General features: G+C 58.0%; 46 protein-coding genes and 1 tRNA gene (1 of these 47 running past the window's edge). 28 read left to right on the top strand and 19 right to left on the bottom strand.

The window, feature by feature from the left end; all coding sequences use genetic code 11:
* Positions 1-1,561 carry the 5' end (the start) of a TonB-dependent receptor gene (locus VEG30_15470; GenBank protein ID HXZ81327.1) on the bottom strand. The gene continues 1,964 nt to the left of window position 1, outside the view, so 1,561 of the gene's 3,525 nt are visible here — the first part of the coding sequence; the start codon lies at positions 1,559-1,561; its stop codon lies beyond the left edge, outside the window.
* Between the two features lie 534 nt (positions 1,562-2,095).
* On the bottom strand, positions 2,096-3,157 hold the full coding sequence (locus VEG30_15465; protein HXZ81326.1) for a DUF2911 domain-containing protein: 1,062 nt from the start codon (positions 3,155-3,157) through the stop codon (positions 2,096-2,098).
* A 585-nt stretch (positions 3,158-3,742) separates the two neighbouring features.
* Here VEG30_15465 and VEG30_15460 point away from each other — a divergent pair.
* The 4 genes from VEG30_15460 (at position 3,743) to VEG30_15445 (ending at position 10,403) form a co-directional block, all read left to right on the top strand.
* Entirely contained in the window at positions 3,743-8,062 is a 4,320-nt protein-coding gene (locus tag VEG30_15460) for a choice-of-anchor D domain-containing protein (protein ID HXZ81325.1), read from the top strand.
* Positions 8,063-8,612: 550 nt separating this feature from the next.
* Positions 8,613-9,686: a radical SAM protein gene (locus tag VEG30_15455; protein ID HXZ81324.1), complete on the top strand. Its 1,074-nt coding sequence runs from the start codon at positions 8,613-8,615 to the stop codon at positions 9,684-9,686.
* A 14-nt stretch (positions 9,687-9,700) separates the two neighbouring features.
* Positions 9,701-10,267, top strand: coding sequence for a class I SAM-dependent methyltransferase (locus tag VEG30_15450; GenBank protein ID HXZ81323.1), 567 nt, complete (start codon positions 9,701-9,703; stop codon positions 10,265-10,267).
* 51 nt (positions 10,268-10,318) lie between these two features.
* Positions 10,319-10,403 (top strand) — tRNA-Leu (locus VEG30_15445).
* Positions 10,404-10,454: 51 nt separating this feature from the next.
* Here VEG30_15445 and VEG30_15440 read toward each other — a convergent pair.
* Entirely contained in the window at positions 10,455-11,120 is a 666-nt protein-coding gene (locus VEG30_15440; protein HXZ81322.1) for a hypothetical protein, read from the bottom strand.
* A gap of 149 nt (positions 11,121-11,269) precedes the next feature.
* Positions 11,270-12,115: a mechanosensitive ion channel family protein gene (locus VEG30_15435; protein HXZ81321.1), complete on the bottom strand. Its 846-nt coding sequence runs from the start codon at positions 12,113-12,115 to the stop codon at positions 11,270-11,272.
* A 333-nt stretch (positions 12,116-12,448) separates the two neighbouring features.
* On the opposite strand from VEG30_15435, the gene VEG30_15430 reads away from it, so the two are divergent.
* The gene (locus VEG30_15430) at positions 12,449-13,051 is read left to right on the top strand and encodes a hypothetical protein (GenBank protein HXZ81320.1); all 603 of its coding nucleotides are present in this window, start codon (positions 12,449-12,451) and stop codon (positions 13,049-13,051) included.
* A gap of 133 nt (positions 13,052-13,184) precedes the next feature.
* Here the strand turns inward: VEG30_15430 and VEG30_15425 are convergent, their stop codons facing one another.
* Positions 13,185-13,601, bottom strand: a complete 417-nt coding sequence (locus VEG30_15425; GenBank protein ID HXZ81319.1) for a hypothetical protein — start codon at positions 13,599-13,601, stop codon at positions 13,185-13,187.
* A 364-nt stretch (positions 13,602-13,965) separates the two neighbouring features.
* Between VEG30_15425 and VEG30_15420 the strand changes: the two genes are divergently transcribed.
* Together VEG30_15420 and VEG30_15415 are read left to right on the top strand one after the other, a co-directional pair.
* Positions 13,966-14,256: a hypothetical protein gene (locus tag VEG30_15420; protein HXZ81318.1), complete on the top strand. Its 291-nt coding sequence runs from the start codon at positions 13,966-13,968 to the stop codon at positions 14,254-14,256.
* Positions 14,257-14,469: 213 nt separating this feature from the next.
* The gene (locus VEG30_15415) at positions 14,470-15,144 is read left to right on the top strand and encodes a hypothetical protein (protein ID HXZ81317.1); all 675 of its coding nucleotides are present in this window, start codon (positions 14,470-14,472) and stop codon (positions 15,142-15,144) included.
* A gap of 7 nt (positions 15,145-15,151) precedes the next feature.
* On the opposite strand, the gene VEG30_15410 is transcribed toward VEG30_15415, so the two are convergent.
* The gene (locus VEG30_15410; GenBank protein HXZ81316.1) at positions 15,152-15,424 is read right to left on the bottom strand and encodes a helix-hairpin-helix domain-containing protein; all 273 of its coding nucleotides are present in this window, start codon (positions 15,422-15,424) and stop codon (positions 15,152-15,154) included.
* 223 nt (positions 15,425-15,647) lie between these two features.
* Here VEG30_15410 and VEG30_15405 point away from each other — a divergent pair, with 223 nt between their 5' ends.
* Positions 15,648-16,865, top strand: a complete 1,218-nt coding sequence (locus tag VEG30_15405) for a cation:proton antiporter (GenBank protein HXZ81315.1) — start codon at positions 15,648-15,650, stop codon at positions 16,863-16,865.
* 63 nt (positions 16,866-16,928) lie between these two features.
* Positions 16,929-17,597: a VTT domain-containing protein gene (locus VEG30_15400; protein ID HXZ81314.1), complete on the top strand. Its 669-nt coding sequence runs from the start codon at positions 16,929-16,931 to the stop codon at positions 17,595-17,597.
* Positions 17,598-17,613: 16 nt separating this feature from the next.
* Here VEG30_15400 and VEG30_15395 read toward each other — a convergent pair whose 3' ends face one another.
* Entirely contained in the window at positions 17,614-18,066 is a 453-nt protein-coding gene (locus VEG30_15395) for a DUF4870 domain-containing protein (GenBank protein ID HXZ81313.1), read from the bottom strand.
* 275 nt (positions 18,067-18,341) lie between these two features.
* Here VEG30_15395 and rph point away from each other — a divergent pair, with 275 nt between their 5' ends.
* From rph to VEG30_15380, 3 genes are all read left to right on the top strand, one after another.
* A complete protein-coding gene (gene rph, locus VEG30_15390; GenBank protein HXZ81312.1) occupies positions 18,342-19,079 on the top strand; it encodes a ribonuclease PH in 738 nt (245 codons plus the stop codon).
* A 343-nt stretch (positions 19,080-19,422) separates the two neighbouring features.
* Positions 19,423-20,421: a tagatose 1,6-diphosphate aldolase gene (locus tag VEG30_15385; GenBank protein ID HXZ81311.1), complete on the top strand. Its 999-nt coding sequence runs from the start codon at positions 19,423-19,425 to the stop codon at positions 20,419-20,421.
* Positions 20,422-20,906: 485 nt separating this feature from the next.
* Positions 20,907-23,489: a sodium-translocating pyrophosphatase gene (locus VEG30_15380; protein HXZ81310.1), complete on the top strand. Its 2,583-nt coding sequence runs from the start codon at positions 20,907-20,909 to the stop codon at positions 23,487-23,489.
* A gap of 335 nt (positions 23,490-23,824) precedes the next feature.
* Here the strand turns inward: VEG30_15380 and VEG30_15375 are convergent, their stop codons facing one another.
* Entirely contained in the window at positions 23,825-24,160 is a 336-nt protein-coding gene (locus VEG30_15375; protein ID HXZ81309.1) for a hypothetical protein, read from the bottom strand.
* 147 nt (positions 24,161-24,307) lie between these two features.
* Between VEG30_15375 and VEG30_15370 the strand changes: the two genes are divergently transcribed.
* Positions 24,308-25,240: a mechanosensitive ion channel family protein gene (locus VEG30_15370; GenBank protein ID HXZ81308.1), complete on the top strand. Its 933-nt coding sequence runs from the start codon at positions 24,308-24,310 to the stop codon at positions 25,238-25,240.
* A 3-nt stretch (positions 25,241-25,243) separates the two neighbouring features.
* The gene (locus VEG30_15365; GenBank protein ID HXZ81307.1) at positions 25,244-26,035 is read left to right on the top strand and encodes an SDR family oxidoreductase; all 792 of its coding nucleotides are present in this window, start codon (positions 25,244-25,246) and stop codon (positions 26,033-26,035) included.
* Between the two features lie 93 nt (positions 26,036-26,128).
* Here the strand turns inward: VEG30_15365 and VEG30_15360 are convergent, their stop codons facing one another.
* Complete coding sequence (locus VEG30_15360) at positions 26,129-27,010, bottom strand: NAD(P)-dependent oxidoreductase (GenBank protein ID HXZ81306.1); 882 nt, start codon at positions 27,008-27,010, stop codon at positions 26,129-26,131.
* A 146-nt stretch (positions 27,011-27,156) separates the two neighbouring features.
* Between VEG30_15360 and VEG30_15355 the strand changes: the two genes are divergently transcribed.
* Positions 27,157-28,041: an MBL fold metallo-hydrolase gene (locus VEG30_15355; GenBank protein ID HXZ81305.1), complete on the top strand. Its 885-nt coding sequence runs from the start codon at positions 27,157-27,159 to the stop codon at positions 28,039-28,041.
* A 103-nt stretch (positions 28,042-28,144) separates the two neighbouring features.
* On the opposite strand, the gene VEG30_15350 is transcribed toward VEG30_15355, so the two are convergent.
* Positions 28,145-29,437 carry a DUF4147 domain-containing protein gene (locus VEG30_15350; GenBank protein ID HXZ81304.1) on the bottom strand — a complete coding sequence of 431 codons (1,293 nt, stop codon included), beginning with the start codon at positions 29,435-29,437 and terminating at the stop codon, positions 28,145-28,147.
* A gap of 79 nt (positions 29,438-29,516) precedes the next feature.
* On the bottom strand, positions 29,517-30,176 hold the full coding sequence (locus VEG30_15345) for an alpha/beta fold hydrolase (GenBank protein HXZ81303.1): 660 nt from the start codon (positions 30,174-30,176) through the stop codon (positions 29,517-29,519).
* A 112-nt stretch (positions 30,177-30,288) separates the two neighbouring features.
* On the opposite strand from VEG30_15345, the gene VEG30_15340 reads away from it, so the two are divergent.
* Both VEG30_15340 and VEG30_15335 read left to right on the top strand, forming a co-directional pair.
* Entirely contained in the window at positions 30,289-31,293 is a 1,005-nt protein-coding gene (locus VEG30_15340; GenBank protein HXZ81302.1) for a M20/M25/M40 family metallo-hydrolase, read from the top strand.
* A 41-nt stretch (positions 31,294-31,334) separates the two neighbouring features.
* Positions 31,335-33,485: a thioredoxin domain-containing protein gene (locus tag VEG30_15335; protein ID HXZ81301.1), complete on the top strand. Its 2,151-nt coding sequence runs from the start codon at positions 31,335-31,337 to the stop codon at positions 33,483-33,485.
* A gap of 123 nt (positions 33,486-33,608) precedes the next feature.
* Here the strand turns inward: VEG30_15335 and treY are convergent, their stop codons facing one another.
* Both treY and glgX read right to left on the bottom strand, forming a co-directional pair.
* Entirely contained in the window at positions 33,609-36,515 is a 2,907-nt protein-coding gene (gene treY, locus VEG30_15330; GenBank protein ID HXZ81300.1) for a malto-oligosyltrehalose synthase, read from the bottom strand.
* A gap of 9 nt (positions 36,516-36,524) precedes the next feature.
* A complete protein-coding gene (gene glgX, locus VEG30_15325; protein ID HXZ81299.1) occupies positions 36,525-38,690 on the bottom strand; it encodes a glycogen debranching protein GlgX in 2,166 nt (721 codons plus the stop codon).
* Between the two features lie 598 nt (positions 38,691-39,288).
* On the opposite strand from glgX, the gene VEG30_15320 reads away from it, so the two are divergent.
* Positions 39,289-40,323, top strand: a complete 1,035-nt coding sequence (locus VEG30_15320; GenBank protein HXZ81298.1) for a VWA domain-containing protein — start codon at positions 39,289-39,291, stop codon at positions 40,321-40,323.
* Between the two features lie 241 nt (positions 40,324-40,564).
* The gene (locus tag VEG30_15315) at positions 40,565-40,759 is read left to right on the top strand and encodes a hypothetical protein (GenBank protein ID HXZ81297.1); all 195 of its coding nucleotides are present in this window, start codon (positions 40,565-40,567) and stop codon (positions 40,757-40,759) included.
* A gap of 360 nt (positions 40,760-41,119) precedes the next feature.
* Here the strand turns inward: VEG30_15315 and VEG30_15310 are convergent, their stop codons facing one another.
* Entirely contained in the window at positions 41,120-41,689 is a 570-nt protein-coding gene (locus tag VEG30_15310) for a hypothetical protein (GenBank protein ID HXZ81296.1), read from the bottom strand.
* Between the two features lie 263 nt (positions 41,690-41,952).
* On the opposite strand from VEG30_15310, the gene VEG30_15305 reads away from it, so the two are divergent.
* The 8 genes from VEG30_15305 to VEG30_15270 all read left to right on the top strand — a co-directional run bounded on the left by VEG30_15305 (position 41,953) and on the right by VEG30_15270 (position 52,507).
* On the top strand, positions 41,953-42,396 hold the full coding sequence (locus tag VEG30_15305; protein ID HXZ81295.1) for a hypothetical protein: 444 nt from the start codon (positions 41,953-41,955) through the stop codon (positions 42,394-42,396).
* 259 nt (positions 42,397-42,655) lie between these two features.
* Complete coding sequence (locus VEG30_15300; GenBank protein ID HXZ81294.1) at positions 42,656-45,679, top strand: hypothetical protein; 3,024 nt, start codon at positions 42,656-42,658, stop codon at positions 45,677-45,679.
* 175 nt (positions 45,680-45,854) lie between these two features.
* On the top strand, positions 45,855-46,046 hold the full coding sequence (locus VEG30_15295) for a hypothetical protein (protein ID HXZ81293.1): 192 nt from the start codon (positions 45,855-45,857) through the stop codon (positions 46,044-46,046).
* A gap of 180 nt (positions 46,047-46,226) precedes the next feature.
* The gene (locus VEG30_15290; GenBank protein ID HXZ81292.1) at positions 46,227-47,828 is read left to right on the top strand and encodes a hypothetical protein; all 1,602 of its coding nucleotides are present in this window, start codon (positions 46,227-46,229) and stop codon (positions 47,826-47,828) included.
* Positions 47,829-47,864: 36 nt separating this feature from the next.
* A complete protein-coding gene (locus VEG30_15285; GenBank protein ID HXZ81291.1) occupies positions 47,865-48,743 on the top strand; it encodes a formate/nitrite transporter family protein in 879 nt (292 codons plus the stop codon).
* A gap of 141 nt (positions 48,744-48,884) precedes the next feature.
* Positions 48,885-49,757, top strand: a complete 873-nt coding sequence (locus VEG30_15280) for a uroporphyrinogen-III synthase (GenBank protein ID HXZ81290.1) — start codon at positions 48,885-48,887, stop codon at positions 49,755-49,757.
* A 426-nt stretch (positions 49,758-50,183) separates the two neighbouring features.
* Positions 50,184-50,501, top strand: coding sequence for a PilZ domain-containing protein (locus tag VEG30_15275; GenBank protein ID HXZ81289.1), 318 nt, complete (start codon positions 50,184-50,186; stop codon positions 50,499-50,501).
* A gap of 116 nt (positions 50,502-50,617) precedes the next feature.
* On the top strand, positions 50,618-52,507 hold the full coding sequence (locus VEG30_15270) for a lipase maturation factor family protein (GenBank protein ID HXZ81288.1): 1,890 nt from the start codon (positions 50,618-50,620) through the stop codon (positions 52,505-52,507).
* A gap of 414 nt (positions 52,508-52,921) precedes the next feature.
* On the opposite strand, the gene VEG30_15265 is transcribed toward VEG30_15270, so the two are convergent.
* From VEG30_15265 to VEG30_15245, 5 genes are all read right to left on the bottom strand, one after another.
* Complete coding sequence (locus tag VEG30_15265) at positions 52,922-53,260, bottom strand: energy transducer TonB (protein HXZ81287.1); 339 nt, start codon at positions 53,258-53,260, stop codon at positions 52,922-52,924.
* Positions 53,261-53,411: 151 nt separating this feature from the next.
* Complete coding sequence (locus tag VEG30_15260) at positions 53,412-53,918, bottom strand: DoxX family protein (GenBank protein ID HXZ81286.1); 507 nt, start codon at positions 53,916-53,918, stop codon at positions 53,412-53,414.
* A gap of 9 nt (positions 53,919-53,927) precedes the next feature.
* Positions 53,928-55,244 carry a Gfo/Idh/MocA family oxidoreductase gene (locus tag VEG30_15255; protein HXZ81285.1) on the bottom strand — a complete coding sequence of 439 codons (1,317 nt, stop codon included), beginning with the start codon at positions 55,242-55,244 and terminating at the stop codon, positions 53,928-53,930.
* Between the two features lie 169 nt (positions 55,245-55,413).
* Positions 55,414-56,064 carry a DUF1080 domain-containing protein gene (locus VEG30_15250; GenBank protein ID HXZ81284.1) on the bottom strand — a complete coding sequence of 217 codons (651 nt, stop codon included), beginning with the start codon at positions 56,062-56,064 and terminating at the stop codon, positions 55,414-55,416.
* Positions 56,065-56,089: 25 nt separating this feature from the next.
* Positions 56,090-57,007, bottom strand: coding sequence for a VOC family protein (locus tag VEG30_15245; protein HXZ81283.1), 918 nt, complete (start codon positions 57,005-57,007; stop codon positions 56,090-56,092).
* A 421-nt stretch (positions 57,008-57,428) separates the two neighbouring features.
* Here VEG30_15245 and VEG30_15240 point away from each other — a divergent pair.
* A partial coding sequence (locus VEG30_15240) for a hypothetical protein (protein HXZ81282.1) occupies positions 57,429-57,671 on the top strand: 243 nt, incomplete at its 3' end.

Here is a 57,671-nt window from a genome sequence, read left to right as displayed (position 1 = left end):
TCGCGGCGTAGCCGGGCAGGCTGATAAAGTTGCCCTGTACCCGGACCCCCGAAACGGAACTGAAATACAACGTCGGTTGAACCGGCTGCTGCCCTAAGGGCAGTTGGACGTTGAGGCGGTTAAACAGCACTTTCGTGTCGCTCACCAGGCGCGGACTCCAGACGTGGGTCAGCGAGTATAAAAAATTGTTGTTGAAGTTCGTCTGACCGGTGTCAAAGCCGGCATAGGGACTATTGTTGACGAACCCAGCGAACTCGTTCTGATTGAACAGCGCATAACGACCGAACATCGTGGTCTTGTCGGAGAGCTGAAAATCCACGCGGTTGACGGTGCTGTAATTGTTCTGGGGTGCGCCTCCGCCGGAGTCCGAAGGGACGGCGTAGCTGACCACGTCAAACACCGGCGCATTTCCATATGCCGCCAGAAGAGGCGTGGCAGGAGTTGCCGGAGCGCCGGCATCGGCCGCACTCAGTACTTGATTGACCCGCAGTCCCGGACGCAGCGTCTGATTGGAAAAGAAGGCTTGCGTGTTGGGCGCAGATGCCGCCAGAAATGACGGATCGGGTATGACCGCGGTCACATTCGCGCTGCTCCTTACCCGCTGCCATTCCGTGCTGCTGAAGAAGAACAGCTTGTTCTTGATGATCGGGCCGCCGACCGAATAGCCGAATTGATTGCGCGTGTAACGCTGCCGGGGGTTTCCGCGCGCGTTGTCATCGTAATCGTTGGAGGTCAGGGCGGAGAGCCGGTTGAATTCGTAAAGCGAGCCGTGCAGGGCGTTGGTGCCCGATTTGGTAGCAACATTAATAACGCCCCCAGAAGCGCGGCCATATTCGGCGGAAAAATTGCTGCTGGTTACGCTGAACTGCTCCACCGAATCAAGCGGAACTGATTGGCCGACTTTAGTCGTAAATAGATCTACGTTCTCCCCACCGTCCAGCAGAATGTCAGTCCCGGCGGAGCGCTGCCCATTGATCGAAACTCCCGCCCCGCGCGCGATTTCATCTCTGCCTCCAAGCCCGGAGGCACTGTCCTGGTTCACATTGCCTAGCGTCTGCACGAAATCGTAGGGATCGCGAGTCAGCGAAGGCAGCGACGCTACTCGCTTGCTATCCACGACTTGAGTGAGCGATGAGCTCTCGGTGTCGACCTGGGTTTCGGTCTGGCCGACCACTTCTACGGTTGTCTCCGTGCCTGCAGTTCGCAGTTGTATGTCCAGGCTCCCGCGCAGACCGGGTGATACGGTGAACTTCTCGACAACATCTCCAAATCCTTTTTGCGATACCTTTACGTCATAAGTGCCAGGGGAGAGATTGGTGACGGAATAGCTGCCCTGGCTGTCGGTAGTAGTCGTCCGAACCGCATTGGTACCTGGAGCGGTAACGGTTACGCTGGCGCCGACGACAACTGCTCCGGATGTGTCCGTGACCGTGCCGGAGATGGTGCCCTTCTCAAATTGCGCCAGAGCCGCTGCGCACAGCAGCAGCAACATTGATATGGTTGCGGCCACGAATCTCAGTCCACTTCGAGATCGCCTGCCGTTGACAGGGTCTTTCATCATTATTTCCTCCTGAAAATCTCCACGCCGATCCCACTCGAGTGAGGCGTTGCTCGCTCGATACGGAATTTGGCTCTGCGAGCGCCGGATCAAGGCAAAACTGCTACCTCGCGCACACAAAAACTTGCGCACAACGCAACAGCTAAATCGGGAATTGCTCAGATCCGGACGCGTTGCAGGTTTGCACTGGATGTCAGCAGTTGCAGCACCAAGCGCGGCGCCTTGGAACTGCAAGAACCGCAATCCCTTGCTCCGGGGAAGGATTTCTGGTTCCAGGATTTCGGAGAATGCTGACCAGTGGCTCGATCGTGATCAGCGGGACGAACGTAATCCGGTGGGGACGAAGTGGTGCAATTAAGGGGATTGCCCGGGTATGCCTGGGGTACAAAATCGCATATGGCGATGGTCCCAATGTACAGTTTTTCGGGATTCGCCCCAGTCAGTGGGGACCAAAGTCTGAGTTTGCTTCGAAGTTACAATGCAAAAAGATCGGCCGCCGAGACCGGCGGCCGAATCCAGGTGGCCAATCGGTTGCAATTAGCGATTAATATCGTCCTTGGCTTCCAGGCGTTTCATCAGGCTCTTTAGATAGTCCTTCTGTTGATCAGGAGCGGTGTTCAGCGCCAGCCCAACCTCTTTCACCGCACTGTTGAAATCCCCCTGTCCGCTATACACGCGAGCTAAGCCGACATGCGTGAACCATTGGTCGGGATGTTTCTGGGCGTTCGACCGGAAGATGGCGAATGCCTCATCCTGCTTATTTTCTCCCTGCAACTGGCGCGCGTAGCCGTGGATCTGCAGCGGGCTCCCCTTTTCGAACGCCTTGGCGAGTGTAGCTCTGGCTTCGTCTTTTCGGCCCAAGGCATCGAGTACGCGCGCCTTGGTCGACAGATTCTCGAAGCGCTCTTCCACCTGAATTGACTGATCCTCATACTTCAGTGCTTCCTGGAGATCGCCCTTGTTCATGACCAGGTACGTGCCGGCGTCATTCCAGCCGTCCCACGTATATTGCGCTAGTCCGCGCAATTGCTTGTGCAAGCTGTCGGCGACAATCTGGTTGACGTTGACGCCCACGGTGAACGGCACCGCCACCTTCTCCCAGCGCATGGTGATCACCGTCGAATCCGGCTTCACTTGATCGAAGTCGTAGGCCAGAGCATTCTGCGGATCGCTGCTCTGTGGCTTCACGGTGACGCGTAGCGCATCCTCCGCCTCCTTATAAGTGAATGCTCCCCACGAAGTGGAGTTCTTGGACAAAATGACCGTCCACTGGTCCTCTGCAGGAATCATGAACAAGCCGTAGGTCCCCTTGTCGAGCGGTTTGCCTTCAATCGTGACCGGATCGCTGAACGAGATCGTCGTGTTCTCATTGGCCCCGGCTCGCCATACCTGGCCATACGGCACGACCGCTCCCCAGATCTTGCGACTTCCAGCTAGCGGCCGGTGATAGTTGATCGTGATATCGGTGATGCCGATGCGCTGCGTAACCACCGCATGTTGGCTTTGCCGCGGAATATCCAGAGTCACCGACTGTGCTTGGCAAAGCATGGCAGCCATCAGGACCCCGAACAGCAAGACAGAAATTGGACGTTGAATCATCGAATGCTCCTTCGCAGGTGAAATCGGGGCCTGACGAGTGACCAAATACACTGCCCCCATGTGCGGACTGGTTAGACGCCGGATCGCCCATGCGGTTAGCGGAGACATCCGCGCTTTGCTCACTGCTGGTCACAAGCCGAGTGCTATTCGTCACGCCAAATCGGCAGAAACCCGGACACTGGCCGTCGTCAGTCGTGTCAGGGGCCCTCCAGGGTTACCGATCGGTCATTTCCCTGTACCGATGCAGCAATTCCCCTGAATTGGCTGATCGGGCGGCGGGCTAGGCGCCCTTGCTCCTTCCCTATTGGGAACAGCAATGAATACAGTTCACCAAGTCTTCCATTGCATGTGCAGGCACTTGCAGTTTCCCACTACTCCGAATGAACTAATCCCTGTGTTTTCAGACTTTGATTTTGGTCGGGAAATTGCACCACAAGCGTTACGGTTGGTCGTTTTCCAGGCTCAAGCCGTAAACCTCGCGCCTACTTCGTAGACGGCTGAAGCTTCTTTCTCTCTCAGGGCCCCGCATCGCAAGTGAAATTAGCTGTCCAAATTCCTACGCCTCTGGCGCTGAGGTCCCTGTCTATGAAGACCACATTGCTGCGCTCGGTTTCTGCCTTCGCGATTCTTGTGCTTATTTGCGGACTGATCTCCTGCGGCTCGAGTTCCAGTTCCTCGTCGCCTTCGCCGACCCCCACGCCGACACCAACGCCAACACCCACGCCAACTCCGACTCAGGATCCGACGGCGAGCGTGTCGATCAGTCCGAACACGCATGCCGCGGACGGACAAGCTTTCACCGTGACCATAACGGGAAACAAGACCAACTTCGTGCAGGGCCAGACCACCGCCAGCTTTGGCCCCGGCATCACCGTCGCGGGCGCGGCCGACGCTGCGTTCGCTCCCGTTACCGTTAGCAGCGCCACCAGTTCCACTATCTCGGTCAACATCGGCTCATCTGCCGCACCCGGACCACGCTATATCGTGGTCACGACCGCTGGCCACAATTCCACCGCCACGTTCTTCGTGACGTCACCAACGCCGGTTGCCACCGCCAATGCCGGACCCAATCAGTTGGTCACGGTCGGCAGCACCGTACATTTGGATGGCAGCGCCTCCACCAGTCCGACTGGTTCGCCACTTACGTACACATGGGCATTTCTGAGCACCCCTTCGGGCAGCGCTGCTGCTCTGGTGAATCCCGCCTCGTGCTCTGCAGATTCATGCGTCAATCCTACTTTCACGGCTGACAAAGCCGGCGATTACATCGTCAAGCTGACGGTCAGCGACGGCAGTGCGACGACTTCCGCCGCGGTGTTGGTCTCGACGGTGCTGGTTCCTCCGCTTGCTGCCGATCCGAATCAACTGGTTTCAGTGGGCAGCATAGTGCAGCTCGACGCCAGCCCCTCGACCGACACTTCGCTGAACCCGCTGACCTATTCCTGGACGCTCTCGGCCCCCGGCAGCGCAGCAGCACTCTCTGATCCCGGCAGCGTGACCCCAACGTTTACCGCCGATGTTGCTGGTCCTTATCTCGCCCAGGTGACGGTGAACGACGGAAAAGGCAACAACTCGACAGCCATGGTCACGATCAGCACCAATCAGATTGCGCCCACGGCCAATGCTGGCCTAAACCAGGTAGCCACGGTCGGCAACAAAGTGCAGCTGGATGGCAGCGGATCATCCGCGCCGAATTCTGATCAGTTGAATTTTTCGTGGAGCGTGATCTCAGCGCCCGCCGCTAGCGCGGTCAGCTCAGGCACTCTGACAGGAAGATTCAGTGCGAATCCCAGCTTCACGCCCGACGTGGCCGGAGTGTACGTCGTGCAGCTGATCGTCACCGATACCACCACGACTCTGAACAGCGCGCCGGCCACGGTTGAAATCAGCACCGATGATGTCCTGCCGGTGGCCAACGCCGGCCCCCGGCAGTTTGTGGCTCCGGGTGCCACCGTACAGCTCGATGGCAGCAACTCCGCCGACGCCGGGGGACAAAGCCTGACTTACTCCTGGGTGCTGCTAGCCAAGCCTAGCGGCAGCAACGCCAGCCTGAGCAGCGCCACTGATCCCAAGCCAACATTCGTCGCCGATGTCGCCGGCAACTATGTAGCCCAGCTCATCGTTTCCCACAGCATCCTCACCAGTGTGCCCAACACGGTGCTGATTGTCGCGACCACAGGCGTCCTCACCCTGAGTCCCACCAGCATCGACTGCGGAAGCCCGTTCGTAGGCACAACTGCAAATTGCTCTCAGAGCCTGACCCTCACCAACACCGGCACAGGTGATCTGTTTGTGAAGGACTTTCAGCTCACGGGTAACAATGCCTCTGACTTTGGCTTTACCAAACCGGACGCTCTCCCTGGCAAGCTGGCAGCGGGTGCGTCGGCAACCATCAATTTCACCTTCTCCCCGAGCTCGGCCGCCAGCGAATCCGGGTCATTCGTGATCAACGATACCGCACCCGGCAGTCCACATCAGGTGGCACTCACCGGCACTGGACAGGCAACGACAATCTCCGCCAGCCCGCTCACTGTCAATTTCCCTGACACGCTGCTGGGCAATAGCAGCACCGCTACGGTCACAGTCAGCAACACCGGCGCCAGCGCGCTCACGATCTCTGCTCTCTCAATCAGCGGCGGTCAGGCTTCTGATTTCTCAGTGAGCCCTGCCGCGCCTATTAACGTGAACGCGGGTTCCAGCGCTACCCTCACCGTAACCTTTAAACCCGGCGATACCGGTCCGCGAAAGGGCACCTTAAACATCACCAACAGCGTGACCGGTGCCAATCCTCTTACTGTCCAGCTCTCCGGCAATGGCCGGAGTAATGCCAACATAATTATTCCGCCCGCCCTCCAGAATCTGAGTCTGGGAGGGAATCTGGAAATCCTGGCGACGGCTTCGCTCCAGGTTCCAGCGCCGAGCAATCTCATAGTCACGGTCACAAGCGGTGATCCGACTAAGCTCCTGGTCTCGACCAGTGCCACAACGGCCGGCTCGGCGAGCATTCAGCTCTCCGTGAATGCCGGGCAAGGCACCCAGGGTATTGGGGGCTTCTACATCCAGGCGTTGGCCTCCTCCGGCATCGTCCCGGTCACCATCAGCGCTTCCGGCTACAATCCAGGCACAGCCAACGTAACCCTGACCCCATCTGGCTTCGTGCTGAACAGCCCCAATGGCCAAGGTCAGGATTTCACTACAGCCAAAGGTGCTGCTCCTTCACCCTTGACAGTTTCTGCAGCCCAGCTCGATAGCAAATTGAACTTTGTGTCGAAGGGTACCGTCCGCGGCGGTGGCGATGTCTCAGTCCCGATCGTGAGCGGGACAACTGCCACTGGCACCATCTCCGGAACTCCAACCGTGGCTGGAGGCACGAATACCAGCATCAACTCGGTTACCTTTAACCCCGTTGCGTCCGGAACCAGCCTGCTCAGCATCACGCAGCCTGCCGGTTACTCGACGCCTGTCTCCGGCGCTTCTCTGACCGCCACCGTCTCCGCTCCCACGATCTCAGTATTGCCGGTGACTGTGGGAGCTAACCTGCAGGTTCAGGGCACGGTGCAATTGCAGGTTCCGCCGCCTTCGGGTGGTACACAGGTTACGATCACCAGCTCTGATCCTAGTAAGGTCCTGCTCTCCACGGATCTCACTGGTGCAACTGCCGGCAGTTCCTCCATCACCTACACCGCAACCAGTACAAATTCTAAAATCGTGGTGCAAGGCGTGGCCGTCACCTCCAGCGCGGTCACTCTGAGCTCCTCGGCGACAGGCTATTCGCAAATAACACCGGCGCAGTGCGCAACATGCAATCAGGTGGCGGTCACTCCTGCCGGATTTGTTGTGACAGGTCCGAATGGAAGCACTTTGACTACCACCACCATCTCCAGCGCCACCACGCTAACTGTCGCGGCGTTCCGCCTCGATGGCTCCAACAATCCGCAGGGGAATCCAGCTCAGATTCGAGGTGGCTTGACCGTAAACGTCCCGCTGCTGAGCAGCAAGACGTCCGTGGGCACGATCTCTGGCAGCCCTGTCGTTTTCCAGGGGCCGGATACCAGCAAGAACACTGCCACGTTTGTGCCGAAATCCAATCTCTCGGGCACGGATAGCACCGTGCTGAGCGTGGACGTTGCAAACATAACCGTCTCCGGACCGGGCGCGGCAAACAACTTCAGCGCCGCCACCGGCGGGACAACCAACGCTACCGTGACCTTGCCCGCCATCACGTTAGCAGCGGCCACAACCACTGTCGGCAAGAACCTGCAAGTACAAGCCTCGGGATCATTGAACGCCAATGCGCCCACGCCGAATGGACTCAACATAACCATCACCACCAATCCCGCGAATGCGAACGTTTTGTTCTCGACAGATCCCACCAAACAAGGAACAACCAGCCTGGCGATTAACATCCCGCCTAACGGCGGCCAGGGTGGCAGCGGCTTCCCGGCGGTCTATGTGCAGTCGCTGACCGATTCCGGAAACGCAACCATCACGGCCACGGCAACGGGCTGGACCAGCGGCACGCTTGCGGTGAGCTTCGCTCCATCCGGATTGGTGCTCGCCAGTCCCAATGGAATCGGTCAAGACTTTGCCGTGTCCAAGTCCCAGATACCGAACACGAGGACACTGACAGCCCAGTCTTACCAACTGGATCCCACCAGTCATGCCTTCGTAACTGCCGAGGCGATTCGCGGTGGGTTGACGGTTCCCTTCCAGGTGCAACTCGGGACAGGCGGCGTGGCCACCATAACACCGGCCAGTCCCAGCATTGCAAATGGCGCGGGGTCCACTGCTCTGACCTTCACTCCACAGGCTACGGGCTCGACGACGATTACGGTGCCGGCTGCTGGTAATGGCTTGATCGCGCCCGCCAGTGGAAACTCTCTCACTGCCACGGTGAGCCCATAACTCAGATTCTGCCCGTGCGGATTAACCCTCCGCACGGGCAGGCTGACTGCTCCGATGACTCGCTGTCACAAAATCCACTCACGATGGATTTGCAAGTTCCATCGCGCGATTTGACAGTCCTCTGTCCCTGAGCTATTTTCGGAAAGATGTGGGGGACCCACGTTAAGTCGTTGCTCTTTCTGCTCGTCCTGTTTGCGCTCGCGGCAATCCTGGTTTCTCCTGCCACACCCAGTCCTCCGGCGACTGACATTCTTCTGTCGCTTCTTGTCCTATTTGCTTTCGTTTTACTCGTAGCTATTGGCACACAACCATTCGCAGCAATTCAAAGGTCGCGCTGTGACGCTTTACGCTGGGGCAGCTCTCGTAACCTTCGTGAGCTCGCAAACCGGCTGCCTCTTCGTCGCTGATTCTCTTATTCGCAGCCTCTGACTGGCTCACCAGTTTTCCGGTGGCGATGTCCAGTCATTTGATCTGTCCAATCGCGGATTCGGATGGTACGAGCTTTCGACCCCTTGTGCTGAGCAAACAACCTTTTGGCTGAGTGCTGAAAATGCAAAATCGAAAACTGAAGTCTTCGGCTGGTATTCGCAAGGCTGAACTGATTTCCGCCTGGGGCTCTATCCTCATGGGACATGCCCCCATGCTCTCGATCGAGATCACCCGCGAGTGTCCGCTGGAATGCCCTGGCTGCTACGCCTACGGCGATATGCATCTCGGAGGCGAGATCACGCTCCGCGAACTGAGCGAGCTGCGTGGCGACGAATTAGTAGCAGGGGTGATCGGACTAGTACGCAAGCATCGCCCGCTTCACGTTTCCCTGGTCGGCGGGGAGCCGCTGATGCGCAAGCAGGAGCTCAACTCCATCCTTCCCGCGCTCAGCCGCATGGGGGTGGTGACCATGGTGGTCACAAGCGGCGTCGCCCCGATCCCGATGGAATGGATGGATATCCCGCGGCTGCTCATAGCAGTTTCGGTCAACGGTCTCCGCGAGGATCATGATCTCCGCCGCAAGCCGGCAACCTACGATCGCATCCTGCGCAACATCGACGGGCGCAGAGTGAATATTCACTGGACCGTCACGGCGCCTATGGTGGCCCGGCAAGGGTACATCGAGGAGTATGTAGCCTTCTGGAACGCCCGCCCCGAAGTAGGCCGCATCTGGGTGAGCGTATACACGCCGCAGGTTGGTGAATGCACTCCCGAGATCTTGAGCCCCCATCAGCGGCGCAAGCTGGTAGAAGACCTCGACGGCCTGCGCCCCCGTTATCCTAAGCTGCTTATGCACGATGGAATCGGGCGCGCGCTGATGCAGCCTCCGGCCTCGCCGCGCGACTGCCTATTCGCCCAGATGTCCACCAATTACTCCGCTGATCTCAAGACGCAGGTTGAGCCCTGCATTTTTGGCGGCTCTCCGGACTGCGATCAATGTGGCTGCGCCGTCAGTATCGGCTTGCATTGGCTGAAAGACATTCATGTGCTGGGACCACTCAAAATCGAACACCTGGTGACCGCGTCCATGCGCGTGGGAATGCTCTGCAATCGCCTGGGCATTCGCCGTCTGCGTGCTAGCCGCTGGACTCCTCCGCAGCCGGCAGGACCTCGCCTGGTGCAAATTCGCATTTGAAGACATTAGTTAGTATGAATGGAATTCATCGCTGGATGTGCCGCTCCGGTTATTGGCGCAGAAGGCTTGCGGACGAGCTCCTTCCCTGGGTTCTGAAGAATCTCGAACTCGGTCGGGAAGTCCTGGAAGTTGGACCCGGACCAGGCCTCACGACAGACCTGCTGCGCTCGCGCACTCATCAGCTGACTGCGATCGAGATCGATGCCGCTCTCGCTTCCTCACTCCACACCCGCCTCGGGGGCGGCAACGTGCGGGTGATTCGCGGCGATGCCACTACTATGCCGTTTGTAGACGCCGGGTTCTCCGCTGCCCTGTCCTTCAACATGCTCCATCACGTTCCCTCACCCGCACTGCAGGATCGACTGCTGCGCGAGGTCTGTCGAGTGCTCAAGCCCGGTGGCGTCTTTGCAGGAGTTGACAGCCGGCAAAGCCTGCGGATGCGGTTATTCCACATTCATGACACGCTGATTCCCGTCGATCCCAAGAGCTTCGGCTCGAGGCTGGAAACCGCTGGCTTCAGCGATGTTGTCATCGAGACGAATGAGCGAGCTTTTCGATTTGACGCGCGCCGGCCAATGTAGCGACCGCTAGTGCGTTCGAGATGGATGAGGTAACTTATAGGACATGCCCATGCGAAAGTGGCGGAATTGGCAGACGCACCAGACTTAGGATCTGGCGGGGAAACCCGTGGGGGTTCGAGTCCCCCCTTTCGCACCATCCAGTTCACCTGCTCCACGGTGAGGTCGAACATGAAGATTTCCGGAATGCTCACCAGTACCCTTTGAGCAGCAAATAGCATGGCACGGAAGAGCGTCCCTGTGCAGCCGCTTGCACTGCACACACGAACGTTCGACAGTCATGGAAAATCGGAATGTATGGCCCTACGAAGCGTGCATGGCCCACTCTCTCGACCAGCGTGTCTGCCTTCGCCAGACTAAGACGGATCGGTTTTCCTGACGGGTGCCCCTCACCAGGCGCCTTCGCATAGCGATAATTTAGCGGTGGCATACCCAGGACGGGGAGAGGGTGCATTCCCGAAATCCGCTCGATATTGCCATAGCTGTCCTGCAGAGAGATCTGCCCCGCGTCGATGAATGGCAAGGTTGCGGGGCCGAAGCCAAGCGTTACTTTGCCCGTTGAAGTTTCGATCTCTATCCAATGATGCGCGAAGGGGGCCCTGTGTAACGCTCGAACCTGCATGGTCACGATTCGCGAGGGGTCCTCGATTATGGGCACCCTTTCAGGTTCCAATATCAATGTTTCCGCTCGCACGCCGTCAAAAGCTTTACAACTCGACGCGCCGAGATGACACGGCACCACACGCTTTTGCAGAAAAGGATTGGAACGGAGGGGCGCGACGATGCGCTTCAGTACCTTTTTGTGGCTGACGGCCGCTATCGCGACACTGGACAAAAGCGCCAAGACGAGAAGCATTCGCCCGGGAGCGTATGCGAATTCGGCCAAGCGACGGATAGGGTCACTCCATCACGGTGCAGTCCTGATCCTCCTCGATGGATTACTGTTTTCCGGTTCTTGTTGCCAAGCAGCAACAATATTTCTCAAGCAGGTCTGACTTGCCCGCATCAAGCAGCCGGGGCGCTGATTGCGGACGCGATCGGTTCCCTTTCACTACGAACCACGTAGTGTTGCTCCGGCACCGGATATCCGGCTTCGGTGAACGATTCGCGGATCAGCCGGTTTGCGTCGAAATAAACCTGCCAGTAGTGCTGATTGTTGCAATATGGGCGTACCGCCAGAACCGGGCCGGCAGGCGTGAATTGCAGAATGTCCACGTCTGGTGCGGGCTGTTGCAGCACGTTGGGAATCTTGGCTAGACCAGTTTTCAAAAGTCTGATGGCCTTCCCGTGATCCACACCATGCCCAATCTGCGCCAGCAGATCCACTCGCCGAAATGCATTCGACGAAAAGTTTTGAATGTTGTCGGACAGAATCTTGTTGTTGCCCACAATCGTCAGCACGTTGTCGGGAGTGTTCATGGTGGTTCCGAACAATCCAACAGATTCGATGGTCCCGGTGACGCCGCCGGCGGAAACGAAGTCTCCCACCTTGAATGGACGCAACACCACCAGGAATACACCCGCCGCGAAATTCGCCAGCAGCCCGCTCCAGGCCGCGCCAATGGCAATTCCAACCCCGGCCAGCAACGCGGCAAACGTGGTGGTTTCCACTCCGAAGAACCCGAGCAGGGCTACGATCAGAACCACATTCAGGATTATCCCGAGAGCAGAACTGATATAACGCACGATGGTCGCATCGAGGCGCTGCCGGTTAAGAGCCTTTGTAGTCAGTGCCAGCGCGAGCCTGATCAGCCAGCGGCCGATGATAAAGAGGGCTATAGCACCCAGGATCTTCAGTCCCACCCGGGTGAGAGTGTCCATCACAACCTGCGGAGTGATGTTGTAGTTCATAGCCGCCTCCTGCGAGGGCGGAAATTATGCCGCAGCCTCGGCAAGATTGCACGAAAACTATTGGCAATCCTGATATTGGAGATTGACCGGTCTTAAGAACGATGTCGAGCGGACCGTGTTCGAGCGGAACGTGTACGGCATACTCGAGCGGAACAACCATGTCCCACTCCCCGACCGAATTTCTTTCAACCGAGATTGACCATCTTGACTAGCCAGCCGGGTTAGTCCCTCTGCAGAATTACCAAAGTAAGACGTTAGGACTAGCCTTTGCCCAAGGTTTTTTTTGCGCGCTTTCCGACGCTCGCATGGCCGGATAAGCAAGGAGGTTGCGGAATGCGAAGAGCTATTTCCATAGCAGCACTAATCCTGTTGCTGCTTGCCTGTTCGTCGTTGGTCATGGCGCAGCTCAATGACGTGTACTGGGTCAGCTACTACTCTAACCGCGGTCATGGTACAGCACCGCTGGATCAAACTGTCCGCATCGTCAACCCCGGTGAGCAAGGATCTCCCCTCAGCGGAACCCACGGAAATATTTGCGCCGACATCTACGTTTTCGATGCCAACCAGGAAATGGCCGAGTGCTGCGCCTGCAAGTTTTCGGCGAATGCCCTGCTGATCCTGTCAGTCAATAATGACCTGACACATAACCCGCTACAGGGCTGGCCGCCGCCAACCGATGGCGTAATCAAAATCGTTTCTGACAATCAGGCAAACTGCGATGCCACCAGCCCTGTGCCCGTGCCGGATATCCGCGCCTGGGCAACCCACTTGCAATGGCCCGGCGGGACCAATCTGGTTACCACCGAGGATGAGTTCCTGGTCGCGCCCCTGCAGCAGGACGAACTCTCGTTCTTGGGTCAGGCGTGCTCCTTCGTTCAATTCCTGGGAAGCGGTAAAGGTGTCTGCTCCTGCGGCGGCGCTAAAACTACCGGCTAACCATGGTTAATTTGAGAAACGAGAAAGCCGCCCATCGGGCGGCTTTCTTGTTGAAGCAAATCGAGTACAGGGGTCAGAGGAAGGACGATCGGCTCGCAGCAGCAACCAGGCGCCTCCGTAGAGCCGCAACTTTTCAGCTTTCGGACAATGGAGTATCTCTCAGCGCTCCCTGCAGTTCCTGCGAGCTTTGATAGACCAACCGAATGAGTTCCTGGGCTTCCTGCGGAATATGTAAGTCATCTCGCGTCAATAGGAGCTGCAGCTTCGTCTGCATCAGGAAAGCATTTTTTCCTAGTTGCTGACGAAGCTGCGCCATCGTTTCCGATAGTTCCCGAAAGTCGCGTACCCGCTTGCTGTCCCGCCAAAGCAGCCAGCCCAAAAGCAAACCAAACAGAACAAAGCAGATGCGATAAAACATCATCACTGGATGCTGGGCCATTTCGCCAGCAAAGCTGAGGCCCTCTTGGCGCGCATCCATCAGCGTGTCAATGATGGCCGCTCCAAATCCAAAAACGAGTCCGTAGAAAATCTCTTTATATCTTCGGAACATCGTCGCTTCTCCCAAAGGAAGGAGTAATTACAGATGGTGCAAATTTTGAGCCGCTGCATCCGGCGGGGTAGTGTACCTCCTCGCCCGCTGCGCCCCAACTTTGGCTTTTCCGTTCGAGTGGTCTGATTCCCTTGTCCGCAGCTATCCATTCGGATAGCGCTTTCTATCCAGATGGCTACACCCACTGGAAAACCAAGTTCCCAACCTACCCGAGAAGTACCTCAGTGATTCGTTCCAACTTACTGTAAACACGACAATTCCATCGCGGCCGACGATTTGAGTCGAATTTGATTTCCGCTTGGCACGGGGCTTGCATTAGTCAGGGCATCTCCCCAACAGGGGATATTCAAAAATGAGGTGGAATATGAAATCCCTGACGACGATGACGAAGACGATGTTGCTGACTGCCACGATGACCGCCATCCTGAGTGTTTCCGCTCTTGCCCAGCAGGAAGTCTCGCCCGACTTCTTTGAAACTCCGCCCGCCCCCATTCCCGCACAGCAACAGTCGAAAAAGGTAGCCAATGTGAAGAAGACCAGCAACCAGCAGGACGCGCAAAAGAAGCGCAGCAATCGCACTGTGAACAACGCTAAGGCCGATACCAATAAGTCGGCTCAAGAGCAGGCTGCCGTGCTGGCCAGGGTTACCTACTAGCCCGAGTGTCCCAGAAGTAGCTGGTGGGGCAAACGTGGGAGGGGACTTGGACTTTGGGGAGGGTTCAGGTCTCCTCTTCACCAGCAGTGCCTTCCCTCCCTCACACCCTCAACTCAGTTTCAAAAGATCACGTCCTGTCCTCTGGTTCTGCATCCAACTCAAGCCAGCGAACCTTCCCTAAATTCATTTGCGGTCGCGGCGTCTGGTCGGCTCTTGGTTCTTTCTCTCCTTTATCGGTGCCTGCTCATCGGTCTGGTGGCGGCAAACGTCAATGCCCAGACGGATCTTCCGCCAGCTCCGGAGCACCAACACACGCTGCCGGAATCTCCTGCTACCTACGAGTCGATCACCGGACACCAACGTCTCACATGGTTTCTGAAGAGCACAGTAGGACCGCAAAGCATTGTCGCAGGGGTGCTGAGCTCCGGGCTAGGAACGGCAGTTGACCATCCCAAGGAATACGGCCCGGGCTGGGAGGGCTTTGGCAAGCGTTTTGGCATGCGACTGACCGGAACCTCTACCGGGAATGTCATGGAAGCATCTCTCGGTGCCTTGCGGGGAGAGGATCCGCGTTATTTCCGGCAGCCCAACGCTCCCTTTCGCTCCCGAGTGGAAAATGTCATCCGGCTTACCTTCACTGCTTATGATCGAAACGGCCAGCTAGTGCCTGCCTACGCCAGATTTGTCGCCACCGCTGGAAACAACTTTCTTTCTAATACCTGGCGTGCCGACAGCGAAGCTACCAACGCCGCCGCGGCCCGGCGCACCGCCTGGGGTATTTTAGGCCGCATGGGAAGCAATGCATTTCAGGAATTCTGGCCTGATGTGCAGGAGCACTTGCTCCGAAAGAAGTCATCAATGCACAAAACCAACGACCGAAACGATTGAGTGAATCCTACTTCTTGACTGTTACGCGATCCGCGATCTTGTCGTATTCAGTTTGTCTTAGAACGTGCTTTTCCACCAGGTCACGCGGCGAATTGTAGGGCCTCCCGGCAATCACGCGGTCTGCCTGCTCTGCGGTCATTGGCAGTGCCATCAACTGTTCCTTGCTGGCGTTGTTCAGATCCAGGGGATGGTCCCGATTCCACCCCTCGCGAACTCCCTGCGCTACCGCTTTGGCCTCGCCCTTCAGGGTCGCGGTCGCTTGTGCGGTTTTTTCCCGCACTTCCTCTGGGCTCGGTTTCTGTGTGTTGCACCCGCTCGCAAACAAGCACCCCAGGCCCAAAGCAAGCGCGAAGCAGGCGATAACTGGCTGCATGTGCTTACGATGAGGGAACGGGCTTTCCCGCTGCCTCGTTAGCGGCAAAAAACCTGGGATTCGGCTATCCCCGGCAATGACTCTGAATTACTATTTCGCGAATCGCCCACGTTGAAGAAGGGATCGGAGTGTGAAGATCCACGATGCACCGCTTCTGATAACGGCTCTCATTGCCGTGCTGGCGCCCCTGATCTGTGAAATCCCCGTGCCCCTGCGCATGCCGATGATTGTGCTGGAAATCGCTTTCGGTATCCTAGTGGGCCCCCATCTGTTGAAGCTGGCGCAACCTGACGGCATGCTGGCAGTACTGAGTTATATTGGCCTGATATTTCTGTTCTTCCTGGCAGGAATGGAAATTGATCTTCGCCGTATCCAGGGCAGGCCACTCTCTCTGGCCGTTAAGGGCTGGTTTTTCTCGCTAGTCGTGGCCTTTCTGATCAGCTGGGGTCTCTACAAGGCCGGGTTCATTCTTACGCCTCACCTGGTGGCGGTAGCGCTAACCACTACCGCTCTGAGTGTGCTGTTTCCCATGCTGCGCGACAGTGGTGAGCTCGAGACGCGCTTTGGCAAATACGTAACGGCGGCCGGCGCTGTCGGTGAGTTTGGGCCGATCGTCGCCATTTCCCTGCTCTTCACGCGAGAAGATCACCAGATAGTGCAGATTGCCTTGCTGGTGCTCTTTATCGTTGTCGCGGTCGTTGCTGCCTATCTGACGCTGCTTCCGACCCCGCCTCGGATGGTCGCGTTCTTTACTCGCACGATGGAAACCGCCAGCCAGCTTCCAGTGCGCTTCGCTATCTTGCTGCTGGCCATATTAATCGTGCTGGCGGAAAGATTCGGACTGGGAATGGTGCTGGGTGCGTTTTCCGCCGCCATGGTGATTGGGTTGGGAACCAACAGTGAAAAGGGCTACGTGTTGCGACACAAGCTGGACGCGATTGGATTTGGTTTTCTCATACCCATGTTCTTCGTCACCAGCGGCATGCGTTTCGGTCTTAACGCTCTGCTTAGTGGCCCACAAACCTACATGCGTGTCCCTGTGTTCCTGGTTCTGTTTCTTGTGGTGCGCGGGCTGCCAACCTTGCTGTATCGCCGCCACTTGCCCTCACAGCAACTGGCGCCGCTGGCCCTGTATTCCGCAACCGAACTGCCGCTCATCGTAGCTATCACGGAATTAGGAGTCCGCAGCGGAAGGATGCAACCAGACAATGCCGCCGCCTTGGTTGGAGCAGGCATGCTCTCCGTACTTCTCTTCCCCTTGGCGGCTTCCGTACTCCGGCGCCGTGCACAAGCTCCGGTACAGGCGCTCTCAACATCAATCGCGGAAGTTAATGTCGACGGAAGCTAGCGCGCTTTCAATCTTCTCGCGTCATCGTTTCAAATCGGGGCATCAAAGACTCGCGTAGAACGCATGCATATTCCTCTGCCGACACTGATCGTAGCCGTGCAATGGACCCGCATCCTTCGCAGCTGGGGCGGAGTGGGCCTGGTCCCCCTGGGCATCGCCGACAGCTCGCTGATTCCCACATTTGGCAGTCTGGATGTGCTGACCGTTCTGTTGTCCGCCAAGCACCGCGATCTCTGGCTCTATTACGCGGCGATGAGCACCATCGGCTCTCTGCTCGGCGCCTACCTCACCTACCGCCTTGGACATAAGGCGGGCGCTTCGTTTCTGGATCGCAAGCTGGGACATAAACGGTCGGAGCAGGTCCGCCGGCTGATCGACCGCTGGGGACTCGGTGGCATTCTAGTGCCCACCATCGCGCCCCCGCCATTCCCGACAACTCCCTTTTTTGCGGCTGCGGGCGCCTTCAACTATCCTCTGCGTAACTATCTCTCCGCAGTGGCCGTCGGCAGGATCGTGCGCTATGGCACTTTGGCGTTTGTAGGCGCGCACTACGGCAGGCACATTCTGCGCTTTCTGCGTCACCCGCAGCGCTATCTGATGCCATCTATTCTGGTGACTGTCGTGATTGCCGTGGTGATCGTGGCTCTGGTGCTTTTCTGGCGGTCAGCCCAAGAACACACTGAAGCCGCCTCCGAATCGGTGATGCAGAGCAATCCGCCACGGCAAAGCTGAACGGCTCAAGAAATCTCTACGCCCCAGCCTGCTTCTCGGCTAGATCACCAATTACCGGCAGCTTGAACATCTGTCCCTGGTAGGCCTTCAGCAGAAGCACAATCCAAATTGCCAGACCGGCTAGCCCAACCACTGGCCACAACAGAACCGTGATCCAGCCCAGCACCGGGATCGAAGAGATCACGCCCAGCGCCACGCAGATCACAATCCAGGCAATGTGAAAGAAGATGTTCTGCCAGGAATGAAAGCGAATAAAACGATTCCGGTTATAGGGCTCCAATACCAGGAAGATGATCGCTGGAATTATGGTTATATATGCGAGCATGCCCGCCACATTGTCCGTCAAGCCACCCGCGCTTCCAGTAGTGCTGGTCCCCGGATTCGGTGCCTGTGCTGTGTTCTGACCACAACGCGGGCAGACCGTCGCCCCCTCCGCCAACTGCGACCCACAGGATGGACAGAACGCCATATCACCCTCCAGAAAATGTCCCGGTAGTCTATTCGCCCCTTTACGAGTGTCAAGCTCCGATTCCTGCCGATGTCAGTGAGCGAGGGGCGGGCGCGTCCGCGGCAACTGGCCCAGACGCGTCGGGTCATGCTGAGCCCTCCAGAGGGCGAAGCATCTATGTTTCGGCAGCCGCCAAAAGGGTTGACGGTTTCACTGCACTCCTTGCGGATGTCGTCCGACTGATACACTCAGTCTCTTGTCATTCGGCAAAGAAGGACCGGCAATCCCGATTTCCCATGTACTATCGCTCCGATAACCGCACCACTGAGCAGATGCGCCCGGTCAACATCGTGCCTGATTTCATCCCCACGGCCGAGGGCTCTGTGCTCATCGAGGTCGGCAATACCCGCGTGATCTGCACCGCTTCGGTCGAGGAAGCAGTGCCTGCCTGGCTGCGAAACAGCAACAAGGGCTGGATCACCAGCGAGTACGGCATGATTCCGCGCTCCACCCTGACTCGCTCGCCGCGCGAATCTGCGCGCGGAAAACTTTCCGGCCGCACCCAGGAAATTCAGCGCCTGATTGGCCGTTCCCTGCGGGCGGTCACCGATTTGAAGCGCCTGGGGGAGCGCACAATATGGATTGATTGCGACGTCATCCAGGCCGACGGTGGCACGCGAACCGCCTCCATTACCGGATCTTTTATCGCGCTCGCCCTGGCGCTGCAGAAGCTGGTCGAAGCCGGCACTCTAACCGCAGCGCCAATCCGCGATTACGTGGCTGCCATCAGCGTTGGCATCGTGGATGGAGAAATCCTGTTGGACCTCTGCTACGAGGAAGACTCCCGCGCCGAAGTGGACATGAACTTCGTCATGACCAGTGGAAAGAGACTCGTCGAAATCCAGGCGACTGCTGAGCAGGTGCCTTTCGACGAAGCCAGCTTGCAGCGCATGATGCAAATGGCTCGGGCCGGGGTGGAACAGCTCATCGCCAAGCAGCAAGCGATCCTGGGCACTTTGATGTTACTGCAATAGACTCGCGGCCCGCTGTGTGTGCATGAAACCTCTCTTCCATCGCAGCGAGTGGTCCAAGGTGGCCCCAAGCGAGCCCCCGGAGGGGCGCCATAGGCATAGCCCGGGGCGTCAGCTTCGGGGAAGAATGGAAGAAGATCACGAGTGCCGTTAGGCACGACACAGATCTCATTCACACCCTGCCGTCGGATCCCAAATCTGGTCCGTCGAAAAGGCGCCGTCACCTACGGCCTGAGAGTAAAATTACTTGTCCCGTGATCGCCGTCACACGCCCCAGTACGGGGTTCGATTAGCCTGATCGGTTCGTAGAGACCTCATGACCTATCGCGAGTACTAGGAGGATCTTGTGAAGCTTACGCCTGGAAAACTGGCCGGACTGAAAAATGTCTCCACCGAGCGCGGCGTGATTGCCGCCGCTGCCATGGACCAACGTGGTTCGCTGAAGAAAGCTCTCGGCCCTAACGCTGGTGATAAAGAACTGGAAGATTTCAAATCCGCGGTATCCGAGATTCTCACACCCCACGCCAGCGCCATCCTGCTTGATCCTGAGTGGGGTTTGCCTGCTGCCAAGAAGCGTGCCAAGAACGCCGGCCTGCTGCTGGCATATGAAAAAACCGGTTACGACAAGACCGGCCCGGGACGCCTGCCCGATCTGCTCGATCATTGGTCCGCGCGCCGCCTCAAGGAAGCCGGCGCTGATTGCGTCAAGATTTTGCTCTACTACACGCCCTTCGATCCCAAGAATATTAACGATCAGAAGCACGCCTGGGTGGAGCGCATCGGCGACGAGTGCCGCGCCAACGACATCCCCTTCTTCCTGGAATTCGTTGGCTACGAGGAAGGTGCCGACGAAAAGGGTTTGGAATTCGCCAAGAAGAAGCCGGAGATCGTCAAGGCCAGCATGGCGGAGTTCACTAAGGAACGCTACGGTGTGGACGTACTGAAGGTCGAAGTCCCCGTCAACGTCAAGTTCGTGCAAGGCGCTCGCAACTTTAAAGGACCGGAAGCAGCTTACAGCAAGCAGGAAGCCATGCAACACTTCCGCAGCGCTGCGGCGGTCGCCAGCAAGCCGTTCATTTATCTCTCGGCCGGCGTCAGCAATGACGAATTTAACGAGGCCCTGGAGATTGCCGCCGAAGCCGGAGTGAAATTCAACGGAGTGCTTTGCGGTCGCGCGACTTGGAAAGACGGTATCCCGATCTTCGCGGAAAAAGGCCTGCAGGCATTCCGCGATTGGCTCAAGTCGGAAGGCGTCAAGAACATTAATAACGTAAATAAGCGCCTGGAAAAAGCTACCCCATGGTTCTCGATTTATGAAGTGCCGGAACCAGTGGGCGTGCGCTAGCGCGATTGAAGCAGATATAAAGCCCCATTTCTGTCATCTTGAGCGAGGGCCGCGCGAGCCAATCCCGGCCCGACTCGAAAGACCTTGCGGTTGTGCTGGTCGCACAAACCGCGTGGGAACGGACGTCCCGTCCGTTCGGGTCGAGGCGCAGCCTCGAGATGTAGGACAGGCGATCTCGCCAGTCCTACCCCCGGGCTTGTCATCACGAGCGGCCGGTTAGGCCGCGAGGGATCTGCAGTTACCTCTTCCAACAAGAACCATCGCCCGCCCAGTGCCATTCTGGAATCCGCCGCCTTCCCGAACCCAACTCCAGCATCCATTGCTCGTTTGACCCTCGCTTAGGTGCGTGTTATACATTCCAGTCCGCTGGTCCTCATGCAGGTGCTTCCCGCAGCCCGGAGCAACACCTGTCCCTACGGGCTCGAGGACAGCTATCAGATTCCTTTATCTCTATTTCTGAGGTTTGCACTCTTCGGAGGATGACCATGTTCAACTGGCTGCTGACCAGCCTTGGGCAGTCTGCCCGGCTGAGCGGTGAAAATTCCCCCGCCCGGATTGTCCACCATCGCACCCGCGCCCGCTTCAGCCTGCCCTGCCTCGCTCCTCTGCTCGCTCTGGTCGCACTACTTTCCGCCTCCGCGCTGGCGCAAAACGCGCCGATGGCCCCTGTAAGGGAGACTAGCGGGGAAGCCAGCCTCAAGCTGCCCGATCTCTCGACCGTCAATTTCCTGGGAACCAATGGTCATTCCCTGCTGCTGATCGGTATCCTGTTTTGCTTCTTCGGCATGATGTTCGGGCTCGCCACATACCTTCAGCTTAAGAAACTTCCCGTACACAAGTCGATGCGCGACATTTCCGAACTCATCTACGAGACCTGCAAAACCTATCTGATCACCCAGGGCAAATTCATCCTCATCCTGGAAGCCTTCATCGCCGTCATCATCGTTCTTTATTTCGGAGTGCTGTTGAAGTATGAAGCCAGCCGGGTCGTGATCATACTGCTGTTCAGCCTGGTCGGAATCGGCGGCAGCTACGGCGTGGCCTGGTTCGGCATTCGGGTAAACACTTTCGCTAACTCTCGCACAGCCTTTGCCAGTTTGCACGGTAAGCCCTATCCCATCTCCTCGATTCCCTTGAAGGCGGGCATGAGTATCGGCATGCTGCTGATCAGCGTCGAACTGCTGATCATGCTGTTCATTCTGCTTTTCATTCCCGGTGACTACGCCGGCCCGTGCTTTATTGGATTCGCGATCGGCGAGTCGCTGGGCGCCGCCGCACTCCGTATTGCCGGCGGAATCTTCACCAAGATCGCCGATATCGGCTCCGACCTGATGAAAATCGTCTTCCGCATTAAAGAAGATGACGCCCGCAATCCCGGCGTGATCGCCGACTGCACCGGCGACAACGCCGGCGACTCCGTCGGTCCCACCGCCGACGGTTTTGAAACCTACGGCGTGACCGGCGTCGCCCTCATCACCTTTATTCTGCTCGCGGTCAAGGATCCCACCATTCAGGTTCAGCTTCTGGTGTGGATCTTCGTGATGCGCATCATGATGCTGGTGTCCAGCGCAGGTGCTTACTTCTTGAACGGCATTTTCGCAAAAGCAAGGTATGGCAACGTCGATAAGATGAATTTCGAGGCGCCGCTCACTTCCCTGGTGTGGGTCACCTCCATTATCTCCATCGTTCTCACTTACATCGTTTCTTACCTGATCATCCCCGACCTCGGCGGCAATCCCACCCTCTGGTGGAAGCTCGCCACCATCATCTCCTGCGGCACTCTCGCTGGAGCGCTGATTCCCGAACTGGTGAAAGTCTTTACCTCCACCGAATCCAGTCACGTTAAGGAAGTCGTAACCTCTGCCCAGGAAGGCGGCGCGTCGCTCGACATTCTCTCCGGCTTCGTCGCCGGCAATTTCTCCGGCTATTACCTGGGCGGGACTATGGTGATCCTGATGTCCATCGCTTACCTGGTCAGCACCATGGGACTAGGCGCCACCACCGCGGCCACTGGCGTACCGCTCATGCTCGCGCCGGCGGTGTTCGCTTTCGGGCTGGTGGCCTTCGGATTCCTGGGGATGGGACCGGTCACCATCGCCGTGGACTCCTACGGCCCGGTCACCGATAACGCGCAATCGGTTTATGAGCTCTCGCTCATCGAGCAGATCCCCGGGATCGACAAGGAAATCCACCGCGACTTCAACATGGAAACTAATTTCGACCGCGCCAAGGATTTGCTTGAAGCCAATGACGGCGCCGGCAACACCTTCAAAGCTACCGCCAAGCCCGTGCTGATCGGAACCGCCGTGGTCGGCGCCACCACCATGATCTTCTCCATCATCATGGCTCTGACCGATGGCCTTACCGTCAACGTGAACCGATTATCACTGCTGTACGCGCCCTTTGTGCTCGGCCTGATCAGCGGCGGCGCCATGATCTACTGGTTCACTGGCGCCTCAACCCAGGCAGTAACCACCGGCGCCTACCGCGCCGTCGAATTCATCAAAGCCAACATCCGCCTGGAAGGCGTAGAGAAAGCTTCCGTCGCCGACAGTAAGAAAGTAGTTGAGATTTGCACCCAATATGCGCAGAAAGGGATGTTTAACATCTTTGTGGCCGTGTTCTTCGCCACGCTCGCTTTTGCTTTCGTCGAGCCCTACTTCTTTGTCGGCTACTTGATTTCCATCGCCGTCTTCGGCCTGTATCAGGCGATATTCATGGCCGACGCCGGGGCCGCCTGGGACAATGCCAAGAAGATCGTCGAAGTCGAACTCAAGCAGAAAGGCACCGATCTGCACGCCGCCACGGTCGTGGGCGACACTGTCGGCGATCCCTTCAAGGACACCTCCTCCGTGGCCATGAATCCGGTCATCAAATTCACAACATTGTTTGGATTGCTGGCCGTCGAGCTGGCCGTGAAGCTCACCCATGAAAAAGGCTCCGGCCTCTCTCATTTCCTGGCTCTGGCCTTCTTCGCGGTGTCGTTCTCTTTTGTGGTTCGGTCTTTTTACGGAATGCGTATCGGAACTATCCGCGCCGCCGCCGTTACCAAAGCCGCCGCGGACTAACCGGTGTAGGACAGGCTCGCCTGCCCCTGGTAGAACGAAACAATTGCAGCTTCTCAGACAACCACGTAGGAACGGACGTCCTCGTCCGTTCAGGCCGAGGCCTAGCCTCGACAGCAGGTAAAAGCTCTCCCACCTGTCACCTTGAGCGAAAGTCGGGCCCGGGGTTCCCGGCAAACGCGCTTTCGGTTTGCTGCGGTGAGAGTCCCGGCCCGAGTGCAAGATCTTGCCTTTGTACTAGCCGGGAGCAGGTGCGACGCATTATGCCCTCCTTTGCCTAACGTGAGAACTAAATGCATACTGCTAATTGCTGATTGCTGAATGATGATTACTGGTTCCTAGCTCCCTTTCATCTTCTCCCGCACCGATTTTGCCAGCTTCTCGATCTCCTCCGCCTTCTTGATCACATCCAGCGACAGAGTATTCTCATTGGACTTGTCCACCGACTGCTTCAGCTCCGTGGCCAGTTCCAGCAACTTATCAGTGTCGCGCTTCAGATTCTGCTGGCGTTGCTTGTTGACGGCTTTTTCGCGCTCATGCTGCATCTCGATTTCTGGCTCGCTGGGTCGGCGGCTCACTCCCGGGAACTGGCTGGCATCGCCGGGCGGCATTCCTTGTTGTGGCGAGGCAAATGCAGGCGCAATCAGTGCGCTGGGCACACAAAGCACGAACATGAGAACTGGGATTAATAGACTCTTGGCTCGCACGTGCAGTCCCTCTCTTCAAATTATAGATGCGCGCGTGCAAGTCTCGTGCTGCCACGCCCAACACGAGTGCTTAGTTTCCCATCTTGCTATAATCCCGCCGGCGTGCAGTTAGACGTGAGCGCAGTTCAGATTTTCGCCATCCAACCGCCCATGCACCACTGGCAAAACTTCCGAGAAATCTTGTGGCAATGGCGCAGCGACGCCCTGGAATTCCTCCACCGCGATGCCCCACGAATCCTTCTCATCCTCGTTGTTGCCATCATTCTGACCCGCCTGTTACGCATTCTTACCAATCGGCTGCACGACATCAGCAAGAACGACATGGTGCCCACCGGACTCCGTGCTCAGCAACTCAGCACGCTCTCCGGCGTCATCTACGGTGGCGGGGTCTTTGTCATCACCTTCTTTGCTCTGTTGCAGATCCTGTCCCAGGTTGGCGTCAATATGGGCCCGCTGCTGGCCAGTGCGGGCATCGCCGGCCTGGCCATCGGCTTCGGCGCGCAGACCCTGGTGAAGGATGTCATCAACGGCTTTTTCATCCTCATCGAGAATCACTACGATATCGGCGACGTCGTGAAAATTGCCGGCGTCCAGGGCGGGGTAGAGAAGATGACGCTGCGCCGCACCGTCCTGCGCGATGGTGACGGTTCCGTTCACAATGTCCCCAACAGCGAAATCAAAGTTGTCACCAATCTCACACGCGACTGGACCATGCTCGCCATGCGTTTTTCCGTCGCCTACGGAGAAGACAGTGGCAAGGTCATCAATCTGCTAAAGCAAGTCGCTTCTGATCTGCGAACAGATCCCGCGTTCGCCAATTCTCTTGTGGCCGATCCCGAGGTCCCCGGGATCGACAAGGTGTCTGGCCACGAAATCGAGTATCTCGTCTTGCTCAAGTGCCGCCCGGGCATGCAGGATAACGTCGCTCGCGAGCTCCGTCGCCGCGTGAAAGACGCATTTGCGAAAAACAACATTCAGCCCGGCGATCCGGCGCAAACCCTTGTGCTCGACGCTGTTTCAGCGCAGCGCTTTCGCGCGCCACAGTGAGTCATGGAAACAGGCCTCAAAGGACGTGTCGCCATCGTCGCCGCCGCCAGCGGGGGCCTTGGCCTGGCCACAGCCAAAGGACTCGCCGCGGAAGGCGTTCGCCTCGCCATCTGCTCCCGCGATCCCCGCAGAATTCAAGACGCAGCCAACCAGATCAGGCAAAACTATCAGGTTGAGGTGCAGGCCCAGGCCGTGGATGTCGGCAATTACCAGGCCGTTCAAAATTTCGTGCGCGCTACCGCAGAACAATTTGGCGCCATCCACATCTGCATTACTAACGCCGGCGGTCCGCCTGCCAAGGGCTTTCTCTCCACTACCATCGAAGAATGGCGCCGCGCCGTGGACTTGAACTTCCTGAGCGTGGTCTGCTTCGCCAAGGAAGTGATTCCCTACATGCAACGTCAACATTGGGGACGCCTCATCACCATCACCTCGGTCTCTGTAAAGCAGCCGGTCCCCGATCTGGTCTACTCCAACGCTGTCCGCACCGCCGTAGTTGGGCTGGTCAAAAGCCTCGCTCTGGAATTCGGAAAAGATGGAATCCTGGTGAACAATGTCGCTCCCGGCTTCACCGCCACCGCCCGCCTCAAGGAACTGGCTGCTGTCCGCGCTTCTGCCGCCGGCGTGAGCGAGGAGGAAATCTTTCAGCGCTGGGCCGCCGATACCGCGCTGAAACGTGTGGGAACACCGGAGGAACTGGCCGATGCCATTGTCTGGCTGGCTTCCGATCGCGCCTCCAACATCACCGGGCAGACCATCCTGGTCGAAGGCGGCAGCTACAAAGGAACCATGTAAAGCAGGAACTTAGAAGTGGAAACTTGGCGGCGAATCTGACAACCCACCATGTCCCAGACGATACTTGGAACCGAATGCTGACTGCTGCTGTTCCTAGCCCGCCGCGCTCTTCACCTCGACCCCAGCCCATTTCTCCAGCAGTGCCAGCGTTGCGGCGTAGTCCATGTCGCTATAGCCTTCCTCGCTGGCCACCTCGTAAATCTCGTCCACAGTCTCCAGGGCCGGAAGTTTGAGGCGCGCTTCATGGGCTGCATCCAGCATCAGGTGGATGTCCTTGTGCATCAGCCGCAGCGGAAAATTTGGTGAGAAATCGCGTTTCAGAACAAATGGCGCTTTGTAATCCACCACGCCCGAGCGCACCATGGAGTTCTGGATCAGGTTCAGGAAGGCTTCTGGCTCTACTCCCAATTTGGTGATCAGCGTCAGGGCCTCGGCGAAACCCTCATAGATCAAGGCAATCATCAGGTTCATGCCGATCTTTGCGGCCTGCCCCTGCCCATTCTCCCCCATGTGCAGCACCAGCTTCCCCATGGCGTCAAACAGCGGCCTTACTTTTTCTATGACGGCGGGATCGCCACCCACCATAAAAACCAGCTGTGCACCCTGCGCTCCAATCTTCGAGCCAGTGATAGGAGCGTCCAGATACTGCCCCCCTTTTATTCGCACGCGCTCAGCAAAGTTTCGTGTGGCGCTCGGCGATATCGTGCTCGAATCCACCACCACCATTCCCGGCGTAATTGCCGACTCAACTCCGTCAGGACCAAACAGCACGTGGTCCACAGCATCCGTGTCCGCCAGGCACATCCACACGACTTCCGCGCCCTGGGCTGCATCTGCCGGCGAAGCCGCCTCGCGGGCACCTTCTACCCGCTTCCCCGGTGTCCGGTTCCAGACCGACACTTCGTTTCCTGCTTTCACCAGGTTGGCAGCCATAGCCTGGCCCATAATTCCCAATCCTAAGAATGCGACCTGCATGTTTGCCTCGCTTGCTAGGTATCCCGTAACCGATTAGAAACGACCCTCTGGACCACGTCAACAATTGCTCGGAAAATTAAGCCAGCTTTGCGAAAATGTGGGGGAGGAATCGTCATCCACCTTTGCAGCGTCTAATTGGGTAGAAGATGTTAGATATTTCCCTTACCAGCAAAGCTGGCCAGTTTAGCAAACTGATTCGGCATTCCGCCGTTACCCCTCGCCGCGGCAGGAGTTCCAAGCCAATCCCGGCGCGCCCCGGCCAATTGGGCGTGACCTTTATCGGCCATTCCGGCTTTTTCCTTCAGCTTGCTGGACAGAACCTGGTCATTGATCCCAACTACGCCAATTGGCTGTTCGTGCTCAAGCGTCTCCGCCGACCCGGTGTTCGCATTAAGGACTTGCCTCCCATCCACGTCGTTCTGGTCTCCCACGCCCACTTCGATCATCTGCATCGGCCATCGCTTCGAGCCATCGCTCGCCACACACGCAGGCGCATCGGCACATCCCCGGTGCTGGTCGTCCCAGAGCACGTTGCCGACCTGGTGTCTGACCTGGGCTACCGTGACGTCATTCAGCTAGGCGGCTGGAAAGAGCATCATCATCGTGGCCTCAAAATTACCCAGGTTCCTTCCCAGCATTGGGGAGCTCGCATCATTCGTGACATTCACCGCGGCTTCGGCGGATATGTGATCCAGTCGCATGGGCATTCGATTTACCACGCCGGCGACACCGCCTACTTCAAGGGCTTTCGAGAGATCGGCGAGCGTTTGCGCCCCGATGTGGCTCTGCTGCCCATCGGGGCCTATCATCCCGCATCTTTCCGCAATGTCCACACCAGCCCCGAAGATGCGGTGCAGGCTTTCCAGGACCTCGGCTCGCGCTGGATGATCCCCATGCACTACGGCACCTTCCGTCTGTCGCATGAGCCCATGGATGAGCCGGTTCGCCGGCTGCGTCACGAAGCCAATCGCGTCGGGATCAGCGACCGCGTCATCGTCCTCCCCGAAGGCATGACACGAATTTTCTCTTGAATTCCGCCAGAGACCGCGTGGGAACGGACGCCCCGTCCGTTCAGGTTGAGGCTCGGCCTCGACCACCCGACTGCTGATTGCGAATTGCTGAATGCTGGGTTTCCTACCACGCCAGCAGCACCCTCACATCCCGCACATTCGTTCCTGTCGGACCAGTCACAATCGCATCTCCCAGTTGCTGGAAGATCGGAAACGCGTCAAATCCCGCCAACCCCTTTTTCGGGTCCAGCCCCGCTTCTCTGACCCTGGTGACAGTCGTCCCGTCCACCACCGCCCCTGCGGCTTCGCTATTTCCGTCAATGCCGTCCGTACCCGCACTTAGCACCACCATGTTCTCGCCTTCGATCCTGGTCGCACAATACAGCGCAAATTGCTGATTTCGGCCACCCCTGCCCGATTCGCCGCTGACTCTCACCGTGACCTCCCCTGCCGAAATGACGCATGCTCGCCCGCGCCGGCTCCTCGTCTCGCGTACGCGTTGCAACAAGTAATCCGCCGCCCTCATGTAGTCCCAATCATCACAACGACTGTCGATCTCAACCGCGAATCCCAGGCTGACGGCCTTCCTTGCCGCTGCCTCAGCCGCCGTCCCACTCGAGAGAATCGGCCACCACCGCGATCGCACAAATACCACATCGTCGGATTTAGGCGTCTCCGCCAGCGCGCGTTGCCGAAAAATCCCTTTAACGGGCGTGGGAAATTCGTCCCTCAATCCGTGCTTTGCCGCGATCGCGTAACAATCCTCTACCGTGCTCGAGTCCGGCATCGTCGGCCCTGAAGCCAGCGAATCCAGCGCGTTCTCCGGCACATCCGACACCAGTATCGACACCTGCTGCGCCAGAGCGGCAGCTGCTGCCAGCCTGCCGCCCTTCACCGCCGAAAGGTGCTTGCGGATCGCATTGATCTCCGCAATCGGCGCCCCTGAGTGCACCAGCACACGATAGGTTTCTACCAACTCTGAGAGTGAGACGCCTTCATCAAGCGGCTTCTCCAGCATCGATGATCCCCCTCCGCTGATCATGAAGATCACCAGGTCGTGATCACCCAGCTTCGCCAGAGAGCTCAGAATCTGTCTCGCCCCACGCAGCGAATCCTCGTTAGGCAGCGGATGCCCGCCCTGAAAATAGGTGAAGTTCGATAACCGATTTGCCGGCTCTACCGAACTCACCACCACGCCATAGACTCGCGTCCCCACCTGCTGGACCAGCGCTTCTGCCATTGCATGAGCAGCTTTTCCAACCGAGACTGCAAAAACGTGCAAATATCGATCCAACGCGAAGAGATCTTCGCGAATTCTCAGCACCCCACGCTCATAACTGACGTCGCGTGCGAATGCCGATGCAATATTGCACTGCTCAAGCGCATACTGAAAAATCTCGCGCGCCGCATTTCGCATCTCGGAGTTCCTGCTTATCTCATGTAGGACAGGCAATCTTGTGTAGATCAGGAAATCTTGCCTGTCGGATCCCTGGCTTTCACGCACTCTGCAAAAAGTCCCTCACCCACTCTTCTACCGTCTGCCGCATCTCGCCCAGCTTGCCCTCGAAGAAATGTCCCGCTCCCGGAATCAGCACCAGTTCCTTAGGTTCCGGCAGCGAATTCACCATCGCGATCAGCTTTTCCTTGGGCCCATAAGGATCCGCCTCTCCGCTGACGAACAGCTTCGGCTTCTTGCATTCCATCAGAAAGGCATAGCCATACGACCGTCCCTCGGCATTGATCGGCGTTCCCAGCGAGATCAGCGCCGGCACTCGCTCGTCGTTGCAGCAGGCGTGCAAGCCCGTCGCCGCGCCAAAGGAAAATCCGGCAAAGATCACCGGCCGCCGGTACTCCTGATCCAGCCAGTCCACCGCTTCTCTGACATCCTCGACCTCGCCATGCCCGTTGTCGTGCTCGCCTTCACTTAACCCTGCCCCGCGGAAATTGAATCGCAGCACCGGCAATCCCAAACCATTCAGCGCCTTCATGGCATGAAACACCACTTTGTTGTGCATGGTTCCGCCAAACAGCGGATGCGGATGGCACACCAGCGCGCTGTGCGCCGCCTCAGGCGAGCCTTCGTTCAGCAACGCCTCCAACCTTCCCGCCGGACCCTCAAGGAAGAGCGACCGAATACTGCTTTGTATCTCCGCCATTCTGCTTTCCATGCGCCTCGAGCATGCGCCTCGAGTCTGTCCTCAGCATATCAATCACAGCCACAACACAAGTTCTTGCACCCCATGCGCTATCCTGTTCCGCATGGATCCTGTGTTCTTGACGCGAGAACTGGTGGACATCGAGTCCATCACTGGTAATGAAGCTCAGATCGGAGAATTTCTGGAACAGCGTCTGGTACAGCTGGGCTATAACGTTTCCCGTATGCCCGTGGAGCGGCATCGCTTCAATCTTCTCGCGCTTGCGCCAGGCCTGACAGCCCCATCAGTAGTGTTCTCCACCCACATGGATACCGTGCCCCCCTTCATTCCCTCATCCGAGGACGACCACAAGATTTACGGACGCGGCTCCTGCGATGCCAAAGGAATCATCGCCGCGCAAATCAGCGCGGCCGAGCGCCTGGACGCCGAAGGTCAACCCGTTGGATTGCTCTTCCTGGTTGGCGAGGAGCGCGACAGCCTCGGAGCCAAGGTGGCCAACACTCAGCCCATCGGCAGCCGATTTCTGATCAACGGCGAGCCTACTGACAACCGTCTCGCCACAGCTTCCAAAGGCGCGCTTCGAGTCGAGGTCACGGCGCACGGACGCATGGCTCACTCTGCCTACCCTGAACTCGGCGAATCGGCGATCGACAAGCTCATTGACGCCCTCCACCGTCTGCGCGCCATGCCTTTGCCCTCCAATCCTGAAGTCGGTCCCACCACCTTGAACATCGGAATGATTGAAGGCGGCCGCGCTCCCAACGTAATTCCCGATCACGCCAAGGCTCACCTGCTCTACCGCCTGGTTGGCCCCTCTGAGGGACTTCGCCAGCGCATCATCGAAGTCGTCGGCGCACTGGCGGATGTCGAGTTTACTCTCGAAATTCCCTACGTGAAGCTGCGTACCGTCGGCTCGCTGCCCACGGTGGCGGTTTCCTTCACCACCGACATCCCTGCCCTCGACCAGTGGGGCGAACCACTTCTCCTGGGCCCGGGCTCTATCCACGTAGCCCACACCCAGCACGAGTGCATCGAAAAAACGCAGTTGCACGCCTCCGTGCTCATCTACTATGCGATGGCCAAACAACTGATGGCTTCGCTTTCTCATCCCCAGTAAGATGGATCGGGGCGAGCTTTTTTCTTATCCCAGAAACGCTCATGGCGACCGAACCCAAACCCGAACACGCGCACACCAATTCTCTGGCCAGCGCTTCTTCTTCCTATCTGCGCTCCGCCATGCATCAACCGATTCGCTGGTATCAGTGGGGGGAAGACGCCTTTGCTGAGGCCCAGCGTCAAAACCGTCCCATTCTTCTCGACATAGGCGCGGTATGGTGTCACTGGTGTCACGTGATGGACCGCGAATCCTACGATGATCCGGAAGTCGCCGCCATCGTCAACCAGCACTTCCTCGCTATCAAAGTGGACCGCGATGAGCGCCCCGACATCGACAGCCGCTACCAGGCCGCCATTGCCGCCATGACCGGCCAGGGCGGCTGGCCCCTTACGGCCTTCCTGACTCCTGATGGCAAGCCGTTTTTCGGTGGAACCTATTTTCCACCATCGGAAAACTGGGGACGTCCCAGCTTCAAGCGTGTACTGCTTTCCATCGCCCAGGCCTTTCGCGAAAAATCCGCAGAAGTTGCCGAGCAGGCCAACACCGTCATGTCGATGATCGGCCAGTCGGAATCCTTTGCCGGCCGCGCCGAGCGCGTCTCACCCCAGGTGATCGACAGCGTCCTCGGTTCCGCTCATAGCATGTTCGATCCGCGCAACGGCGGCTTCGGAAGCCAGCCCAAATTTCCGCACTCATCGGCAATCGATTTGCTTCTGCATCGTCTCGCCCGCACCGGCGATCCCGATGCCCGCAATATAGTCGTCACCACACTGGAACACATGGCTCGTGGCGGCATCTACGACCAGCTTGCTGGCGGCTTTCACCGCTACTCCGTGGACGACCGCTGGGTGGTCCCCCACTTCGAAAAAATGTCCTACGACAACTCTGAGCTGCTGAAGAACTACGTCCACGCCTACCAGGCAACCGGCATTACCTTCTTTGCCGCGGTTGCAAAAAACATCATCCGCTGGATGGACGAGTGGCTCAGCGACCGCAACCATGGCGGCTTCTACGCTTCCCAGGACGCCGACTACTCCATGGACGACGATGGTGACTACTTTACCTGGACAACAGACGAAGCCCGCCAGGTCTTATCTGAAGACGAGTTCACCGTCGCCTCGCTCTACTACGACATCAACGAAGTCGGCGAGATGCACCATAATCCGGCAAAGAATGTTCTCTACGTCCGTGCCTCCATCGATGAAATCGCAATTCGCACCGGAATGCAGCACGACCGCATCAATTCGCTGCTCGAATCCGCCAGGCAAAAGCTCTACGCTGCGCGCTTGAAGCGGCCCACTCCCTATGTGGACAAGACGGTTTACGTGAGTTGGAATGGGCTGTGTATTTCTGCCTACCTGCAAGCCGCCGCCATTCTTGCGATGGATCACTCGCGTGATTTCGCAATGCGGTCGCTGGATCGCGTGCTCAATGAAGCCTGGGATCCAGCTCGCGGCCTCAAGCATGTGATCGCGTATTCAGATCCCGACGCCGCCCCAACCGAAACTGCCGGCCTTCTGGATGACTATGCTTTCCTCGCCCTGGCCTGCCTGGATGCCTGGGAGTCGACTGCCGATCTCCGCTACTTCAACGCTGCTCGTCAGATCGCCGACCAGATGATCGAGCGCTTCCACGATTCAAACGGCGGCGGCTTCTTTGATGCCTTCGCCGATCAATCATCCGATGACAGCGTTCTGGGCGCGCTCGCTGTCCGCCGTAAGCCGTTTCAGGATTCTCCCACGCCGGCTGGCAACAGCTCCGCCGCAATCGCATTGCTGCGCTTGCACGCCTACACTGGCGACGCCTCGTATCGCGAAAAAGCCGAACGTACTCTGGGGGTCTTTGCCGGTTTGGCGGAGCAGGTGGGAATCTTTGCGGGAACTTACGGCATCGCCGCCGTCTGGTGTTTCCAGCCACACACCCAGGTCGTGGTGATCGGCGACGATGCACGTGCCAGCCAACTCTACGCTGCCGCCATCGCTCCGTTCGCTCTCAATAAAGCGGTCATCCGCCTGCGCAGCGGTCAAGTTACAGCACAAAATCTGCCCCCGGCTCTGGCAGAAACCATACCCGCTTCTCCTGCGGCGAGAGAAGGAAAATCATTGGCGCTCATCTGCTCTAACTTCTCCTGCCGCCCGCCGATCTTCGATCCCGATGATTTGGCCGCCAACATACGCCAAGCTCTTGCATAAACCACGATCCTGAGGGTGCCCGTTCAACCCCGCTCTGCCCGCCATAGTCCCGCTCGGACTCGGTTGAGGGCGGTTGAGTGTGGTTGGGGGCCTTCGCCCGGGAGATCATTCTGCACCCGGTCCTCACCCATTCCCCACCATCAGCGCCACCGGAAAACCCGCCAACAGCGCGCGCACCGGGATAACGCGCGTCTCTCCTGCATGCTCTACCTGAATACTGCGACCGCCGAATACGTTCTCATACTGCTGGGGTGCCAACTCCGCAGGTAGCTGGATGGTTGTGTCACCCCAGATTTCACCAATCGGATAGCGCTCTTGCTCGCCAAGCAGAATTGCGCATAGCCGCGGCGCCACAGTGATCGCCACCCGCTTTTCATGCTGACGCGCAAATGCGACTATGTGCCGCGCCCGGCTTCCCTGCACCGTAAGCGGTCGATATCCGCCCTCCTCAAACAGCAGACGGCACTCTCGCCGCGTGCGCAATGCCTTCCACGTCACGTAAAGCTTGATGCGCCCGTCGTCCATGTGCTCCATCAGATCGCGCAGACATCCCTCCGGCGTGCTGCCTGAACTGGCCTCGCATTCCCGCAATTGCCCCAGGAGCCGCATGCGTTTTCCATAATCCACGGGGCGCCGGTTATCCGGATCCACCAGACTGAAATCCCACACCTCGTTCCCCTGGTAGATATCCGGCACTCCCGGCGAGGTCAGCTTCAGAACAGTCTGCGACAACCCATTCAACATTCCTATTCGGGTCACGTAATTCTGAAACTCGGAAAAATCGGCGACAAACTTGTTTCGTCCTCCCTTCTGCAGGACCGCCTCGATAAATGCCGCCATCGCCCCTTCATAATCCTTACTGGGATTGACCCAGCTGGTCTGTTCTTTAGCCTCGCGCATCGCCTTGGTCAAGAATTGCTGGATGCGCTGCTGGAACTCTTCCCACCCGGCATCATCCAATCGCTCCAAGGGCCAAGTACCAACCAGCGTCTGGTAGAAGAGATACTCATCATTGCGACCAGGCGCCTGGCTCTCTTCGACCACCACTCTCTTGCTGCGGTTCCAGTCCCGCCAGCGCCGCAGCCGCAGGCGCCACTGCGCCGGAATTTCAGACAGCACGTTGATCCGCGCCCGCACATCCTCCGATCGTTTGCTGTCGTGGGTCGAGCTGGACAGCATCGTGTGCGGCCAATTCAGTGCTCGTTGCTGGTTGTAGGAATGGAACTCCTCCGGTGTCACGCCGAATTTCCGTGGGTCACCTCCAACTTCATTCAGCGAGATCAGACGGTTGTAGCGATAAAGCGCCGTATCCTCCAAACCTTTGGCCATCACCGCGCTCGTCACCTGCTGGAATTTCATCGCCAGCCGGATCACTCTGCGCCGGTAGAGACCGTTCTGCTGATCGAGCTCGAGGGTCAACAGTACCCGCCGCAGAAAATCGAAGATGCTGACGTCCGCCGTCGTGCTCCTCCTGCGCGCCAGAGTCACGGCTTTTTCAATGTAGCGTTGGTCCTCCGGAGCTACTTTGCTGCCCGTGATGTACGTCCGATATACCGGGAAACAGGCAATAATCTTGCTCAGGGCATTGCGGATGCTGTTCAGCGTGAAGTCACAGGTGTGCCGGTTGATCAGCGCAATCCTCATCAGCAGGTTCGCGAGTACATTCAGTTCGCTTGCCAGCGCATTTTCCAATGTCAGCTTTTTGCAGCGATACGCCAGGTCATCGAAATCAACGCCCTTTCCAATGAAAGCGTGATACAAGCGCTCTATCTTGGTAACGGCCGTATGGTCCACAAACAACCCGTTCACCTGATTGGTGAATTCATATCCTGTGGTTCCGGAAACCGGCCAATCCTCCCGCAGGCGTTCCTCGCCTGTGAGGATCTTTTCCACCACCACATATAGCCCATCCCGTTTGGCTTGCGAATCGCCGCCCGCCGAAGCCGCGGCCGCCTCCGCCTGCAGGCGCTCCAGGTATTGCGCCGGATCGTACAGGCCGTCCGGATGATCGATTCGCAGCCCCTCCAGTTTTCCTTCGCCCACCAGCTTCAGGACCAGACCGTGCGTGGCTTTGAAAACCGCTTCGTTCTCCATCCGCAGCGCGGCAAGATCGTTGATATCGAAGAATCGTCGATAGTTGATGTCGTCGGCAGCCGCTCGCCACTGTGCCAGACGATAAGCCTGCGCCTTGATCAGCTCGTGTAAATCATCGAAGCTTCTGGGATCGCCTACAGTACCATTCAGTACGCGAACGTTGTCGTTGATAAACTCCCGAATTTCCGGCGACCGGGCGCACAGTGCCGCCAATCGCCGCTTCTGAACCTCCTTTTCGCGGGTTCGCTCTGCCGCCTTCTCTGCCGCCTTTTCTCGATGTCCTGGCAGGTGAGAGAACGCTGTGGCGACACTTTGCAGCTCGAGAAGGTCAGGATTCGTCGCTTCCAGCCGCTCTGGCAAGCGCTCCCCTCCCATGTTCAGAATTCGTGGATATTCTTTGGGATCGATGGGAAACCGGTGCTGGTGATAGAAGATGCTGAATTCCCCTGCCTCCTGGTTGAAAGTCAGCTTCAGGTCTCCTGCCTCGAGCACGTTCCCGTACTGATCGGCCAGGATCGGCACCAGCACCTTGCCGTGTAGTTCTTCCTTGATCGGTTCCCAGTCGATATCAAAGTACTCCGCATAAACGGACGCTTCTCCGTCCTCCAGCACATCCAGCCACCACGCGTTATCGCTCCCCATCACTCCCATGTGGTTGGGCACCACATCCAGGATGTGGCTCATGCCATGTTCATGGAGCGTGCTGACGAAGTGCTCGAAGTCTTCCCGGCTGCCGATCTCCGGATTTAACGTGTTGTGATCGATAATGTCGTAGCCGTGGGTACTGCCGGGACGCGCCCTGAGATAAGGTGATGCATAGCAGTGGCTGATCCCTAACTCCTTAAGGTAGGGCACCAGCTCCGCTGCTTGCCGGAACGTAAATTCGCGGTTGAACTGCAGGCGATAGGTCGCGACGGGAATCGTCCGCGCTTTCATCGCTCTCGCTCATTCCTGGCCGCGATCATGATTATTATCCGCACCAATGGTTGCCGCTGGTTGAGCCTGGCGGCGCTCCATCAGCAATGCCAGCGATCGCGCGTGCAGCGGATAGCCGCTTCCGGCTTCATACGATCCCAGCGGCCCGGTGGTATCCAGCATGCATTGCCAGCTCGCGCCCGGTCGCAAGAGGGGCAGGTGAAATGGGACTTCTTCGTGATGCGCATTCAGCATCAAAAGAAAATTTTCATCACGAATGGCTTCTCCACGGTAGCCCTGCTCCTGCAGGCCTTCGCCCGCAAAGTAAACCCCCACACAATTCGTGTGCGATTGGTTCCACTCCTCGTCGCTCATCTCGTGTCCGTCAGGACCGAGCCACAGAATGTCCTTGATGCCGGCGCCTTTGATCGGTCTGCCTTGAAAAAAATTGCGCCGGCGAAAAACCGGGTGCCGGCGGCGCAACCGGATCATCCGCTGCACGAACGACAGCACTTCCCAATTGTGCGTGCCCCAGTCCAGCCAGCTGATCTCATTATCCTGACAGTAGGCATTGTTGTTACCACCCTGCGTATGCCCGATCTCGTCCCCGGCCAGCAGCATAGGAACACCCTGCGACAGCAGCAGCGTGGCCAGAAAATTCCGCTTCTGCTGGCGGCGCAGCGCGTTCACCGCCGGATCCTCCGTCGGGCCTTCCACTCCGCAGTTCCAGCTCAGGTTGTTGTCGGTGCCGTCGCGGTTTTCTTCTCCGTTGGCCTCGTTATGTTTTTGGTTGTAGCTGACCAGATCTTCCAGCGTAAAGCCGTCGTGGGCGGTCACGAAATTGATGCTGGCATAGGGGCGCCTTCCGCTATGTTCGTAAAGATCGCTCGATCCCGTCAGCCGATAAGCCAATTCCCCTATCCGTCCGCCATCGCCCTTCCAATAAGAACGCACCGTGTCTCGATAGCGGTCATTCCACTCTGCCCATCCCACCGGAAACTTGCCTACCTGGTATCCCCCCTCGCCTAAGTCCCATGGCTCGGCGATCAGCTTGACCTGCGAGATCAACGGATCCTGGTGGATGATGTCCAGAAACGCTCCCAACCGGTCCACCTCATGCAGTTCCCGGGCCAGCGCGGCTGCCAGGTCGAAACGAAATCCATCCACGTGCATCTCCTGCACCCAGTAACGCAGGCTGTCCATGATCAGCTGCAGCACTCGTGGATGCCTCATGTTCAGGCTGTTCCCCGTCCCCGTGTAATCGATGTAGTAGCGGGGATTGTCGGGCACCAGCCGGTAATACGCGAGATTGTCGATGCCGCGAAACAACAATGTCGGTCCCAGTTGATTTCCTTCCGCTGTGTGGTTGTACACCACGTCGAGAATTACTTCTATTCCCGCCGAGTGCAGCGTCTTCACCATCGTCTTGAATTCGCTCACCGATCCTGTGGCCGAATACCGCGCCTCGGGAGCAAAATATCCAATCGAGTTGTAGCCCCAATAGTTGCGCAGGCCACGATCTACCAATCGACGGTCATCGATGAAGTAATGCACCGGCATCAGTTCCACGGCAGTAATTCCCAGGTGCCTCAGATGCTCGATCGCCGGCGCGGTCGCCAGCCCGGCATAGGTACCACGCAGAGCTTCGGGAATATCCGGATGCCGCTGGGTAAACCCCCGCACGTGCAGCTCATAGATGATGCTCTCGTGCCACGGAATGCGCGGTGGCCGGTCGGCTCCCCAGGTGAATGCCGGATCGATCACTTTGCTCTTTGGCATTCCTGCGGCATTGTCCCGCCGGTCAAACGACATGTCTTCCAACTTGTGGCCAATCCTGTATCCGAAATGTCCGTCGCTCCAGCGCAGCGTCCCCTGAATGTCCTTCGCGTACGGATCCAGCAATAACTTGTTCGGGTTGAAACGCTGTCCATGCGCGGGATCGTATGGCCCGTGCACTCTGTACCCATAGAGTAGTCCCGGACGGGCCTCCGGCAGATAGCAGTGCCAAACCTGATCCGTTTGCTCCTCCATGCGAATGCGGTACAGTTCGCGCCGCCCTCCGCTGTCGAACAGGCACAGATCCACATGTTCCGCGTGTTCTGAGAAAAGTGAGAAATTGACTCCCTCGCCATCCCATGTGGCGCCTAATGGATATGGACTGCCCGGCCAGACAATCGGCGTACTTTGAAAGGTCAAGCGTCGGTCCTTGCAAGCAGAGGCATTAGGAAAACAGGAGATATTTCACGCTTAGCGTAGCAGTCGGCTTCCACAGCCGACCACTACCCCCGCGCTCACTGCCGACAATTCGCAGTCGCAATCGTCACTCAGAGTGTTTGCCGCTGAGCGGCAGTTACACTCCCGCACCCACGCCCTGCATGTCGCACCTTAGATGCAGGGAATTCGTTACCTCCATCATTTTTTTGGGGAACACTTGCAAACAAGAGGTCTGTCGGACCGTGGTGGCCCACGTTCGCCTTCCTTTGGCTAACGTGGGAGCTCGGGGCACAGCCTCGACCAGACCGTGGTGGCCCACGTTCGCCTTCCTTTGGCTAACGTGGGAGTTCGGGCCGCAGCCTCGACGGCTCCTTCTCACTGAGCACGTGGGAACAAACGTCCCGTCCGTTCAGGTCGCGGCGCAACCTCGACGCCTTGTCCTTACTTTCGGCTCTTTGTCCTCTCAGGTTTTTCGCTCGGAGATTTCAGCAAACCTCACGCAGTTAATACGGTCTGATGCCGATTGTCGTTGCCGCCATTTCAGCTTAAAGAAGAGCAGCGCCTTTGGCTGGAGTTTGGCATGTTCGAGTCAGTCATGGGAATAGGCACGCGCGCAGTTTCCAATATCCTCTGTTCCTTTTATTTTTCCTTTGCAATTCTTGCTTTTGCCGCCACGAGCCTGGCGCAATCTGTCACCGATGAAGTTCACATTCAACCCTTAGTGACAGGCTCAGCCCCCTCGGCATCCTCGCTAACCGATCCCTCTCTGAAACTGCCGGAGAAGTCCTTGAAAGTTGATGTGGATCTGGTGCTGTTGCCGGTCAGCATTACTGATGTCTACGGCCGGCCGGTTGTTGGTTTAGACAAAAGCCGTTTTGAAGTCTTCGAAGGCAAAGAGGAACAGGAGATTCGTCATTTCTCCAGCGAGGACGCCCCTATGTCAGTGGGCATCATTCTCGATAGCAGCGGAAGTATGAAGGAGAAAGCGGAACGTGCGCGCGAAGCCGTGGTCGAGTTCTGCCGTGTGTCTAATCCCCAGGACGAGTTTTTCTTGATTACTTTCAACGACAGCCCGCAAGAGGTCGCAGGCTTCACCAGCCGAGTGGAAGACATTCAGAATCGGCTGGTATTCACCCAACCTAAAGGCCGAACCGCGCTATTCGACGCCATCTACCTGGGCCTGAATCAACTGAAGAAGGCCAGGTATTCGCGCAAAGCGCTGCTGATCGTTTCCGATGGCGGCGACAATCATAGCCGCTACACCGAACGCGAAGTCAGATCACAAGTTGAGGAGGCTGACGTCCTTATCTACGCTATCGGCCTTTACGATCACACTTTCCAAACTCCGGAAGAGCGCCTGGGTCCGATTGTCCTCAGGGATATTTCGGAGGTCACCGGAGGCCGCACGTTCACTGTCGATGATCCCAATACCCTGCCCACAGTTGCCGCTCTCATCGCTACCGAACTGCGCAACCAGTACGTGCTGGGATACCGCCCTGCCGCCTCCTCCCATGATGGCAAGTGGCACAAAGTTAAGGTCAAGATGAAGATGCCAAAAGGCTTCTCGCTCCTGCAGATCCACTCGAGAACCGGCTACTACGCTTCGGCTCAGTAGAGGCTTGCGGGGGAGCGACTCAAGCCCCCACTTCGTATCACATATTGAGAAACTCATTAGTCAATCTGAGTACGGTTGTGTCCCGCACTCCTTACCCACAATCTACTAGGAAAGAACTTCAACCCTGGCAGGCAGAAAACTCACAGGTCAGCTCCAACGCGTTGCCCTAACTCCTTCAGGCTCTGTTTTGGCAAGACGGATGCACTCGTCTGCAGAGCCACTGATTTTGGGAGTTTCGATTATGGCGGAAAGTGACGACTGGAAGGACTTGTGCCGGGCGATCATGATCGAGAAAGACCCCGCCCGACTCATGAACTTGGTGGATCAGCTCAATCGCGAACTGGAAACACGGGAGCGCGAGCTGCGCCGCAAGACTCCTGCAAATGACTCCGAATTGGATTCATTCGGGGAATTCTCGATCGGTTTCGCTTCCTGAGAAGGCTATGAGGGTCAATCTACAGGTTTTCCCCGATTGACCTAGAGTGTTTCCTTGATTGCCATCTGCACATATTCCCTTTAATCATTAGATCAAACCGACGCGAAGCGAGGCAGACGCTGGGACACATGACGCTGGGGCCTGGCGTCTGCCATCTTCTTTGGCCCATTGCTGCCGCCGATCTACGTTCCACAACCTCTAACTCATTGCTGCGGTGCATTTTGCCGGTGTCAATCTTTTGCGAACCCAAGCAGCGACGCTCCGACGGACCATAGCCCGGACGCAGCCGCAAAAATCAAGGCGCCCGCCAGGGCGCCTCGTTGATCTCCTCTGCCGCGTTTTCAGATCTAAAGCTTCGCTTCAATATCCCGAACGATAACCGCGATCGTAGCCCGACTGGTATCCCGAGCGGTACTGATCCTTGTAAGCTTGCTTGCTGCCGAACGACGAACTGTACCCGCGATCGGCATTGCGCCAGTCATCATCATGTTGGGGCCGGTAACTGTGGCCGGTACCGCGATCTTGCGACCCGTGCCGCAATCCGTCCTGATAGCCAACGTTATAGGCCTGGTTTCCCCCATAGGGGCCGCGCCCGTAGCTGCCATTGGGATAAGAGCCGCCATTTGGGTAATAGCCTCCGTTCGGATAATACCCTCCGTTCGGGTAGTAACCGCCCCCACCGGCTTGATAACCGGCGCGATAGCCCGCCATGTACGCATCCCGGTCCCGATCATTGTTCCAACCATGATTATGCGTGCTGTATCCATGGTTGTGTTGACGATCGTAGGTTCCATCATGCATACCCCGGTCGTACCACTGGTTATGTCCACGCGAATCGTAGTAGCCGTCATCGCGTTGCCCGTGCCAGTCGTCCGCGAAGCTTGCTCCGGAAAGGCCCAGCAGCACGATTGCCGCCAGGGCTAACTTCATCGTCCTCGATAACATGTTTCACCTCAGTCTCCGCCGGAGCTTCGGTTCCTTCTTCTGCAAGTGGCCCCGGGAGAGCGACATGTCACAAAGTGGCTAGTCGTACCAACCCGCCGCCGCCGCAATTGTTGCGCAGCCTCGGATTGGCGCATTTAGTGACGTCTGAAGCGTCGGATGGGCTACGAAGCGCGGGGTTCCCAGCAAATCTGCTCTGCGCTGGTCTAACATGGCGCGCCGACGCACTGCCTCCAGGCATCAGATCCATCATGCCCGCCGAACCTGACAATCAGTATTCCTTGATCCGCAAGCTGCTGCCGTTCTCAACTGCAGCGCTGATAATCGCGCTGCTCTATGTCGGCTGGATTTTCTATTCGCGCTGGCAAGAAAACCGTCGCGCCGAACAGAAGGCCGCAGCCGCGAAAGCAGCCGACGCTCGCCGTACTATCGAACAGTTCGGAGGCGGCCGGCTCACCATCCTGAATTTCTATGCGACGCCTGCAACCGTCCATCGCGGCGAAAAAGCACAACTCTGTTACGGCGTATCTAACGCGAAAACGGTTCGCATCGATCCTCCCGTCGCCGCGGATGTCTGGCCATCTATCAGCCACTGCATCGAAGTCGCACCCACGCGCGACACCAGCTACACCCTCACCGCGGAGGATGGTGCAGGCCACAGTGCCATGCAAAAGCTCCTCGTATCAGTCAAGTAATGCTTCACAACGCCGCTGCAGATCGTTGTTACATGGACTTTTCGCCGCGTTCGATCCGAGAACACCCGAATTCACGGGGATTTCATCCGCAATGATTGTCCTTTCGGCCAGTGATCCTTGGCCACTCGTGCACCGCCTGCCGTAATTGGGAAAGCAAAAGCTTTTTTCCACAGTTGCAATGCATTGCGATAACTTCGGCGCGGTGGATAGAATAGATCTGCTTCGCGTCGCCTCGTCGAGTCCACCTGACCAGCTATTCATGAAAAAAAATGTGGCGGTACTCCCCCTCGGACGCGGCGTCGATTTGTCAACCTTCAACCCACGCACCCGCACTTCCGTCTACGTCTTATCGGCACTATTAATTCTTGCCTTTGGTTTTCTGTTCGGTTGCGCCGGCGCAACTCAGCCGCCGTCCGATACCAACTCCAGCACCACGCCCGATTTCTCCATTGCCGCCACTCCGGCGTCGGTAAGTGTTCAACCTGGCACGAGCGGTACGTCATCGGTGACTGCGGCTGTGACTGGCGGTTTCAGCGGGACGATTTCCCTGAGCGCTTCAGGCGCGCCGGCAGGGGTGAGCCTTGCTTTCAGTCCAGCTTCGATTGCCTCCCCGGGCTCCGGCACATCACAGATCAGGATCACTGTTGCCGGATCAGTTGCTGCCGGCAGCTATCCACTTAGCCTGACTGCCAGTGGAAACGGAGCCACGCACTCCGCGACCCTGACTTTGATCGTCACGTCTAGTTCTCCAGTCGGCTCCAGCGACTTCACCCTCAGTGCGACTCCAGCGGCTCTCAGCATCACCCAGGGGGCCGGAGCCGCATTCAGCGTGACCACTGCTGCTGCTGGCAGCTTCAACAACTCCATCTCCCTCAGCGCCTCCGGGCAGCCTGCGGGGGTGTCGCTTCTGATGAGTCCCACATCGATTGCCGCTCCGGGCTCGGGAACTTCGCAGGTGGGAATCAGTGTGGCCAGCTCCGTTCCTGCCGGCAATTATCCGCTCACCGTCTCCGCTTCAGGCGGCGGCGTGACTCACACCACTGCTTTCATGTTGACCGTTGCTGCGGCTGCCCCAGCCACACCTGACTTTGCCATCACCGCTAATCCAGCGTCGTTGACTATCGGCCAGGGCGGTTCCGGCGCGCTCTCCGTCACTACCGCGGTAAGCGGCGGTTTCAATCACGCGATTTCACTGGGTGCTTCTGGACAGCCAGCCGGAGTCTCCGTGGCGGTGAATCCCGCTTCAGTTGCGGCCCCAGGAACCGGATCTGCACAGGTCACCTTCACGGTAGCCAACTCGGTTGCCGCCGGCTCCTATCCGATCACTCTCACCGCGGTCGGCGGCGGCCTCACACGCACTTCCTTCCTGACTCTCACCGTCACGGCGAGTGCTCAGGCCGACTTTACGATCGCCACCAGCCCCAACGTTGTTACAGTCGCCCAAAGCAGTTCGGGGAGTTCCTCGCTGAGTACCACCGTTAGCGGCGGATTCAACAGCACGCTCTCCCTCAGCGCCTCTGGTCAGCCTGCTGGTGTGACCGTGAACCTGAATCCGAATTCCATCGCTGCTCCGGGGTCAGGCACGGCGCAAATTGGAATCAGCGTGGACAATTCTGTAGCCGCCGGCTCTTACACGATTACTCTCAGCGCTATCGGTGGCGGAGACACTCACACCGCGTCCTTGACTCTGAACGTCACTTCCCAACAGCCTGCACCCGACTTCACCGTTAGCGCCAATCCTTCTTCGCTGAGCGTCGCTCAGGGTGCGTCGGGTTCGTCAACGCTGAACGCTGCAGTGAGCGGTGGATTCAACAATACCGTCGCAGTGAGCGCCTCCGGCCAGCCCGCAGGTATGACGGTAAGCCTGAACCCGAGCTCGATCGCGGCTCCTGGTTCCGGCAGCTCGCAGATTGGTATCAACGTGGCTGCCTCGGTCACGCCTGGCAGTTACCAGATCACCTTGAGCGCGGTGGGTGGCAACGTTATTCACACGGCGACACTCGTTGTGACAGTGACTTCAAATCCCCAGCCCAACCCCGATTTCACGGTAAGCACAAATCCCGGCTCGCTCAGCGTGACTCAGGGCGCATCTGGCGTTTCCACCATAACCACTGCGGTCAGCGGAGGATTTAACAACGCCATTGCTCTCAGCGCGTCAGGATTGCCATCGGGCGCGTCCGTCCTCATTAGTCCAAACTCAATTGGCACGCCCGGGTCGGGTACGGCGCAGATCGGCATCAATGTCGGCAGCTCGGTAGTCACGGGGAGCTACCCCATCACCATCACCGCCACCGGTGGGGGCATTACCCACACCGCCATTCTCACCCTGACCATAACGGCTGCTGCCGACTTCTCCGTCGCTGCTAACCCAAACACACTGAGCGTCGAGCAGGGTAGCTCTGGATCTTCAACCGTGACCACTAGCCTGTCTGGCGGCTTCAACAATGCCATCTCCCTGAGCGCTTCCGGACAACCCGCCGGTGTGACCGTCACCATGAATCCCACTTCCCTCGGAGCGCCGGGGTCCGGCACATCGCAGGTAAGCATCAGCGTCGCGAATTCGGTCGCCACGGGTACTTATCCCATCACCATCAACGCGGTGGGCGGAGGCGCTGTCCACACCGCTGCCATCACGCTTACGGTCACCAACAATCCGCAGGCTGCGCCCGACTTCACGGTAAATGCCAGCCCCACTTCCCTGAGCATCGCTCAAGGTGCGTCGGGCTCGTCAACCGTCGTTACCGCGATCAGTGGCAGCTTCACCAACGCCATAACCCTGAGCGCGTCCGGTCAGCCTTCGGGGATGAGTGTAACCCTCAACCCGACCTCGGTCTCCGCCCCTGGTTCCGGAACTTCGCAAGTGAGCGTTTCGGTGGGAAGCTCGGTCGCACCCGCCACCTACCCCATCACCATCACCGCTTCCGGAGGCGGCATCACCCATACGGCCACACTCAACGTCACCGTAACCAGCGCCTCGGCTAACGTGGTCAAGTCTTTCCGTGGCTGCATGCTCAATCAGGACGGCCATCGCTACCAGGCGGTACAGTTCTCGGTTATTACTGCCGGTTCCTATCCCTTCAACGCAACCCTCTATTACGGCGCTACCTGCGATCCCAAGCAATGGGCGGATCAGATCGGTTTCGGTAATCCCATCTCGTTTAGCGGGTTCGGTTACACCTTCTGGTTCATCCACTTCTTCGACGAGCCCAACACCTCTGCCATTTGGACCGTGGGCAGCCAATCCTCCCAATGCTTTGACTACAGCAACGTTCCCGATTGCTGAGTTGCTGCGTCGGTTGCGGTGGACCGGGATGTCCTCCCGCTCCACCGCATTTTCCCCCACCTTCCCCGAGTGACGAATGTCACCATCGCCTCTCCTTCACATCACAGATAGCTGTGCGCATCCCGCCCTATCCTCTATCTTGAGATCAAGACCAGTTCATTCCCAGGAGAGGTCCATGGCTCGGCTGATACGGTTCTATATCCCCAAAAACTTTCGTCCAACCCCCAGAAGCTCCAGCAAGCGGAACCGTGGCCGGATCCTCTTCTTTCCTTACACTCACAAGAGCTTCCTGGATCAATTGCGCAAGGCCGGGGTCCGCATGGCCGCCGCCAAGCGCATTTCCAGCGACCTACCCTCAGGGGCCTGAGCAGATGTTCCGGGCCAAATTCCGGGCCATGGCCCCTGGTTTCCGTTATCCGCCTGATAGATTCTTTGAATTTCCGTTTGCTTTGGGATTGGGTTATCCGTAAAGACATCGCTGTTCGCCCGCTCTTGCGGGGTGTGCCGGGTACATGCTGTGCCGGGAATTTGCTGATGGGAGGCACAGGTGCGCCCAGGCCAGAACGCAATCGAAAGCTACAAAGCGTCCAAGCAGGGCGACGGGCTCTGTATCCGCGAAGATTTGCCGCGCATCATTCGCGAAGGCCACGAAGCCCTCAGTCCCGCTGATAAGGAATTGCTGAAATGGGTGGGCGTGTTTTTCCGCAAGCCCACGCCTGGACGTTTCATGATGCGCATCCGCATGCCCAACGGATTCGCAAACAGCCGCCAGCTTCACGCCATCGCCGATCTCTCCCGCCGGCTGGGAAATCTCATCGTCGACATCACTACCCGTCAGCAACTGCAATTGCGCGGCTTCATCCTCGACAGTATCCCGGAAATCTGGGAGCGCCTGCGCGGCCTAGACCTGCGCACGCTGCAGACCGGTCAGGACAACGTCCGCAACCTCAATGGCTGCGCCCTTGCCGGACTGACGGCCAGCGAGTTGTTCGACGCTTCGCCAGCCATATTTGCGCTCGACCAACTCATCGTTGGCGCCGAGGGCAATCCCGAGTTCACCAATCTTCCCCGCAAATTCAATGTCACCATCACCGGTTGCCTGGAAAACTGCACCCATAACGAATCGCAGGATATTGCCCTGGTGCCCGCGGCAAAGCAGGGACGCCCAGGTTTCAATGTGCTGGTGGGCGGCAAAATGGGCTCGGGCGGTTTCACCCCTGCCGCGCCTCTCGACTTGTTTGTGCAATTGCATCAGGCGGCCGAAGTCGTGGCCGAGCTGGTTCGCATCTATCGCGATCATGGGCCGCGTGAGGCACGCTCTAAGTGCCGCCTCTCCTTCCTCATCGAAGAGCGGGGCCTCGAGTGGCTACGCCATGAGTTGCAGGCTCGCACCCCGTGGCGGCTGGAGTCCTGTGGCCGCGACATGCGACGCCTCTATCACGCCGACCACCTGGGAGTGGTGCAGCAGAAGCAGGAGGGTTTGGTAGCCGTAGGACTTTCAGTCTCTTCCGGACGCCTGCATCCCGACCAGATGGACGAACTCGCCCATCTGGCCGAAGAATACGGTGACGGGCAGGTACGGCTTACGACCAGCCAGAATGCCATCATTCCCAACGTGCCCGAGGCCTCGTTGGATTGGCTGCTGCGCGAGCCTCTGCTGCGCGAGTTCTCTCCCCAGCCTTCCCCATTTTTCCGCCGCATGGTGGCGTGCACGGGAACGGATTTTTGCAATCTGGCGCAGATCGAAACCAAGTCACGCGCTGTCGAGCTTTCTCAGGCTTTGGAACAGCGCCTTGGCAAAAATCTCGAACCTCTCAGCATTCACTGGTCAGGTTGCCCCGCAGGATGTGGCAATCACCAGGCTGCACAAATCGGTTTGCGAGGTTTCAAAGCCAATATCAACGGCGAACTCACCGAAGCCGTGGCGGTTTACATGGGCGGACAAACCGGGCCCCATACCAGGCCAGGCGAGCTCGTGCTCGACTGTGTCCCCTGCGACCAGCTCGCCGACGTGGTCGTCGACCTGATTCGCAAACATCATCTTGCCCGCGAACCCAAAGATCCCACTAACTCTGAATTCGATGTTCCCCGGAATTTCGTTCGCCTTTCCGAGTTGAGCAAGCCGCGACCGTACCCCGATCCGGCCTGACGGCTGCCCCCAATCTGATGTCCGAAGGAGTGCAAAGTGGATTACGTCACCCCAACTGAGATCATCAATGATTCCCTTCAGGCCGCACGCAAGAAAGCCTCCCTGTCAGTTCGCGACATGCTGCTGCGCGGAATGCTCGCGGGTTCCTTTCTCGGCTACGCGACCTCTCTCGTATTTGTCGTGAACACCCAGGGCACGCCGCCGGTCGTCGGCGCAATCCTTTTCCCCGTAGGCTTCGTCATGCTGGTCCTGTTGGGACTGGAACTAGCCACCGGGAATTTCGCCCTGCTTCCCATGGGAGCCCTGGCCGGAGAAGTCCGCTGGCGTGACCTGCTTCGCAACTGGACTTGGGTTTACATCGGAAACTTGATCGGCAGCGTGCTCTACGCGGCGCTGTTCTTCCTCGCCATCACCAGCTTCCGCACCAATGATGGCGGCGCAGTCGCTGCTCTGGTAAAACAGGTGGCGCTGAAGAAAACCATCGGCTACATGTCGATTGGCGGCAGCGGCTGGGCGACCGCAATAGTCAAAGCCATCCTCTGCAACTGGATGGTCACCATCGGCACCGTGCTGGCATTGGTTTCCCGCTCCACCATCGGCAAGATCGTCGCCATGTGGCTTCCCATCTTCTTGTTCTTTGCCCTTGGCTTCGAACACTCCATCGTCAACATGTTCGTGATTCCCGCAGGCATGATGATGGGCGCCCCTATCACTATGCGGCAGTGGTGGTTCTGGAATCAGATTCCTGTCACCCTCGGAAATGCCTTGGCTGGCTTCCTGTTCACGGGTGTCGCTTTGTACGTCACTCATGGCGCCAAGGCCGCATCAGCATCGGCGCCCGTTCCGACGGCGGCCGAGAAGAACCAACTGGAGCTGGAACCCGCTCTCAGCCGCAGCGCCGAGATGGCTTCCTAGGCGGGTTGGGGTGGCCTCCCCTTCCGCCCTCTTGCGGGGGAGGATAGAACTAGAAACCTCGGGTGGCCCACTCAAGCCCTCCTTTGGCTTGAGTGGGTAGTTTCCGAGCTCCTGGCGAGTATCATAGTTCTCGCTTCACTCATGGAAAATCACGGCACGGCCTCGCAAACCGCCACAGGATTCGGCGGCCTCAAGGTTCTCTCCCTCGAGAGTCGCCGCGCTCCCGAGATGGCAAAGCTCATCTCCGCGGCCGGAGGTCAGCCGCTGGTTGCGCCCTCCATGCGCGAGGTTCCCATCGAGTCCAACCAGGAAGCCTTGCGCTTTGCTGAACTGCTGTTTGCCGGGGGAATCGACGTCATAATCTTCCTTACCGGCGTGGGCACGCGTGCGCTCGCGAAGGTCGTCGAGAGTCGCTACCCGCGCGAGCGCTTCATGGCTGCGCTCAGTCAGATCCCGGTCATCGTGCGCGGCCCCAAGCCTGCGGCTGCCTTGCGGGAACTGGGGATCCCAGTCACACTCGCCGTTCCCGAACCCAACACCTGGCGAGAATTGGTGGAAGCCCTCGATCAAAATGCCGATTCCATCACGCTGGCCAACAAGACCGTGGCCGTTCAGGAATATGGAGAATCCAACACCGAGCTGTTGACCGCCCTTCGCCGCCGCAGAGCCAATGTGATCCCCGTCCCCGTCTACGAATGGGAGCTGCCGGAAGACCTCGAGCCGCTGCGCGCCGCCATCAAGGCCGTAGCCGCAGGCGAGGTGGACGTCATCCTGTTCACCACTTCGACGCAAGTGCGCCACCTTATGCAGATCGCCGGGCAGATGGGCCTTGCCTCCTCCGTGCAACAGGCTGCAAAACGCATGTTCGTGGGCTCGATCGGGCCGATTACCTCCGATGAATTGCGCAGTGAGGGATTCGCCGTCGACCTCGAGCCCACTCATCCCAAAATGGGCTTTCTGGTCAAAGAAGCTTCCGAACGCTGCCAGGAGATCCTTCGCCCCAAACGCCGCTGAAACAGCCAGCATTCATTTCAAGATCAGGCGTGAGCGAAGCGTGAGCCCGCCGGCGAAATCCCGAGGAACGCAGCGACGAGTGAGCTGCCGAAGGACCTTGCGTTTATTTTTGTCGCTTCGACGAACACAGCCCGAGCCAGCTCTTTCTCTCCTTGTCACCATGAGCGCGTGCAGCAAGCGCGGGATCTGCAGTTATCAATCAGTATTGCGACCACTCAGTCTCTGTTCCTGAGTGCTTGTTTGAGGGATGAATCGCTCTCCTGGTGGAAATCCCTTTACGCTTTACGACTAAGCTGCTTGGAGAATTGCTAATCACATCGGCAGAGTTCACTCTATTGCGGGCCAGCCGCACCTCTCACCCGCGGAGGAACCAAATCTCATATGTCCGGCACTTCTCTTTCGGGCGATAATCAGAAGACAGTGAGAATGCGAGTCCCGGCAGAGCAAAGAAAGTGGAAGCGCCTGCCCATTTCGTTCCCGCTGTTCGTCAGCGGCACCGATGAGTACGGCAAGCACTTCAACATTCTCGCCATAGCATTGAACGTCAGTGCCGGTGGTTTGTGTTTGGCCATCGACCATCGCATTCGTCCTATCTCTCCCATCCTCGTCAAAATGCCTCTGGGCAACATTTCCAGGGAAAAAGTCACCAGCGATATCCAGGAGCTTGATTCCGTCATCGTTCGCACCGAGCACCGTGAACGACGCCGGCTGCTTGGGGTGAAGTTCAACCAGGCCCTCTGTTGACCGCTTGCTCCTGACATCTCGATCGTAAGGCTACATTCCCCCGCCTCCTCGTCTTTTCAGCCACGCCGACCGCACACTAGAATGTTGCGCAGCGACTTCTGTTTCACGCGTCCCACATGGCCGATCGATCCCCTGAGGCCGAAGATACTCAGCCGAGCGGAAGGCCATCCTCCATTCCACTTCTGATCTTCGACGGCCGCTGCGATTTCTGCCGTGCCTGGGTGGATTACTGGAAGCAGTTGACCGGTGACCGCGTTCGTTATGTCCCTTTTGAGCAAGCCAAGGCCGAATTCCCAGACCGACTGCCAAAGGACCTGAACACCAAAGAACTCGACGCCGTCCGCCTCCTCCTGCCCGATCGCGAGGTCCGCAGCTCGGCCCAAGCAGCGCTTACCGCGCTCTCCTTCGCGCCCAACCACGGGGGATGGCTCTGGGCTTACGAGCGGCTGCCGCTTTTCGCTGCGGTTGCCGAGGGCGCATATCGAGTGATCGCGGCACACCGCAATTTCGCAATGAAAATCACTCGCCTCTTGTGGGGCATGCCGATTCCACCCAAGAGCTATTCCATTGCCGTCGAGACTTTCCTGCGCGCTCTCGGCCTAATTTACTTCATCGCTTTTCTCTCCTTCGGAGTTCAAGCGGCGGGGCTTATCGGCTCCAACGGTATCTCTCCCGTCTGCGAAGTGATGCAGGCCGTGCAGGAAAACTTTGGCGCCGCCAGCTACCGGGTTTTCCCCACCGTTCTCTGGTTCGGATGCGGCGATCGCGCCCTCGCAATTTCCTGGATTCTCGGCATTGTCTTCTCCGTTTTCTTGCTGCTGGGAAGACAAAAACGTGTCGCATGTGTCGGGCTGTTCCTGCTCTATTTGTCGCTGGTCACCGCCGGCCAGGTCTTCATGGGCTATCAGTGGGACGGCCTGCTGCTTGAGGCTGGCTTCCTGGCGATCTTTCTCGGGTGGTCGCCGCTCATCCTCTTTCTGTTCCACTGGCTGCTGTTTCGCCTGATGTTTATGTCCGGCGCGGTCAAGCTGTTCAGCGGCGATCCTACCTGGCGCAACTCTACCGCGCTCGGGTATCACTGGGAGACACAGCCTTTGCCCACACCACCCGCCTGGTACGTCTTCCAACTCCCGGAGTGGTTTCAGCGCGCCGCCACCGCCAGCACCCTTGCGATCGAGCTTGCCATCCCCTTCCTGATTTTCTTCCCGCGCCGCGTTCGCTTTCTCGGCGCCGTTGTCATCATCGCCTTGCAGATACTGATTTTCATTACCGGAAACTACACGTTCTTCAACCTGCTCACCATCTCACTTTGCCTGCTCCTGTTCGATGATGCCTTTCTCTCTCGCTTCATGCCTCGTCGACTCGCTCTTGCGCTTCGTATCCGACCGGCCGAAACTCCTGCGCCCTCCCAAAATTTCTCGACACTCCGCCGGGCAATTGCAGCTTGTCTGGCTGCGCTGATCCTTCTGGTCAGCGTCTCCGAAATGACCGCGCGCTTCCTGCGCTTCGAACTGCCTTTAGCTCCGGAAGCTCTCCGTCTGGTGGGGCCCTTCAATATCGTGAATAGCTACGGCCTGTTTGCGGTGATGACCACATCGCGTCCGGAAATCACCATCGAGGGCTCAAATGACGCTGAACATTGGCTGGAATATTCGTTCAAATACAAGGCCGGCGACCTCAAGCGGCGGCTGCCTTGGGCCGAGCCTCATCAGCCTCGCCTCGACTGGCAGATGTGGTTCGCCGCTTTGGGCAATTACCGCAGCGATCCGTGGATCCTGCGCTTCTCTTATCGCCTGCTGCAAGCCTCGCCTGCAGTCCTCGATTTGATGGACACAAATCCCTTTCCCTCCGCGCCGCCTCTCTACCTCCGTGCAATGGTGTACGAATACCACTTCACCAACTGGGCGGAACGGAAGAAGACTGGCGCCTTGTGGCGAAGGGAAGTCAAAGGCTACTACCTCCCACCACTCGATCTGGGAACATTGATGCGCGCTGGCGTGCACTGAGAGGTGCTGCCAGTCCCATGCGAGGCAAATGGCAACTCAGGCTACTGCGTTCGAATCGAACAGATCGCTCCGAGGCCAGAAGTCGTCAGGCAGAGGACCCTGACGCTTGTCCACCTGCTCGGCGCGACACCATATCTCACCGCAGTGCGGGCAGAAGACTGTGAAAGCCGGCCTTCTCCGCTTCAATGTTGGTTTCTCCCCCCACTCGGTCGTGATCTTCAGGGGGATAAATTTGCCGCAGCTGCACTCGACGCCCCAAAAATAAAAGGATTTGCTGACATCCATAAAGCCAAATCTAGCCAAGTTAAGGCTTGGCTGCAGAGACCGAGATCACTCTTCGCTGTGATTGACACTATCTCTGAGAGTTCAGTGAGATAAGAAGAAGGAAAAAGCCAGCTCAAGAATGGCCAGCTCTTACTCGGTTTTGAACTTGAACACCACGGTCTCGGTCGTGGCTTCGGAGCCAGCTTCGAATTTCCACTTCTTGATGGCGTCCTCGGCCGCCTGCACGAGCACGGGGTGTCCGCCAATTACGTGAGTCTGCTTCACGGTACCGTCGGGCGCTACCCCCACTTCGATCTTCACCGTTCCGCTGACATTCATCTTCCGGGCCAGGTCGGGATAGACCGGCGTCACACGCACTTTGGCTTTTCGCGATCCCTCTTCTTGTGCCAATGCCCCGACGCCGTGCAAAAGTACCAGGGTGAGCACAAAGGCAGCGGTCACCCGACGGCATAAGACCCTGATTCGCATCTGATTGCATTGGTTTTAGCGCGATCGATCCAGGACAAGCCAGATTACTGGAGTAATTGAACTATCGGAGAAGGGGAAACTCCTCATTCGGGAATCTAAGGAAAGATGAACGCCAAAAACCTGATAACAGCCTGATTCTCGCAGTGATTTGCTAGCCCCGCAGGTCCGGCATGGGTTGAACCTCGTGTCGCCCGTCCTCGTCGACCTCCCGCGACCATCGCCAGGCATCTATGGACAACACTCCAGGGCCAACGATCAGCAGGAAAATCAAACCCAGCCACATGGAGATGTCGGTGCGTGCCTCGTGCAACATGCTGAGCACACCATAGTGCTTGAGCTGCGGGAGCGAAAACCGCCAATATCCATGGCCGAGCCATATGGGAATCTTCGTCGAAATGATCGCCACGCTGATGTCGATCAACAAGAGAAACGCCGCCAGCCGCGTAAATAGCCCAATCAGTACCAGTGTGCCGCATACGATCTCCACCATCGCCACCAGCGGCCCCATCAGTTGTGGCACCGGAATACCGATCGACGTAAACCTTCCCACTCCCAGTTCCTCTGGCAGAACAAACTTGAGAATCCCTTCGGCCAGAAAGACCCATCCCACCAGCAAACGTATGATCATGATCGCCGCAGAAGTTACTCGTGCATTCATGCTCGCCCTCTAACTCTTCTCACCAATGCTTCGAAAATAGGCTTGGTTCGCCAGATGGCAGGCCGCCGCGGCATGATGTCCGAAGACCGCGTCCTGCAGCACCGGCTTGCGCGTGCGCACCGCCTCAAAGAAGTTCCACAAGTGCGGCTGCAGGTCGTTGTAGGAAGGACCGCGATAAGTAGTAACCTCCGCCAGCCTTTCGTGTCCTGGCTGCGACTTGTGCTCCTCGTGCCACTGCCGGATGTACTCTTCCCGCATTTGGTGCGGGAAGCCCTGCGAGTAATAGCTGGGCTCCAGATCGACTCCGGGTTGCGGTGTGTACGTCAGAGTGCGGTCGGTGATCTCCAGCAGGCCCTTCGATCCCATGATGCGTGTCATCTCAGGTGTCTCTGTGCCCAGGGTCAGCCGCACATATACCGGCATGCGGCCATATTCAAAGAGCACAGTGTGCAGGTCCGGCATATTGCGTCCATCCTTCCAGCGGACGATCCCGCCATAGGCAAATGCGTTGTCCGGCGCCTGATTGATCCCGGTAATGAACTGCACTCCGCTGACCAAGTGCACCATCAGGTCGCCGGCGACTCCGGTTCCATATTCCTTCCAGCAACGCCAGCGCGCGAATGTATAAGGATCGAATGGCTTGCGCGGCGCGGGTCCGAGCCAGGTCTCCCAATCCAGGTTGGCCGGAGAAAGATCCGGCGGCGGAGGATACTCCCAGGCGCCCGTTGGATCGTTCCGCCCCAGCGACAATTCCACCTGCAGCAAATCGCCGATCGCGCCCTGGCTGTACAGTTCGCGCGCCTTGCCCAGAATTGCCGAACTGGTGCGCTGCGATCCCACCTGTACGATGCGATTACTCTTCTGTGCCGCCGCGACCATCTCATTTCCATCTGAGAGGCTATGCGACATCGGCTTCTCGCAGTAGACGTCTTTGCCCGCGCTCACCGCGTCCACCACGATGCGCTTGTGCCAGTGATCGGGGACGGCCACGATCACACAGTCAATTTCGCGATTTTCGAGCAATTCCTGGTAGCGGCGCGTGGTTGGCACATTAGGCCCTGCAATCTCGCGCGCCAGCGTGTGGCGCCCGTCATACACATCGCACGCGGCTGCGCACTCCACTCCCTCTAATTTGATCGCATTCGTCAGCAGCGGCGAGCCTTGCATTCCAACGCCAATGATCCCGAAGCGGACGCGATCGCTAGGCGCGGGGGATGGCGCCGTCCAGGCGCGCTCAGGTTCGAGAAGAATCGTGTGGCCGGCAACCGCCGCTCCGGCTGCCGCCGCCGTGGTCTGTAGAAAATCGCGCCGTGAGAATTTATGCACAGTAGACTCCAGATTGGCTTTGAAGGGGATAGCCCTCAAGCCGTCCGCAAATGACAAAAATCATTCGGGCTTTCAGCCTTGGGGAAAATTCATCCATCGCAAAGAGATTTTTCCCGCAACCTTTTCCGTTCTTTGCTGAAGCGAAATTCCCTGGCGCCTCAATCACGCATCATGGCCGCAGCGGCTTCACCTGCACCTGCTTGAAGAGCACCACATCCTTGTCGCTGTGATTTTGCAGACCAATATATCCCTCGTTAGGCCGTGGCCCGCGTGTCGGTTCATACTCCTTCTGGCGCTCGGGAACCGGCTGGCCTTCGCTGTAGTCAGTTACCTTGACACCGTTCACCATCACGATTGTGCGCGGCCCGTCGAGAGTGATCTCCATCGTGTTCCACTCCGGTCCCGGCTTCCCAGGTCTCGCCATCGCCTTGGTCAGCGAATACAGCACGCCCGTCACGTGATAATCGTCCTCGCGCCCGTCGATTTGCGCCTCGTACCCGTAGTTCACCGGCATCCAGGGCTCGCGCGGTTCGATGGGAATGCGGATGAACACGCCCGAGTTGTCATTTTCATGCGCCATTTGAAACACCACGCGGATCACGCAATTTCCAAACTTGCCTCCTGTCCAGTACAGCAGGCCCATGCCACCGTGCGTCTCGATGAGGCCGTTGCTGACCGTCATCTCACCCGGACCAACATGCTTCCATCCGCTGAGATCACGGCCATTGAACAAATCCTTCCATTCGCCGGATCCAGTCTGGGCAAGCGTTGAGACGTCGACCATCAAAACCACCAGTAGGAATATTCGAAGCAGGTACATTTTCGGCTCCAGGAAGCGCGCTACCTCAGTGCGGGTGCGCGTCGCTGTATGGCGCACAGCATGGTACTCGAATCGGACGGAACTCCATAACCTCCGCCCGCGTCAGGTCGGGATCGTACAGATTGAGCTGCCACTTTCCATCTCGTCCGATCTGTGGACGGTCCGCGCCATCCCATCCGCGTGCCCGTAGTTGGTCAACAATCCCTTCGATCTTCGGAACTCCCAGCGCAAAATGATTGACCACTCCCAGTTCACGCGGCGAAGCATCAGGCCTGACATTCAGCATGTATTCCAGCCAATCACTGCCGTCCGGGACCTGCATATCGACCCAGTCGGTTTTGTCCTCCTTCATGCCACCCTGCCAATAAAGCCGAAAGCCGAGCAGATCGTGATAGAAGCGGTCCTCTGCCGCTCGATCATGCACGACAAAACCGGCGTGGATCATACGAGAGCTGATAGGAGGCGGCGTGCCGCTCTTGTCGGATCGAATTCCTTGCGTTGCCGAAGCGTCAGCCCCTGCGGCGTATTGCACAAAGCTGATGCGGTTACCCTCCGGATCTTTGACTCGGAACGCGTGGCTTCCATCGCCCTCGCCATCGACGCTGGCAGGAACCTCTATATGGTTCGCGGCAAGAAACCGACGCAGAGCCTCGGCATCCGGGGTCTCGAACGCAACTTCGTACAGGCGGCTGACGGAATTCGTCGGCGGCTTCACGAAAAAGCACACATTCAGGTATTGCCGCGGATTAATCCGAAAGCGCAAGGCCCGCGGCAGCCGATCATCATCGGCTGAAACCTCAGTGAGCCCGAGTTGCTTTCCATAAAACTGCCGGGCTCTCTCAAGATCAGACGTGATTACGGTCACGTAGGCCACGCCTGTAATCGGAGGGCGCTGCTGCGCGCAAACCACGAGCGACGGGGCACAGCAAAGCAGAAGAAGCATCCGCAGCCGCATGAGCGTGACGGATTATATGGCAGCACGCGGCACCACCCAAACTGTGGCTGCCCCATCCTGAGCGCAGCGAAGAGTGGGTGGCAATTATGTCTGTACCGCCAGGCCGATCTTCCGTCAGGCGGACCAGTTTACGGACCGGTTGCGAGGACGGTCAAACAGATGACTCGCTTATTCCGATGGGACACCAACCGTCACTTACAATTACGATGAATCTGCACCGTGGGGCTGGGGACTCTCCAATTACAAAGGAAGAAAGACCACACAATATACTCGCAACGCCAGCACCGGGACGACCATCACCGCCGATCTGTTCAACTACGATACGATGGGCAGGGTCACGCTGCTTGAATCCTGTGGTCCTTATAACTGTTCGGGGAACAGCTACGCAGTTCAGTACGCGTACGATCTCTTGGGTAACGCAACTGGCTTAAGCACGGATACGGTTACCTTCGGCTATTCTCGCAACACAGCGGGAAGAGTCAGTGCGATCACCAGCACTTTGAATGACTCACAGCATCCCGGCACTCTGCTTTCCGGTGTGCACTACAATGCTCTCGGCGAGATCACTTCAGGGACCATGGGCAACAACTTGGCAGTTTCCTACAGCTACTTCCAGCGCGGTTGGCTGTACTCTACCAATCAACAGAGATAT

The organism is Terriglobales bacterium, assembly GCA_035624455.1.
Taxonomy (GTDB): domain Bacteria; phylum Acidobacteriota; class Terriglobia; order Terriglobales; family Acidobacteriaceae; genus DASPRM01.
The sequence above is the reverse complement of the archived record's forward strand: the minus strand, read 5'-3'. Positions and strand labels throughout refer to the sequence as shown.

Bases quoted from the DNA above. Each gene is read 5' to 3' on its own strand.
- VEG30_15465 (HXZ81326.1), bottom strand. From the start codon at position 3,157: ATGATTCAACGTCCAATTTCTGTCTTGCTGTTCGGGGTCCTGATGGCT.
- VEG30_15460 (HXZ81325.1), top strand. From the start codon at position 3,743: ATGAAGACCACATTGCTGCGCTCGGTTTCTGCCTTCGCGATTCTTGTG.
- VEG30_15455 (HXZ81324.1), top strand. From the start codon at position 8,613: ATGCAAAATCGAAAACTGAAGTCTTCGGCTGGTATTCGCAAGGCTGAA.
- VEG30_15450 (HXZ81323.1), top strand. From the start codon at position 9,701: ATGAATGGAATTCATCGCTGGATGTGCCGCTCCGGTTATTGGCGCAGA.
- VEG30_15440 (HXZ81322.1), bottom strand. From the start codon at position 11,120: ATGCTTCTCGTCTTGGCGCTTTTGTCCAGTGTCGCGATAGCGGCCGTC.
- VEG30_15435 (HXZ81321.1), bottom strand. From the start codon at position 12,115: ATGAACTACAACATCACTCCGCAGGTTGTGATGGACACTCTCACCCGG.
- VEG30_15430 (HXZ81320.1), top strand. From the start codon at position 12,449: ATGCGAAGAGCTATTTCCATAGCAGCACTAATCCTGTTGCTGCTTGCC.
- VEG30_15425 (HXZ81319.1), bottom strand. From the start codon at position 13,601: ATGTTCCGAAGATATAAAGAGATTTTCTACGGACTCGTTTTTGGATTT.
- VEG30_15420 (HXZ81318.1), top strand. From the start codon at position 13,966: ATGAAATCCCTGACGACGATGACGAAGACGATGTTGCTGACTGCCACG.
- VEG30_15400 (HXZ81314.1), top strand. From the start codon at position 16,929: ATGCATATTCCTCTGCCGACACTGATCGTAGCCGTGCAATGGACCCGC.
- VEG30_15395 (HXZ81313.1), bottom strand. From the start codon at position 18,066: ATGGCGTTCTGTCCATCCTGTGGGTCGCAGTTGGCGGAGGGGGCGACG.
- rph (HXZ81312.1), top strand. From the start codon at position 18,342: ATGTACTATCGCTCCGATAACCGCACCACTGAGCAGATGCGCCCGGTC.
- VEG30_15380 (HXZ81310.1), top strand. From the start codon at position 20,907: ATGTTCAACTGGCTGCTGACCAGCCTTGGGCAGTCTGCCCGGCTGAGC.
- VEG30_15375 (HXZ81309.1), bottom strand. From the start codon at position 24,160: ATGTTCGTGCTTTGTGTGCCCAGCGCACTGATTGCGCCTGCATTTGCC.
- VEG30_15365 (HXZ81307.1), top strand. From the start codon at position 25,244: ATGGAAACAGGCCTCAAAGGACGTGTCGCCATCGTCGCCGCCGCCAGC.
- VEG30_15360 (HXZ81306.1), bottom strand. From the start codon at position 27,010: ATGCAGGTCGCATTCTTAGGATTGGGAATTATGGGCCAGGCTATGGCT.
- VEG30_15355 (HXZ81305.1), top strand. From the start codon at position 27,157: ATGTTAGATATTTCCCTTACCAGCAAAGCTGGCCAGTTTAGCAAACTG.
- VEG30_15350 (HXZ81304.1), bottom strand. From the start codon at position 29,437: ATGCGAAATGCGGCGCGCGAGATTTTTCAGTATGCGCTTGAGCAGTGC.
- VEG30_15345 (HXZ81303.1), bottom strand. From the start codon at position 30,176: ATGGCGGAGATACAAAGCAGTATTCGGTCGCTCTTCCTTGAGGGTCCG.
- VEG30_15335 (HXZ81301.1), top strand. From the start codon at position 31,335: ATGGCGACCGAACCCAAACCCGAACACGCGCACACCAATTCTCTGGCC.
- treY (HXZ81300.1), bottom strand. From the start codon at position 36,515: ATGAAAGCGCGGACGATTCCCGTCGCGACCTATCGCCTGCAGTTCAAC.
- VEG30_15320 (HXZ81298.1), top strand. From the start codon at position 39,289: ATGTTCGAGTCAGTCATGGGAATAGGCACGCGCGCAGTTTCCAATATC.
- VEG30_15315 (HXZ81297.1), top strand. From the start codon at position 40,565: ATGGCGGAAAGTGACGACTGGAAGGACTTGTGCCGGGCGATCATGATC.
- VEG30_15310 (HXZ81296.1), bottom strand. From the start codon at position 41,689: ATGAAGTTAGCCCTGGCGGCAATCGTGCTGCTGGGCCTTTCCGGAGCA.
- VEG30_15305 (HXZ81295.1), top strand. From the start codon at position 41,953: ATGCCCGCCGAACCTGACAATCAGTATTCCTTGATCCGCAAGCTGCTG.
- VEG30_15300 (HXZ81294.1), top strand. From the start codon at position 42,656: ATGAAAAAAAATGTGGCGGTACTCCCCCTCGGACGCGGCGTCGATTTG.
- VEG30_15295 (HXZ81293.1), top strand. From the start codon at position 45,855: ATGGCTCGGCTGATACGGTTCTATATCCCCAAAAACTTTCGTCCAACC.
- VEG30_15280 (HXZ81290.1), top strand. From the start codon at position 48,885: ATGGAAAATCACGGCACGGCCTCGCAAACCGCCACAGGATTCGGCGGC.
- VEG30_15275 (HXZ81289.1), top strand. From the start codon at position 50,184: ATGCGAGTCCCGGCAGAGCAAAGAAAGTGGAAGCGCCTGCCCATTTCG.
- VEG30_15270 (HXZ81288.1), top strand. From the start codon at position 50,618: ATGGCCGATCGATCCCCTGAGGCCGAAGATACTCAGCCGAGCGGAAGG.
- VEG30_15265 (HXZ81287.1), bottom strand. From the start codon at position 53,260: ATGCGAATCAGGGTCTTATGCCGTCGGGTGACCGCTGCCTTTGTGCTC.
- VEG30_15260 (HXZ81286.1), bottom strand. From the start codon at position 53,918: ATGAATGCACGAGTAACTTCTGCGGCGATCATGATCATACGTTTGCTG.
- VEG30_15250 (HXZ81284.1), bottom strand. From the start codon at position 56,064: ATGTACCTGCTTCGAATATTCCTACTGGTGGTTTTGATGGTCGACGTC.
- VEG30_15245 (HXZ81283.1), bottom strand. From the start codon at position 57,007: ATGCTTCTTCTGCTTTGCTGTGCCCCGTCGCTCGTGGTTTGCGCGCAG.